Source organism: Streptomyces sp. 2131.1 (assembly GCF_900105515.1).
In the GTDB taxonomy this organism is placed as follows: domain Bacteria; phylum Actinomycetota; class Actinomycetes; order Streptomycetales; family Streptomycetaceae; genus Streptomyces; species Streptomyces drozdowiczii.
The window spans coordinates 5,366,374-5,424,044 of record NZ_FNSY01000001.1; the positions used below are offsets into that span (position 1 = coordinate 5,366,374).

Below are 57,671 nucleotides of genomic sequence, written 5' to 3' on the forward strand. Positions count from 1 at the left end.
CCGGGGTCGCCGGGGTGGACGACCGCCAGCACGGCCGCCCGTACGCACGCCGCGTCGTCGAAGTAGTGCGGGTTGTCGTGGCCGGTGGCGGGCGGCCGGAGCCCGGCGGCGAGGTTGCCGAGCCCGGCCCGCACCGAGATGCGGGCCCGCAGCGGCAGCACCGCCGCCTCCACCTCGGGCGCGCGGGCCGCGGCGGCGGCGACCTCGGCGGCCAGCGCGTTCCAGGCCCCGGCCACGGCGGCCCGTACCCGTCCGTCGACGTCGTCCGGGCCGAGCCGGGGCTGTCCGGGTGCGGAGCCCGCGGCGGCCCGCCCCTGCCCCGGTCCGGCCGCCGCCAGCACCGTCCCCGCCGCGAACGCCGCCCACTCCGCGTCGTCGGACGGGCCGAGCCGCAGCGGCTCGGGCGGCTGGTTGAGCGCGATGGGCACGGGGAGGGTGGTCGTCGCGTTCTGCTCGGCGAAGGTGTCCAGCTCGCGGGTCAGGCGCCGGGTCCACTCCGGCATCCGCGCCGCCCGGTGCCGGGCCGCGGGCCACCCCGCGGCGTCCCCGGAGGCCAGCCCGATGAGCAGCCCCTCGACGCGGGCACGCCGGCCGCTCACCGGGACACCGCCCCGGCGCCCGCGGACCCGGCCGCGGCGGGGGCCGGCGGTGTGTCCTCGACGAGGGCACGGCATGTCGGTGCGGCCGGGCCCGCCCGGTCCGGTTCGGGGTCCGGTTCGTTGGTTGGGCTGTGACCGGTCCGTTCGGCCGGGATCACCCGGTCCGGTTCGTGGGCCGCCGCTGGGCTGTGACCCGTTCGTTCGGCCCGGCCCGCCGTCCGGCCGGCCGTCGGCGTACGGCGCGGTGGTTCGTCCGTCGCGGCCGCCGCGGCGGCCCCCGCCACCAGCAGGTCCGCGATGTCCACCACGTGGTGGCCCCGCATCGACGGCAGGCAGCTGCCGCGGACCGGGCCGATCGCATCCGACCAGATGCGCGGGATCGCCGACGCGCCGTGCAGGGCGCCGGACAGTGCGCCCGCCACCGCCGCCGTCGTGTCGGCGTCGCGGCCCATGTTGACCGCCGTCAGCACCGCCGTACGGAAGTCGCCGCGCGCCGCCGCGAACGCGCCGAAGGCCAGGCCCACCGCCTCCGGGGCCAGGTCGGTCCACGGGTAGCCGCCGACCACCACGGCCGAGCGGACCGCGCGTTCGCCGGTGAGGCGGTCGGGGTACGGGCGCTGCGCCGTGGTCACCGCGCGGCGCAGGGAGCGGGCGGTCCAGGAGTCCATGGGGACGACGGAGAGCGCGGCGGCGATGACGGAGGTGACCGAGGCGCCGGTCATCGCGGCGGCCACCCCGGCGGCCACCGCCTGGCCGCCGTAGATGCCCTCGCCCTCGTGGCTGACCCGGCCGTCGACCGCGACCAGCCGGGCCGCCTCGGCGGGCCGCCCGGCCGCGAAGACGCCGAAGGGCGCGGCCCGCATGGCCAGGCCGTCGCTCCAGGCGTGCCGGTGCTGCGCGGAGATCGGCGCGGCCAGGCCCCGGCGCAGGTTCTCCAGCGTGCCGCGCTCGCTGAAGCCGGCGCCCCGGAACGGCCCCTCGTCCACGTCGGCGATCCACAGCCGCCAGGCCCGCTCGACGTCGGTGACCGTCAGCTCCGAGCCGTGCCGGGCCAGCAGCAGCCCGGAGAAGATCGCGTACTCCGTGTCGTCGGTGCCCGCCGGGTCGTCGCTGACGAAGCCCTCGATCCGCCCCCAGCGGCGGCGGATCTCGGACGGCCGCATGTTCTCCGCCGGGGCGCCGAGCGCGTCCCCGACCGCGAGCCCGAGCAGCGCGCCCCTGGCCCGGTCGCGCGCCCCGCCCGGGGCCGGCTCGTCCGGGGGGTGTGCCGTCCGTGTGCCGCCCGTCCGCGGCGCCGTCGGATTTCCTGCGACCGTCTCCATCGCGTCGACCCTTCGCTCGTACCGAGCCAGTACTCGTCCCTGTGGGATCCGTTCCACGCGGAGCCCGGACGAAGGCCGGTTATGCACACAAAAGGGCCACTCGGATGAAACCTTCCGGACAGCAAGGCAAGCCGTACCTATCCGGTCACATAGCGTGGTAAGTACGGCCTTCCTTGCTGGCAGGAGCGATTTTTCGTGCGTACTTTCGATGGTGTCGAGCACCGGCGGGCGGGCAGGAGGTCCGTCGCCGGAAGCAGGGGAGAGGGATAAGCCGTGGCCATCATCGAGACCGACGCCGTACTGCACGAGGCGCACCGGGACAACCACACCCACCGCGACGTCAACGGCGGCTGGCTGCGTCCGGCGGTCTTCGGTGCGATGGACGGGCTCGTCTCGAACCTCGCCCTGATGACCGGGGTCGCCGGCGGCGACGTCTCGCACCGCACCATCGTCATCACCGGCCTCGCCGGACTGGCCGCCGGCGCCTTCTCCATGGCGGCCGGCGAGTACACCTCCGTCGCCTCCCAGCGCGAGCTGGTCGAGGCCGAGCTGGACGTCGAGCGGCGCGAGCTGCGCAAGCACCCGGTGGACGAGGAGCGGGAGCTGGCCGCGCTCTACGAGTCCCGGGGCGTCGAGCCCGCGCTCGCCCGCGAGGTCGCCCGGCAGCTCTCGCGCGACCCGGAGCAGGCCCTCGAAATTCACGCCCGCGAGGAGCTGGGCATCGACCCGGGCGACCTGCCCTCGCCGCTGGTGGCCGCCTTCTCCTCGTTCGGTGCCTTCGCGCTCGGCGCGCTGCTGCCCGTGCTGCCGTTCCTGCTGGGGGCGAGCGCGCTGTGGCCGGCCGTGCTGCTGGCGCTCGCCGGGCTGTTCGGCTGCGGCGCGGTGGTGGCCCGGGTGACCGCCCGCAGCTGGTGGTTCAGCGGACTGCGCCAGCTGGCCCTCGGTGGTGCGGCCGCCGCGATCACGTACGGGCTCGGCGCGCTGTTCGGCGTGGCCGTGGGCGGCTGACCGGAACTTCTTCCCGCCGTAACGGGCCGGTCGCGCAACCGGCCCGTTACGCGTACGCCACGCGTGTGACGTACGTCTTGGTCCGCGCCACTGGGCGGGAACGCTCCCAGCACCGTAAAATGAGTCTCTATGCAGGGCTGCACATAAGTAGCCACAACCCGGCGGTTTCGTTTGTTCCGCCACCGGGCAAGAGCCGTAGACACCGCAGGCAACGACGCCTGCTCTCCGCGTCTCCCGGGCGCCGATCCTCCGACAGCGACCCATTCCACCGTCCTTCACGGTGTCCGCATGTTGGAACGGTTCATCCGCTTTTTGAGAAGCGCCCCATCATGTAATCTGCACGAAATTTCGCAGAGGGCCAACGTCGTCCCTCGGCACTGCATATGCCACGACGACGACGGGAGAGCCGATGCGCACCGACGCCTGGTCGCCCATGGACGGTCGCCCCGCCCCCCAGGGCATGTACGACCCCCGCAACGAGCACGACGCCTGTGGCGTGGGGTTCGTAGCCACTCTGACCGGTGTGCCCGGCCACGAGATGGTCGAGCAGGCGCTGACCGTGCTCCGCAACCTCGAACACCGCGGCGCCACCGGCTCGGAGCCCGACTCCGGTGACGGTGCCGGCATCCTGCTCCAGGTCCCGGACACCTTCCTGCGTGCCGAGGTCCCCTTCGCCCTCCCCGACGCCGGCGCCTACGCCGTCGGTATCGCCTTCCTGCCCGCCGACGACTCCACCGCGGCCGTCCGCGCCCTGGAGAAGATCGCCGGCGAGGAGGGCCTCACCGTCCTCGGCTGGCGCGAGGTCCCGGTCACCCCGGACATCCTCGGCAACGGCGCCCGCGCCACCATGCCCGAGTTCCGCCAGCTGTTCGTCTCGGACGGCGCGAGCACCGGCATCGCCCTGGACCGCAAGGCGTTCGTGCTGCGCAAGCGCGCCGAGCGCGAGGCCGGGGTCTACTTCCCGTCGCTCTCCGCCCGCACCATCGTCTACAAGGGCATGCTCACCACCGGTCAGCTGGAGCCCTTCTTCCCGGACCTCTCCGACCCCCGCTTCGCCACCGCGGTCGCCCTGGTCCACTCGCGCTTCTCGACGAACACCTTCCCCAGCTGGCCCCTCGCACACCCGTACCGCTTCGTCGCGCACAACGGCGAGATCAACACGGTCAAGGGCAACCGGAACTGGATGAAGGCCCGCGAGTCCCAGCTCGCCTCCGGCCTCTTCGGCGACGCGCCGATCGACCGGATCTTCCCCGTCTGCACCCCCGACGCCTCCGACTCCGCCTCCTTCGACGAGGTCCTGGAGCTGCTCCACCTCGGCGGCCGCTCGCTGCCGCACTCGGTGCTGATGATGGTCCCCGAGGCGTGGGAGAACCACGACTCCATGGACCCGGCCCGCCGCGCCTTCTACCAGTACCACTCCGCGATGATGGAGCCCTGGGACGGCCCGGCCTGCGTCACCTTCACCGACGGCGTCCAGGTCGGCGCGGTCCTCGACCGCAACGGCCTGCGCCCCGGCCGCTACTGGGTCACCGACGACGGACTCGTCGTCCTCTCCTCCGAGGTCGGCGTCCTGGACATCGACCCCGCCAAGGTCGTCCGCAAGGGCCGCCTGCAGCCCGGCCGCATGTTCCTCGTGGACACCGCCGAGCACCGCATCATCGAGGACGACGAGATCAAGGCGTCCCTCGCCGCCGAGCACCCCTACCAGCAGTGGCTGGAGACCGGCGAGATCGAGCTGGAGGACCTCCCCGAGCGGGAGCACATCGTCCACACGCACGCCTCCGTCACCCGCCGCCAGCAGACCTTCGGCTACACCGAGGAAGAGCTGCGCGTCATCCTCGCCCCGATGGCCCGCACCGGCGGCGAACCGCTCGGCTCCATGGGCACCGACTCGCCGATCGCCGCGCTCTCGGCCCGCCCCCGGCTGCTGTTCGACTACTTCACCCAGCTGTTCGCGCAGGTCACCAACCCGCCGCTGGACGCCATCCGCGAGGAGCTCGTCACCTCGCTGCGCTCCGTTCTCGGCCCCTCCGGCAACCTCCTGGAGCCGAACGCCGCGTCCTGCCGCAGCGTCGCCCTGCCCTTCCCGGTGATCGACAACGACGAGCTGGCCAAGCTCATACACATCAACGCCGACGGCGACATGCCGGGCATGAAGGCGGCCACGCTCTCCGGCCTCTACCGGGTGAGCGGCGGCGGCGACGCCCTGGCCGCCCGCATCGAGGAGATCTGCACCGAGGTCGACGCCGCCATCGAGGACGGCGCCCGCCTGATCGTCCTGTCCGACCGGCACTCCGACGCCGAGCACGCGCCGATCCCCTCGCTGCTGCTCACCTCCGCCGTCCACCACCACCTCATCCGCACCAAGCAGCGCACCCAGGTGGGCCTGCTGGTCGAGGCCGGTGACGTCCGCGAGGTCCACCACGTCGCCCTGCTGATCGGCTACGGCGCCGCCGCGGTCAACCCGTACCTGGCCATGGAGTCCGTCGAGGACCTGGTCCGCGCCGGCACCTTCATCGAGGGCATCGAGGCCGAGGACGCCATCCGCAACCTGATCCACGCGCTGGGCAAGGGCGTCCTGAAGGTCATGTCCAAGATGGGCATCTCCACGGTCGCCTCCTACCGCGGCGCCCAGGTCTTCGAGGCGGTCGGCCTCGACCAGGCCTTCGTCGACCGCTACTTCAACGGCACCGCCACCAAGATCGGCGGCGCAGGACTCGACGTCGTCGCCAAGGAGGTCGCCGCCCGGCACACCAAGGGCTATCCCGCCTCCGGTATCTCCGCCTCGCACCGCGCGCTGGAGATCGGCGGCGAGTACCAGTGGCGCCGCGAGGGCGAGCCGCACCTGTTCGACCCGGAGACGGTCTTCCGCCTCCAGCACGCCACCCGCAACCGCCGGTACGACATCTTCAAGAAGTACACGGACCGGGTGAACGAGCAGTCCGAGCGCCTGATGACGCTCCGCGGCCTGTTCGGCTTCACGTCGGACCGCCCGTCGATCGACGTCGACGAGGTCGAGCCCGTCTCGGAGATCGTCAAGCGCTTCTCCACCGGCGCCATGTCCTACGGCTCCATCTCGCGCGAGGCCCACGAGACCCTCGCCATCGCGATGAACCAGCTGGGCGGCAAGTCCAACACCGGTGAGGGCGGCGAGGACGCCGACCGGCTCTACGACCCGGCGCGCCGCTCGTCCATCAAGCAGGTCGCCTCCGGCCGCTTCGGTGTCACCAGCGAGTACCTGGTCAACGCGGACGACATCCAGATCAAGATGGCCCAGGGCGCCAAGCCCGGCGAGGGCGGCCAGCTGCCCGGCCACAAGGTCTACCCGTGGGTCGCCAAGACCCGGCACTCCACCCCGGGCGTCGGCCTCATCTCCCCGCCCCCGCACCACGACATCTACTCCATCGAGGACCTGGCTCAGCTGATCCACGACCTCAAGAACGCCAACCCGGTCGCCCGCATCCACGTGAAGCTGGTCTCCGAGGTCGGCGTCGGCACGGTCGCCGCCGGTGTCTCCAAGGCCCACGCGGACGTCGTCCTCATCTCCGGCCACGACGGCGGCACGGGCGCCTCCCCGCTCACGAGTCTCAAGCACGCGGGCGGCCCCTGGGAGCTCGGCCTCGCCGAGACCCAGCAGACCCTGCTGCTCAACGGCCTGCGCGACCGCATCGTCGTGCAGACCGACGGCCAGCTCAAGACCGGCCGCGACGTCGTCATCGCCGCGCTGCTCGGCGCCGAGGAGTTCGGTTTCGCGACCGCGCCGCTCGTCGTCTCCGGCTGCGTCATGATGCGCGTCTGCCATCTCGACACCTGCCCGGTCGGCATCGCCACCCAGAACCCGGTCCTGCGCGACCGCTTCTCCGGCAAGGCCGAGTACGTCGTCAACTTCTTCGAGTTCATCGCGCAGGAGGTCCGCGAGCTCCTCGCCGAGCTGGGCTTCCGTACGATCGAGGAGGCCGTCGGCCACGCCGAGCTGCTCGACACCGACCGGGCCGTCACCCACTGGAAGGCACAGGGCCTCGACCTCGCCCCGCTGTTCTACGTCCCCGAACTGCCCGAAGGCGCGGTCCGGTACCGGAACACCGACCAGGACCACGGCCTGGACCGGGCCCTCGACAACGAGCTGATCAAGCTCGCCGCCGACGCCCTCAAGGCCGACAGCCCCGAGGCCGCCCAGCCGGTCCGCGCGCAGATCGCGATCCGCAACATCAACCGGACCGTCGGCACCATGCTCGGCCACGAGGTCACGAAGAAGTTCGGCGGTGCGGGCCTGCCCCAGGACACCATCGACATCACCTTCACCGGCTCCGCGGGCCAGTCCTTCGGCGCCTTCCTGCCCAGCGGTGTCACGCTGCGCCTGGAGGGCGACGCCAACGACTACGTCGGCAAGGGCCTGTCCGGCGGGCGCGTCGTCGTCCGCCCCGACCGCGGCGCCGACCACCTCGCCGAGTACTCCACCATCGCGGGCAACACCATCGCCTACGGCGCCACCGGCGGCGAACTGTTCCTGCGCGGCCGCACCGGCGAACGCTTCTGCGTCCGCAACTCCGGCGCCACCGTCGTCTCCGAGGGCGTGGGCGACCACGGCTGCGAGTACATGACCGGCGGCCACGCCGTGGTGCTCGGCGAGACCGGGCGCAACTTCGCGGCCGGCATGTCCGGCGGTATCGCGTACGTCATCGACCTCGACCGCGACAACGTCAACGCCGGCAACCTCGGCGCGGTCGAGGAGCTGACCGACACCGACAAGCAGTGGCTGCACGACGTCGTGCGCCGCCACCAGGAGGAGACCGGCTCCACCGTCGCCGGGAAGCTCCTCGCCGAGTGGGACACCGCGGTGGCCCGCTTCAGCAAGATCATCCCGTCCACCTACAAGGCAGTGCTCGCCGCCAAGGACGCCGCTGAGCTCGCCGGTCTCTCCGAGCAGGAGACCACCGAGAAGATGATGGAGGCGGCGACCAATGGCTGACCCCAAGGGCTTCCTGACCACCGGCCGCGAGGTCGCCGAGACCCGCCCGGTGGGCGAGCGCGTCAAGGACTGGAACGAGGTCTACGTTCCGGGCTCGCTGCTCCCGATCATCAGCAAGCAGGCCGGCCGCTGCATGGACTGCGGCATCCCGTTCTGCCACAACGGCTGCCCCCTCGGAAACCTCATCCCCGAGTGGAACGACTACGCCTACCGCGAGGACTGGTCCGCCGCCTCCGAGCGGCTGCACGCCACGAACAACTTCCCGGAGTTCACCGGGCGGCTGTGCCCGGCCCCCTGCGAGTCGGCGTGCGTGCTCGGCATCAACCAGCCGGCAGTCACCATCAAGAACGTCGAGGTCTCGATCATCGACAAGGCGTGGGGCAACGGCGACGTCACCCCGCAGCCGCCCGAGCGCCTCTCCGGCAAGACCGTCGCCGTCATCGGCTCCGGTCCGGCCGGCCTCGCCGCCGCCCAGCAGCTGACCCGGGCCGGCCACACCGTCGCCGTCTACGAGCGCGCGGACCGCATCGGGGGCCTCCTCCGCTACGGCATCCCCGAGTTCAAGATGGAGAAGTCGCACATCAACCGCCGCATCGAGCAGATGCGCGCGGAAGGCACCAAGTTCCGCACCGAGATCGAGATCGGCCGGGACATCGACGCCGCGAAGCTGCGCCGCCGCTACGACGCCGTGGTCATCGCCGCCGGTGCCACCGTCTCCCGCGACCTGCCCGTCCCGGGCCGCGAGCTGAACGGCGTGCACTTCGCGATGGAGTACCTCCCGCTCGCCAACAAGGTGCAGGAGGGCGACCTGACGGTCTCCCCGGTCACCGCCGAGGGCAAGCACGTCGTCGTCATCGGCGGCGGCGACACCGGCGCCGACTGCGTCGGCACCGCGCACCGCCAGGGCGCCCTGTCGGTCACCCAGCTGGAGATCATGCCGAAGCCGGGCGAGGAGCGGAACGCCAACCAGCCCTGGCCGACCTTCCCCATGCTCTACAAGGTCACCTCCGCGCACGAGGAGGGCGGCGAGCGGGTCTACTCCGTCTCGACGACCCACTTCGAGGGCGACGAGGACGGCAACGTCCAGGCCCTCCACCTGATCGAGGTGGAGTTCAAGGACGGTAAGCTGGAGCAGAAGCCCGGCACCGAGCGGGTCATCCCCGCGCAGCTGGTCACGCTCGCGATGGGCTTCACCGGCACCGACCAGGCCAACGGTCTGGTCCAGCAGTTCGGTCTGGAGCTCGACGAGCGCGGCAACATCGCCCGCGACGCGGACTACGCCACCAACGTCGACGGCGTCTTCGTCGCCGGTGACGCGGGCCGCGGCCAGTCCCTCATCGTGTGGGCCATCGCCGAGGGCCGCTCCGCGGCACGCGGCGTGGACCGCTTCCTGACCGGAGCCAGCGCCCTGCCGGCCCCGATCCGCCCGACGGACCGTTCCCTGATGGTCTGATACGGCACACCAGACGTCCCGCACAACGGCGTGCGGAACTGAACGCGGCGCCTGCCCGTCCCCGACCGGACGATTCGGCAGGCGCCGTGGCGCATTCGGAGCCGGGTACGGGCAGGCCCGGGCGGCCCGGACCTCAGACGGTCAGGGCCAGCGCACAGGTCGCGGCCGCCGTCGCCGTCACCGCGAGCACCAGACCCGTCAGCGCGAACCGCCGTACGCCGATGCGCGTCCCCTGGAACCGGCACCGCTCGAACCACAGCAGCGTCGCCAGCGATCCCCACGGCGTGACCAGCGGGCCCGCGTTCACCCCGATGAGCAGGGCCAGCAGCTGATGGTGGTTGTCCGCCGGGACGACCGCCTCGCCCGCCACGTACGCCGGAAGGTTGTTCAGCACGTTGGCGAGCCCGGCGCCCACCCCGGCGGTGCGGAGCATGCCCGCGAGGCCGTCGTCCGAGCCGAGCGCCCGCACCAGCAGCTCGTGCAGCCCGTGCGCGTTGACCGTCTCCACCACCAGGAACATCCCCGGCACCAGCACCAGCAGCCGCCACGGGACCAGCGAGAGCCGCAGCTCCTCGCGGCGCCGCACCGCGTACGCCGCCACCACGACGACCATCGCCACCAGCGAGGCGGACCACAGCGGCACGTCCACCGCCAGGATCGCCAGCAGGAACCCGGCACACGCCACCGAGCACACACCCAGCAGCACCCGGTCCTCCGGCGACGGCACCGGCGGCGGGGTGTACGTGTCGGCGCCCCGCCGGCCCCGGCGCCAGTAGAACACCCACAGGCACAGAGCCGTCATCCCGATCGCCGCCAGTTGCGGCAGCCACATCACGGCCGCCAGCCCGGCCGGCGACAGCGCCACCCGGTCCGCCGCCAGCAGATTGGTCAGATTCGATACGGGCAGCAGCAGGCTCGCCGTGTTGGCCAGCCACACCGTCGTCATCGCCAGCGGCACCGCCGCGATGCCCACCCGCCCGGCCAGCGCCAGCATCACCGGAGTCAGCAGCACGGCCGTGGTGTCCAGGTTCAGGGTGATCGTGGTGAGCGACGCGAACGCCACGCACAGCCCGAACAGCAGCGGATAACGCCCCCGCCCCGCCCGCGCCACCCACGCCGCGACCACGTCGAAGACCTGCGCCCGGCCCGCCAGCTCCGCCAGCACGATCACCGTGGCCAGGAACGCCAGCAGGGGCCCGATGCGCCGCAGCTGGTCCTGCGCCGGACCGGCGGGCAGCAGCCCGGTCGCCGCGAAGACCACTCCGAGCAGGAGCAGCCCGCCGGCCAGCCAGTCCAGGGGATGCAGCCGCCGCACCAGGGCACGCGAGCGCTCCGTGAAGTGATCGTTCCGCATGCGCTCATCGTGTCAGACCGGGCCACCCCGGCCCCGCTCAGCCGGTCAGCGCCGACGTCTTGAGGACCACCAGAAGGATCAGCACCGCCGCCAGCACCACACAACCGGCTGTCTGCACCGCCGTACGCCGCCCGGCGGGGGCGTACGCGTACACGACGGTCACCGCCGCCCCGGTGAGCAGCCCGCCCAGGTGCGCCTCCCACGAGGTGAAGGCCGCCGAGATGAGCATCCACACCAGGAACCCGGCCAGGAAGCTGTTGACCGCCTGCACGTCCCGGCCCAGGCGCCTGCTGATGACGTAGAACGCGGCCGCGAGCCCGAACACCGCCCCCGACGCGCCCACCACCTGGTCGGACGGCGAGACCAGGTACACCAGCACCGAACCGCCCAGCGCGGCCAGCAGGTACAGGGCGAGGAAACGGACCCGGCCCAGCTGCTCCTCGACGACCCGGCCGAGATTCCACAGGGCGTACATGTTGAACACGATGTGCAGCACCCCGAAGGGCAGCGCGCCGAACGACGTGCCCTCCGGCGGCAGATGCAGGAAGGACCCGGTCAGCAGCCGGTACCACTCGCCGTCCACCACCCCGACCGCGTCCAGCCCGGGGATGCCCCCGTCGACGTAGAGGTACCGCCCGCCGTCCGCGTCGGTCAGCCCGGCGCCCGTCATCGCGAACCGGTCGACGACCCCCGGGCGTATCAGCTCCGCCACGTACGCGAGGACGTTGAGGGCTATGAGCGCGTACGTGACGACCGGCACCGCGCTCCGCGCCACCGTCCCGCCGAACACCGTCCGGGCCCGGCGCACCGACCGCTGACCCTCCTTCACGCACTCCACGCACTGGTGGCCGACCGCCGCCTCCCGCATGCAGGAGGGGCATATGAAGCGCTCGCAGCGGACGCAGCTCACATACGTCTCGTACGAGGGGTGGCGGTAGCACGTGCTGGCGGCGGCCTCCATGGCCGGCTCCTTCGTCTGTACGGGGATCGGGGGCCGGTGGGGGGACGGCGGCGATCAAGATAGCGAACGCGCGACGACCGCCCCGACCCGGGCTCCGCACACCCGAACGGGTGGGGGACGACGGACCGGCGGGAAACCGGACAGAGGATGTCGGGATTGCCGAGTTGCATGGGCCCATGACCACGAGCACCTGGACAGACTTCCGCACCGCCGAACCCGACTTCGCCGACACCGTGCGCCGCCGGTTCGCGCAATACAGGCACCACGTCCTCGCCACGCTCCGCAAGGACGGATCGCCCCGGCTCACCGGCCTGGAGATCGACTTCTGGGAGGACGAGCCGCACCTCGGCATGATGCCGGACTCCCGCAAGGCCCTCGACCTGCGCCGCGACCCCCGCTTCTCCGTGCACGCCAACCCCGGCCCCGGTTCCGACATGGCCGACGGCGACGTCCGCATCTCCGGCCGGGCGGTCGAGATCACCGACCCCGCCGTGCTCGCCCGTTTCATCGACGAGCGCACCCCGCCCGAACCCTTCCACCTGTTCCGCGTCGACCCCACCGAGGTGGTGCGCGTCGGCCTGGAGGGCGGCGACACCATCGTCATCACCACCTGGCGCCCCGGCCGCCCGCTGCGCACACTCCGCAGGGGCAACGAGGCGGGTACGGTCACCGAGGACCGCTGAGAGCGGCGGGCGGGCGGACCATGGGCGGGTGCCTGCCGAGAAGAAGCCCCGGGCGACCCCCGGCACCCGAGCGCCGTGACGAACCCACCCGCCCCGCCTCCGCCACACGGCGGCGAGTCGTGCTACCGTTGGTCCCGTTGCAGTTTTGGTACCCATGAACATTATGTGCGCCTGACGGGAATGCTTCGTCAGGCGCTTTATTGTTTTCCGGCTTTCTCCGGATGGGGCTCAATGCGGCGACTTGGAATTCGTAAAGTGCGAATTTCCGGCACTGCACCTCCTTAGGAGAATGACATGGCTACTGGAACCGTGAAGTGGTTCAACTCCGAAAAGGGCTTCGGCTTCATCGAGCAGGACGGCGGCGGCGCCGACGTCTTCGCCCACTACTCGAACATCAACGCCTCCGGCTTCCGTGAGCTCGTCGAGGGCCAGAAGGTCAGCTTCGACGTCACGCAGGGCCAGAAGGGCCCGCAGGCGGAGAACATCGTCCCCGCCTAAGCGTCGGACGCGTACCTCGCAGCCGGGGCCCGCACCGTGAGGTGCGGGCCCCGGCTCGTGCTGTCCCAGGAGGACAATCCCCATATGACCCGCTCCGAACGTCAGGACCGTCCCGCCCGCAACCGCCCGTCGAGGGGACGCGGCACGGACCGGCCCAAGGCAACAGCGCAGGGTTCCGGCAAGGGATCCGGAAAGGCGTCGCCCCGTCGCAGGGCCACGCCGCCGCAGGGCGAATTCGCGCTGCCCGAAACCATCACCCCCGCACTGCCCGCCGTCGACGCGTTCGCCGAGCTGGACATGCCCGCAGCCCTGCTGAAAACCCTTGCCGCGCAGGGCGTGACCGAGCCGTTCCCGATCCAGGGCGCCACCCTGCCCAACTCGCTGGCCGGCCGCGACATCCTCGGCCGGGGCCGCACCGGCTCCGGCAAGACCCTCGCCTTCGGCCTCGCGCTCCTGGCCCGCACCGCCGGCCGCCGCGCCGAGCCGAAGGCACCCCTGGCCCTCGTCCTCGTCCCGACCCGCGAGCTCGCCCAGCAGGTCACCGACGCGCTGACCCCGTACGCCACCGCGGTCAACCTGCGCCTGGCCACCGTCGTCGGCGGCATGTCGATCACCAAGCAGTCCGCCACCCTGCGGCGCGGCGCCGAGGTGCTCGTCGCGACCCCCGGCCGGCTCAAGGACCTCATCGAGCGCGGCGACTGCCGCCTGGACCAGGTCGCGATCACCGTCCTGGACGAGGCCGACCAGATGGCCGACATGGGCTTCATGCCGCAGGTCACCGCCCTGCTCAAGCAGGTCGAGCCGGACGGCCAGCGGATGCTGTTCTCCGCGACCCTGGACAAGAACATCGACCGCCTCGTCAAGATGTTCCTGACCGACCCCGTCGTGCACTCCGTCGACCCGTCCGCCGGTGCCGTCACCACCATGGAGCACCACGTCCTCCATGTGCTCGACGAGACCGACAAGAAGGCCGTCGCCACGAAGATCGCCGCCCGCGAGGGCCGCGTGATCATGTTCGTCGACACCAAGCGCGCCGCCGACCGCTTCGCCAAGCGGCTCCTCGCCAGCGGGGTGCGCGCCGCCGCGCTGCACGGCGGACGCTCGCAGCCGCAGCGCAACCGGACCCTGGACCAGTTCAAGAACGGCCAGGTCACCGCCCTCGTCGCGACCAACGTGGCCGCACGCGGCATCCACGTCGACGACCTCGACCTCGTCGTCAACGTGGACCCGCCGACCGACCACAAGGACTACCTCCACCGCGGCGGTCGCACCGCCCGGGCCGGGGAGTCCGGCAGCGTCGTCACGCTGGTGCTGCCCGACGAGAAGCGGGACATGACCCGCCTGATGCAGGACGCGGGCATCGCACCCCGCACCACCCGCATCAAGTCGAGCGACGAGGAACTCACCCGCATCACCGGCGCCCGCGAGCCCTCCGGAGTCGCGGTCGTCATAGAGGTCCCGCAGCCGGCCCAGCCCAAGGCCCGCCCTGCCGGCACCCGCTCGGGCAGCCGCGGCCGCGGGCGCGGCCGCGGTGCCGCGTCGAGCACGGCAGGCACCACCCGGGGCGCAGCCCCCCGCACCGGCGCCGCCCGCGGCACCGGCCGGGGCGCGTCCCCGTCGCGCGGCCGCCGCGCCGCATAACCCCCACCCGCCGGAGGGGCCACTCCAGCCCCTCCGGCCGGGCAGACCGTGCCTCTCCGGTGGTCCATTCAAGCCCCTCCGGCGATTGAGGAGCGGGGGTCCGGGGGCAGCGCCCCCGAGCAACGGACCTCAGGTCGTGCAGTCCAGCACCGCGCGACACAGCGCGCACCGCACCCGCACCCGCCCCCGCACCGCGACCCGGTTCCGCTGGAAGCACATGGGGCACGCGAACGCCACCCGCAACCCGCCGTCCCCGCCGGCCTCGAAGGCGTACGGCCCCCCTGGCATCCCCGAAGCGGACCGCCGGTCCCGCGCGTACCGCCGCCGCCCCGCCCACCCCGCCGCCGTCAGCGGCGGCTGCTCCGCGTCCCGCAGGGCCCGGGCCCGGCCCTCCGTGTACGCGGTGTACGCCTGCGGGCTGGTGAACCACGGCGAGGGGTCCTCGCCGAACAGCAGAGCCCGCTTGGCCAGCACGTACCCGAACTCCTCCGGTGTCAGATAGCCGAGCTTCTGGCTGGTGACCGCGTCCTCGCGGAACGCGTCCAGCAGCAGCCAGCCCGCCCCCAGGTACGCCGCCGTCGTGTCGGTGAGGATCTCGTTGTCCCGGGTACCGGGGAACTCCAGGCCCAGCCGGTGCAGCAGCACATGCGCGACCTCGTGCGACAGGGCCGCCCCGATGTCCCGGCGATGCGTACGGAATCGGTCGTTCAGCTCCACGAAGTACTCGGGCCCCGCCGCGAGTTCGACACTGCCCGCGTGCTCCATCGGCCGGAACGCCACGATCATCCGCGCGTCCGGCAGCCGGTAGTGGCGCACCATCGCCCGCGCCACCCGCTGCGCGCCCAGGTGCAGATCGTCCGCGTCCGCGAAGGCCGCGTCGACCGGGGCGAGACTGGTGGCGTACCGCTCCACACCGTCCACCGACAGCCTCCGGTACAGCGCGGTGATCGCCGAGCGGACCGTGTCCAGATGCGGGAAGCCGTGCTCGACGGGGCTGCGGCGGGGGCTCTCCGGCACGTCCGTACCCCCGCTCGCCACGACGCTCGACTCCTCACCACTGTAGACCGCGGCGAGCGCCCCGGGGCTGTCAGCCGGTACGGACCGCAAGCCCCGGGCCCAGCTCGACGAACGGCGCCCCCGCGCCCTCCGTCTCCAGCACCCACACCTCGTTGGCCCCGTCCCGCAGCACCGGACCCGGCACGTACAGCGTGTGCTGCGGGCCCGCCGACCAGTAGCGGCCCAGGCAGAAGCCGTTCACCCAGACGAACCCCCGCGTCCAGCCGGGCAGTTCGAGCCCCGCGTGATCCGCCCCGGCCGCCACGTCGAACGTGCCCCGGTACAGACCCGCCCCGCCCTCCCCGTCGACCGGGACGAACGGCACGCCCGCCACCGCCCCCGGCTCGTCGAACGCGTCCAGCCGCAGCGCCCGCGCCCGCACCCCGTGCAGGTACTGGCGCTCGTGCAGCACGCCCCCGGTGATCCCCTTCGGCTCGCCCAGCCGCGGCCCGTAGTTGACCCGGCCCAGCGACTCCACCCACAGCTCCACCTCGGCGGGCCCGGCCACCGGCTCCTCCAGCGCCGCCGACTCCTCGCTCAGGACACCCCGCCGCACCCCGTCCACGTACACCACCGCCCGGTCCCGCAGCCCCGAGACACCCAGCGCGTACGGGCGGCGCGGACCCGGCACGGCGACCCGGTAACGGACCAGGCCGCGGTCGACGCCCAGCTCCTCGAACGTCGGCGGCACTGCCGACTCCGCCGACTCCTCGTCGCCCAGCGCCTCCAGCACGGCCGGCAGCGGCGCCCACTCCGTCAGCTCCGCCCGCACCGGGGCCAGCCCGACGGGCTCCGGCGGCAGCGCGGGCAGCGGCCCGTCCGCATACCCGGCGAGCACCTCCCGGAACAGCCGGAACTTCTCCGTCGCCCGCCCGTACTCGTCGACCGGCGCGTCGTAGTCGTACGACGTCACCGTCGGCAGCAGCCCCTGGTCCTGGAGCGGGCCCGAACGGTTCGCCCCCGCCCAGCCCCCGAAGTTCGTGCCGCCGTGCGCCATGTAGACGTTCACCGACGCCCCGCACTCCAGGATCTCCGCCAGCGCACCCGCCGCCTGCGCCGGATCCCGCACCACCGGCGGCGCGCCCCAGTGCTCGAACCAGCCGCACCAGAACTCCATGCACATCAGCGGCCCCGACGCCTGATGCCGGCGCAGCACCCGGAACGCCTCACGGGCACCCGAACCGAAATTCGCCGTCGCGAGCAGCCCGGGCACCGAACCCCCCGTGAGCATGTGGTCCTCCGGCCCGTCCGAGGTGAACAGCGGCACCACCACCCCGGACTCGGTGAGCAGGTCCGCCAGCTGCCCCAGATACACGGCGTCCGTGCCGTAACTCCCGTACTCGTTCTCCGCCTGCACCATGATCACCGGACCGCCGCGGTCCACCTGCCGTGCCACGACCTGCGGCAGCAGCTGAGCGAACCACGCCCGCACCGCGTCGACGTACCCCGCGTCACGGGTCCGCACCCGCCGCCCGAACCGCCCGGTCACCCACGCGGGCAGCCCGCCGTTCTCCCACTCGGCGCAGATGTACGGACCCGGGCGCACGATCGCCCACAGCCCGGCCCGGTGCGCCGCGTCCAGGAACCGGCCCAGCGCCCCGACGTCCCGGAAACCACCCGGCCGCGGCTCGTGCAGATTCCACGGGACGTACGTCTCCACACAGTTCAGGCCCATCGCCCGCAGCATCGCCAGCCGGTGGTCCCACTGCCCCTCGTGCACCCGGAAGTAGTGCAGGGCACCCGACAGCAGCCGAACGGGCTTCCCGTCGATCCGGAAGTCGTCGTCCCCGACGGTGAAGTCAGCCATGGTGCTCGTTCTCCTGATGCGCGGAATGTCTCCATCCAGCCTCACCCCTGGCGTGCGGCCGGTCCATGGACAAAGATCTCTGCTGTTTGGACAACCGCCTGCTCACAGGCGTACGACACGAGGACCGGGGAGAGAAGGGGCCGATGTACCACACCTGGATGCGCTTCTTCACGCCCAGCCCGCTCCACCACCGCCTCGGCCTCGTCTGCCTCGGCGTCGGCCTCCAGCACGGCACCCTCCCCACCGTCGGCCCGCGCACCCTCGACCACCACGTCGCCGTCGTCGTCCACTCCGGCAGCGGCTGGTTCGCCGGCCCCGACGGCAGGCGGCTCCCCGTCACCGCGCCCAGCCTGATCTGGCTGACCCCCGGCACCCCCCACCACTACGGCGCCGACCCCGGCACCGGCTGGGACGAGAGCTTCGTCGACTTCACCGGGCCCGCCACCACCACGTACACCGAACTCGGCTACATCGAACCCGACCGCCCCCTCGTCCCCCTCTCCGACACCGCAGCGCCCCGCGCCGCAGTCGGCCGCATGGTCCGGGCAGCCCGGCGCGGCAACCCGCTCCTGGAGGTCGAGACCGGGGCCGCCGTCCACGAACTCCTCGTCGCCCTGCGCCGGGCCCGCGCCGACGTCGGCCCCGACGGCGACCCCGTCCTCCAGGCCCTCGCCCGGGACGCCTTCCAGCCGCTGTCCGTCGCCGAGCACGCCGCCCGCCACGGCATGACCTCCGCCGAACTGCGGACCGCGGTGCGCCGGGGCGCCGGATGCAGCCCCAAGGACTACCTCCTCACCATCCGCCTCGGCCGCGCCAAGGAACTCCTCGCCACCGGCGACCTCCCGGTCGCGGCCGTCGCCCGCCGCGTCGGCTACGACGACCCCGCCTACTTCTCCCGCCTCTTCGCCCGCCGCGTCGGCATGGCCCCCGTACGCTTCCGCGAACAGCAGGGGCGTACGGTTCCGGGCGGCTGGAGCGACCGCGTCCCGGGCCCCGAACACCCACCGACGATCTCCTCGTAGCCCCGTAAGCTCGCTGCCCATGACCACGAACGACATCGACGAATCCGTACGCGTCGAACTCGACCGGCTGCGCCAGAGCATCGACAACATCGACGCCGCCGTCGTCCACATGCTCGCCGAACGCTTCAAATGCACCCAGCAGGTCGGACACCTCAAGGCCGCCCACCACCTCCCGCCCGCCGACCCGGCCCGCGAGGCCCGCCAGATCGGCCGCCTGCGCGAACTCGCCGAGAGCGCCCACCTCGACCCCGCCTTCGCCGAGAAGCTGCTCAACTTCATCGTCGCCGAGGTCATCCGCCACCACGAACGCATCGCCGAGGAGTCCGCCAACGGCACCGAGGGGGCGGGGGTGCGCTAGCCCGGGAACCCGCCTGCGCGCCGCCCGCCGCATACGGCAGCATGTCCCCATGTCCGTACTGACGCGCGATGAAGCGCAGGCCCGAGCCCAGATCCTCGACGTACAGCGATACACGGTCGAACTCGACCTCACCGCGGGGGAGGAGACCTTCGACTCCCGTACCCGCATCGAGTTCACCGTACGCAAGGCCGGTGACAGCTTCCTGGAGCTCAAGCCCGCCACCCTGCGCTCGATCAGCCTGGACGGGCAGCCGCTGGACCCCGCTGACCTCACCGGGAACCGGTTCCCCCTGCACGGCCTCACCACAGGCCCGCACGAACTGCGCGTCGACGCCGCGATGCACTACTCCCGCACCGGCGAAGGCATGCACCGCTTCACGGACCCCAGCGACAACGAGACCTACGTCTACACCCAGCTCTTCATGGAGGACGTCCAGCGCGTCTTCGCCGCGTTCGACCAGCCCGACCTCAAGGCCGTCTTCGCCCTCACCGTCACCGCCCCCGAAGGCTGGACCGTCCTCGGCAACGGCATCGCCGAACACACCGGCGAAGGCCGCTGGACCATCGCCCCCACACCACCCGTCTCCACCTACCTCGTCGCCGTCGCCGCAGGCCCCTGGCACTCCGTGACCACCGAGCACGCCGGACTCCCCTTCGGCATTCACTGCCGGCGCTCCCTCGCCCCCCACCTCGACGCCGACGCCGACGAGATCCTCGACATCACCCGGGCCTGCTTCGACCGCTTCCAGGAGAAGTTCGACGAGCCCTACCCCTTCGACTCCTACGACCAGGCGTTCGTCCCCGAATTCAACGCCGGCGCCATGGAGAACCCCGGACTCGTCACCTTCCGCGACGAATTCGTCTACCGCTCCGCCGTCACCGACACCGAACGCCAGACCCGCGGCATGGTCATCGCCCACGAAATGGCCCACATGTGGTTCGGCGACCTCGTCACCCTCGCCTGGTGGGACGACATCTGGCTCAACGAGTCCTTCGCCGAGTACATGGGCTACCAGACCCTCGCCGAAGCCACCGCCTTCACCGACACCTGGACCGAGTTCGGCGTCACCCGCAAGGGCTGGGGCTACGACGCCGACCAGCGCCCCTCCACCCACCCCGTCGCCCCCGACCCCGCCGACGTCCCCGACACCGCGTCCGCCCTCCTCAACTTCGACGGCATCTCCTACTCCAAGGGCGCCTCAGCCCTCCGCCAGCTCGTCGCCTGGCTCGGCGAGAAGGACTTCCTCACCGGCATCAACAAGCACTTCGCCCGCCACAAGTTCGGCAACGCCACCCTCGCCGACTTCATCGACAACCTCGCCTCCGCCACCGACCGCGACGTCCACGCCTGGGCCGGACAGTGGCTGCGCACCACCGGCATCGACACCCTCACCGCACACACCGCCGAGACCGACACCACCTGGTCCCTCACCGTCGACCACCACGGCACCCGCCCCCACCGCATCAGCGTCGGCGTGTACGACCACAGCCTCGACACCCAGCACGGCCCCACCCCCCTCGTCCTGCGCGAACGCTTCACCACCGGCGTCCCCGAGGACGCCCCCGCCGCCCGCCCCGGCCGCCGCCCCGCCCTCGTCGTCATCAACGACGAAGACCTCACCTACGCCAAGATCCGCCTCGACCCCACCTCCTGGAACACCGTCCTGGACAGCCTCTCCGGCATCCCCGAGGCCCTCACCCGCGCCGTCGTCTGGAACGCCGCCCGCGACATGGTCCGCGACGGCGAACTCGCCCCCAGCACCTACCTCGAAGCCGCCCGCGCCCACCTCCCGTACGAGACCGACCTCGCCCTCCTCCAAGGCGTCCTCGCCTTCGCGGGCCGCCAGGTCGCCGGCCGCTACACCGCCCCCGAGGACCGCCCCGCCGCCCTCGCCACCCTCACCGCCCTCTGCCGCGACCTCATCCGCCGCACCGAGGACGGCACCAACCCCGGCCTGCGCCTCACCGCCGTACGCCACCTCATCGACGCCGCCACCCAGCCCGACACCATCCAGGGCTGGCTCGCCGACGACACCGTCCCCGGCGGACCCGAACTCGACCCCGAGCTCCGCTGGCGCATCCTCACCCGCCTCGCCGTCCTCGGCGCCACCGACGAGACCGCCATCGCCGCCGCCCTGGAGGACGACCCCAGCGCCACCGGCCAGGAAGGCGCCGCCCGCTGCCGCGCCGCCCTCCCCGACCCCGACGCCAAGGCCGCCGCCTGGGACGCGATGTTCCACGACGACAGCCTCTCCAACTACCTCTTCACCGCCACCGCCCAGGGCTTCTGGCAACCCGAACAGGCCGACCTCGTACGCGCGTACGTGCCCCGCTACTACCCCGAGGCCGCCCAGCTCGCGGCCCGCCGCGGCCCCGCCATCGCCGAAGCCGCCGGCAGCCAGGCGTTCCCCGCCCACGCCGTCGACGCCGACAGCCTCCGCCTCGGCGAGGAAGCCCTCGACGACCCCGGCCTCACCCCCGCCCTCCGGCGCAAACTCACCGACCAGATCGACGACATGCGCCGCGCCCTGCACGTACGCGACGCCAACTGACCACAACCGCGCCCCGCACGTACGCGACGCCAACTGACCACAACCGCACCCGTGCCCGGCCCGCCCCTCACCGCGAGGAGCGCGCCGGGCACACGCGTACCACCAACCGCACACCCCGCAGCCCATACCACCCCGGCCCCCGCCGACCCGGCCCCGCACGCGCCCCGCCACCCTTTCGAGTTCAGATCACCCGGCTCCCCGGCCGCGCCACCCGAAACCCGGACAAGCTGGCACGCACACCCATGCCCGCACCCCGCCCACGCGCGCCCGAAGGACCGGCCACCCCATGCCCGTACCACCCCTCGCCGGGTCCACCACCGGACCCACCGCACTGCGCCCCCTCCTCGACACCGTCCTCACCGCCCTCACCGAAGGCGCCCGACGCCGCGACGGCCCTCTCCCCGCAGGCGGACCCGACACCGTCGACCCCCGCATGCGCACCGCCCTCACCCCCCTCATCCCCGAACAGGGCACCGGCGCCCACCACGCCCTCGCCACCATCGTCGAAGCCCTCACCGAAGGCGCCGCCGACCCCGCCGACCCCCTCTGCGCCGCCCACCTCCACACCCCGCCCCTCGCCCTCGCCGCAGCCGCCGACCTCGCCGCCTCCGCCCTCAACCCCTCCATGGACTCCTGGGACCAGGCCCCCGCCGCCTCCACCCTCGAAGCCGACACCACCGCCGCACTCGCCGCCGAGATCTACCCCCACCGCCCCGCACCCGACGCCCTCATCACCACCGGCGGCACCGAGGCCAACCAACTCGGCCTCCTCCTCGCCCGCGAACGCCACGGCCCCGTCCAGACCATCACCGGCGCCAACACCCACCACAGCATCGCCCGCGCCGCCTGGCTCCTCGGCCTCCCCGAACCCCTCACCGTGCCCGCCCCCGACGGCACCATCGACATCCCCGCACTACACGAGACCCTCGCCCGCCACCACAACCAGGGCCCCCTCCTCGTCACCGCCACCGCCGGCACCACCGACAGCGGCCGCATCGACCCCCTCAACGACATCGCCGACCTCTGCGCCCGACACGGCGCCGAACTCCACATCGACGCCGCCTACGGCGGACCCCTCCTCTTCAGCCCCACCCACCGCCACCTCCTCGACGGACTCGACCGCGCCGACAGCGTCGCCCTCGACCTCCACAAACTCGGCTGGCAACCCGCATCCGCCGGCATCCTCGCCGTCCCCGACCGCCACCACCTCCACGCCCTCCACCACCACGCCCCCTACCTCAACGCCGACGACGACACCGAAGCCGGCCTCCCCGACCTCCTCGGCCGCTCCCTGCGCACCACCCGCCGCCCCGACGCACTCAAGATCGCCGTCACCCTCCAGGCCCTCGGCCGCACCGGACTCGCCGACCTCGTCGACCGCACCTGCGCCGCCGCCCACACCCTCGCCGACCTCATCACCCGCACCCCCGGCCTCGAACTCCACGAGCGCCCCACCATCAGCACCGTCCTCTTCCGCCCCACCGACGCCGACGACCACACCGTCGCCACCGTCCGCCGCACCCTCCTCACCCGCGGCCACGCCGTACTCGGCCGCACCCACACCCACGGCCGCCTCTGGCTCAAAGCCACCCTCCTCAACCCCCACACCACCCCCGACGACCTCCAACGCCTCCTCGCCCTCGTCACCCACCTCACCGCCGAACTCAAGGAAGGCAGCACCCTCCGATGACCGCCGCCCCACCCACCCCCGACACCCACCCCACCCACGACCTCGTCGGCATCGGCATCGGCCCCTTCAACCTCTCCCTCGCCGCCCTCGCCCACGGCCTCCCCACCCCCCTCACCACCGCCTTCTACGAACAGCGCCCCGCCTTCCACTGGCACCCCGGGCTCCTCATCGACGGCGCCACCCTCCAAGTCCCCTTCCTCGCCGACCTCGTCACCCTCGCCGACCCCACCAGCCCCTGGAGCTTCCTCAACTACCAACGCACCCAGGACCGCCTCTACCCCTTCTACTTCGCCGAGCGCTTCCACATCCACCGCGCCGAATACGACGCCTACTGCCGCTGGGTCAGCACACAGCTCCCCGGCCTCCACTTCGGCCACCAGGTCGACGCCATCCGCTGGGACCCCCACACCGCCCGCTTCGAAGTCGACCACACCCAACTCGACGCCCACGGCGAAGCCGAATCACTCGGCCGCACCCACACCCGCCACATCGCCCTCGGCATCGGCACCGAACCCCACATCCCCGAACCCCTCAAACCCCTCACCGACACCGGCACCGCCCCCGTCATCCACTCCGCCGACTACCTCCACCACCGCGAACGCCTCCTCCGAGCCCGCCACATCACCGTCATCGGATCGGGGCAGTCCGGCGCCGAGATCTTCCTCGACCTCCTCCGCGCCCGCCCCACCGGCAACGAAGGACTCCACTGGCTCGCCCGCACCCCCGCCTTCGCCCCCATGGAGTACTCCAAACTCGGCCTCGAACACTTCACCCCCGACTACACCCGCTACTTCCACGCCCTCCCCGAACCCGTACGCGACACCCTCGTCCCCCAGCAATGGCAACTCCACAAAGGCATCGACCACGACACCATCACCGCCATCCACGACGAGCTCTACCGCCGCACCCTCCACGGCGGCTGGCCCGACGCCACCCTCACCCCCGGCGTAGCCGTACGCACCGCCGGACGCGTCGCCAACACCCGCGTCGAACTCCACCTCGAACACATCCAGCAATCCACCCGCACCCGCCTCACCACCGACGCCGTCGTCCTCGCCACCGGCTACCGAGAACGCCCCCTCGACACCCTCCTCGAACACGTCGGGCCCCACCTCCGCCGCGACACCGCCGGCCGCCCCCGCGTCGACACCCACCACCGCCTCGACCTCGGCCCCGCCATCACCGGCCACATCTACGTACAGAACGCCGAACGCCACACCCACGGCGTCGGCGCCCCCGACCTCGGCCTCGCCGCCTGGCGCAGCGCCACCATCCTCAACAACCTCACCGGCACCACCCCCTACCCCCTCCCGCAACGCACCGCCTTCACCACCTTCGGCCTCACCCCACCCGCCATCCCCACCCAGCAGCCCACCCTCGTCCCCCTCACCCACCACAACTGACCCACCCGGTCCCCGAAACAAGCCGCCCGCCAACCGCCGACATTGTTGAGGACACGTCACTACCGGATCCGGCTTTCGCGCAACGCTGGGCCCACGCCCCCGCACTTGCCATCGTGGTGCCCCGTCAGCCACCAGGCGGCACACCCGGAACGACACCACCCCGCACCCACGGGCACCGTCGAACCGCATGCCGCACCACGGAACACATCGGGGGAAAAAACCATGTCACTCACCCGCCGCACGCAGATCGCCCTCGCCGGCGTCGTCGCAGCAGGAGTCGCAGCCGCCATCGCCGTACCGTCGCTCACCGACGACACCACCGACCAGAAGAACGTCGCCGCCGCCAGAGACACCGACTACGGCCCCGAACCCGAAACCGACAGCAACCTCGTCACCCAGACCGACCAGATATCAACCCTGGCCACAGCCACCATCTCGCCCGACACCATGATCAACCGGGCCCGCACCTGGCTCACCGCCAACGGCGGCCACCAGGTGCCGTACAGCATGCAGCGCGTCTGGAAGGACGGCTACCGCCAGGACTGCTCCGGCTTCGTCTCCATGGCCCTCGCCCTCGGCAAGCCCGGCCTCAACACCGTCGGCCTCGCCAGCTCCTCCAGCGGCGTCACCAAGCACCTCAGCGGCACCAGCCAGCTCCGCAAGGGCGACCTCCTCATCGACGCCAGCACCAGCGACGGCGACTTCCGCCACGTCGTCATCTTCGAGAAGTGGGCCAACACCTCACACAGCTCCTACTGGGCCTACGAACAGCGCGGCTCCCACGGCACCACCCACCGCACCCTCAGCTACGGAATCGGCAAGGACAACTACGACCCCTACCGACCCCTCAAGCTCAGCGGAAGCAGCAGCGGCGGAGGCAGCAGCACGCCCTCCACCCCCAGCGCCGCCTGGCCCGTACTCAAGAACGGCTCCAAGGGCACCGACGTCCGCTCCGCCCAGCAACTCCTCATCGCACGCGGCTACTCCATCGCCGCCGACAGCAGCTTCGGCCCCGCGACCCGCTCCGCCGTGACCCGCTTCCAGAAGGCCCACGCCCTCGCCGCCGACGGCGTCATAAGCCCCAACACCTGGCGCACCCTCCTCGGCACCCGCTGACACACACCACAGCGGCCCCCTTTCCCACCGCACCCGCGGAAGGAAAGGGGACCGCCGTCACACCGCACAGGCGCCACTAGAACACCGGCACACCGTCCCGCGTCAGCTTCCAGTCCACCGAAGCGAACTCCGCACCGTCCACCGAACCCTTCGCCTGCACCCAGGCGATGATCGTGTTCCGGATCTCCTCCGAATTCGCCCACAGCTGCTTCGCCGCCGGAACGTGCGGGAAATTCCCGCCACCGCTCGCCCGGTAGTTGTTCACCGCCAGCACGAACTGCGCCTTCGGGTCGATCGGCTTCCCCTCGAAGGACAGATTCACGATCCGCGAACCCACCGGCTTCGCGATGTCGATGTCATACGTCAGCCCCGACACCGCGTCGTAGTTGTAGTCCGGCGTGCTCTCCGCATTCGTCAGCTTCTCCGGATCCACCGGAGCACCCGCCGCCGTCTGCACGTAGTACTTCGCCGAGAACTCCAGGTAATCCAGGATCTGCGCACCCGTCACCAGACGCGCCTCCAGCGTGTTCTCGAACGGATACAGACCCGCCGCGTCCTTGATCGTCACGCTCCCGGCCGGAATCCGCGCCGTACGCGAGAAACACGACGCCTGCGACAGCACCGGCAGCTCCGCGTACTCACCACCCGCCAGCGCCGCCTTCACCGTCTCCGCCTGGACGACGTTGATCAGATCGATGATCGGCTCGTCCTTCCACGCCGCCTCGGCCGTCGTCATCTCCGCCGCCGACGTACCGATCACCTGGTTGACATACGCCACGACCTTCTTGTGCTCGTCCGCCAGCAGCCGGGTGATCTTCCGGTCCTCCGCCGCCGTGTTCGAGTTCAGCACCCGCGAACCCGCCTTCTCGACCACCCAGCGGCCCTTCTCCCACACCACCTCGAAGTCGAACAGCGTCAGCCGCTGCCCCCACTTCAACGGCTCCGAGAGCACGACCTTCTTCCCGGTCTCCTTGTTCTCCACGAAGTACTCGGGAATCTCCAGGTGCGCGTGACCCACCAGGATCGCGTCGATCCCCGGCACCTGCTCCGCCACCAGACCCGCCGCGTTCTCCACGTACGGAATCTGGTCCCCGTACGACGACGTCCCGCTGTTGCCCGAATGCGCCGACACGATCACCACGTCCGCACCCATCGAACGCAACCGCGGCACATACTTCGCCGCCTGCTCCTCAAGACCCGGGAACACCATCTTCCCGCCCACGTTCGCCTTGTCCCAGATCGCGATCCCCGGATTCGTCAGCCCCAGAATCGCCACCCTCACATCACGCCCGTGCGGCGTCCGCAGCTTCTTGATCACGTACGGCGCGAACGCCGGCCGCAGCGTCTTCGCGTCCAGCGCGTTCGCCCCCAGCAGCGGGAAGTCGCACTGCTCCTCGAACTTCCGCAGCACCGGAATCCCGTAGTTGAACTCGTGGTTCCCCAGCGCCGCCGCGTCGTACCCGATCGCGTTCATCGCCTGAGCCATCGGGTGCACCGGACCACGCTTCGCCGTGATCGGGTCGATCTTCGCGTAGTAGTACGACAGCTGCGTACCCTGAATCGTGTCACCCGCGTCGATCATCAACGTGTTGTGACGGCCCTTCTCACGCCGCACCTGCTCCACCAGCGTCGAGATCTTCGCCAGACCGACGTCGTTGTGGTCCTTGTCGTCGAACTCGGCGTCCGTGAAGTAGTCCCAGTTGAAGACGTTCCCGTGCAGGTCCGTCGTCCCCATCACAGTGAACGAGTACCGCTTCTGCGGACGCCCGTGACCATGACCGTGCCCACGCCCGTGCGCCTGAGCGGGCGACGCGGCGCCGCCCACCACCACCGCACCCGCGCCGGCCGCGGCCGATGTCCCCAGGAACGTCCTTCGGTTCAGCGGCATCTCGTCTCTCCCACATTTCGGTTCACTTGGTGCGAAGTTCTGTCGTACGCCGATCAACAACGCGCGTAGATAATCACCCAGGAACCGCCCCCGGCAACACCCCCGGCAGGTTTCCGTTCCATGACCACACATCGACGGGACGCCGTCGGACGGTGAACACCCCGACTGTCACCCCCGGATGCCACAGTGGACCCATGACCGAACCCACCCAGCCCTACGGCACCCCGGACCAACCCCGACTCGCAGTCCGAGGCGAAGCCCGCCTCGAAGTCGACCCCGAGATCGCCCGCCTCTCCATCACCGTCACCGCCCGCGGCAAGGACCGCCGCGCCGCCCTCGAAGACCTCACCCGCCGCAACAACACCGTCCTCGAACTCGCCCGCGCCTACGGCGACGCCATCGAGAAACTCGAAACCGGCGCCCTCTCCATCCACCCCGAACTCGTCCACCGCGGCCGCGACGAAAAGATCCGCGCCTACCACGGCCGCGTCCACATCACCGCCGCCCTCAACGACTTCACCGCACTCGGCGAATTCGTCACCCGCGTCGGCGACCTCGACATGACCCACGTCAACGGACCCTGGTGGGCCCTGCGCCCCACCTCACCCGCCCACGGCGAAGCCCGCCGCCAAGCCGTCCGCGAAGCCGTCCAACGCGCCCGCGAATACGCCGGAGCCCTCGGCGCGGACCTCGCCGCCCTCGTCGAACTCGCCGACATAGGCGCGGAGAACACCGCCCCCGTCGCCTACGCCCGCACCGGCGGCTACGGCGGCGCGATGCCCGCCCCCGCCGGAGGCGGCGCCCCGCCGCCCCCCGTCGACCTCGAACCCCAGCGCCAGACCGTCTACGCGCAGGTGAACGCCCGCTTCACCATGACCCCGCCGAAACTCTGAATTCCCACCTACGGGGACACCGGGGCGTGCTCATCCGAGCACGCCGCCGCACAATTCAACACTTGTCAATAACCCTTCACGCAAAGGTGGTTGAGCAGTCATTCACAGCCAATTACCTACCCATAGGTAAGGTCTAGGGTCGAACCATGCGCCGAGCCAAAATCGTATGCACCCTGGGACCCGCCACCGACTCGTACGAGCAGATCAAGGACCTCGTCGAGGCGGGAATGGACATCGCCCGCCTCAACCTCAGCCACGGCAGCTACGCCGAACACGAAGAGCGCTACCACCGCGTGCGCAAGGCGTCCGACGAGGCGCACCGCAGCGTCGGCGTCCTCGCCGACCTTCAAGGCCCGAAGATCCGCCTCGGACGCTTCCGCGAAGGACCCGTACTCCTTGAACGCGGCGACGACTTCACGATCACCGTCGAGCCGATGGAGGGCGACCGCAACGGCTGCGGCACGACGTACAGCGGCCTCGCCGCCGACGTCACCCCCGGCGAGCGCATCCTGATCGACGACGGCCGCGTCACCCTGGAGGTCGTCGAGGTCGACGGCCCCCGCGTCCGCACCACCGTCGTCGAGGGCGGCATGGTCTCCGACCACAAGGGCCTCAACCTCCCCGGCGTCGCCGTATCCGTCCCCGCGCTCTCCGAGAAGGACATCGACGACCTCCGCTGGGCCATCCGCACCGGCGCCGACGTCATCGCCCTCTCCTTCGTCCGCAGCGGCCGCGACATCGAGGACGTCCACCGCGTCATGGACGAGGAGGGCCGCCGCCTCCCCGTCATCGCCAAGGTCGAGAAGCCCCAGGCCGTCGAGAACATCGAGGACATCGTCGCCGCCTTCGACGGCATCATGGTCGCCCGCGGCGACCTCGGCGTCGAAATGCCGCTGGAGCAGGTCCCGATCGTCCAGAAGCGCGCGATCAAGCTCGCCAAGCGCAACGCGAAGCCGGTCATCGTCGCGACCCAGATGCTCGACTCGATGATCGACAACTCCCGGCCCACCCGCGCCGAGGCCTCCGACGTCGCCAACGCGATCATCGACGGCACGGACGCGGTGATGCTCTCCGGCGAGACGAGCGTCGGCAAGTACGCGATCGAGACCGTCCGCACGATGTCCCGCATCGTCGAGGCCGCCGAGGAGGACATCCTCGCGAAGGGCCTCCCGCCCCTGACCGAACGCAACAAGCCCCGCACCCAGGGCGGCGCGGTCGCCCGCGCGGCGGCGGAGATGGGCGACTTCCTCGGCGCGAAGTTCCTGGTCGCCTTCACCCAGAGCGGCGACACGGTCAAGCGGTTGTCGCGTTACCGCTCCCCGATCCCGCTTCTCGCCTTCACCCCGGACCCGGCCACGCGCTCCCAGCTCAACCTGACCTGGGGCGTCGAGACGTTCCTGGGCCCGCACGTGGACTCGACGGACGCGATGGTCGCCCAGGTCGACGAGGAACTCCTGAAGATCGGCCGCTGTCAGAAGGGCGACGTGGTGGTCATCACCGCCGGCTCCCCGCCTGGTGTCGCGGGCTCCACGAATCTGGTGCGCGTGCACCACATCGGCGAGGACGACAGCCCGAAGTAGGGCGGCTCAGTATTTCGGCCCGACGTGAGCGTCCATGAGTGCGACGGACGCCCGTCGGGCGACGGAGATGTTGTACTCCTTGCCCGCGCGTGTGCAGTGCGTCCACCGGACGCCGAGCTTGTCCAGGGTGTCGGTGTAGAGCTGCCGGATGTCGTCCGAGACGTTGGTGAACCAGTACCGGGGGTACTCGTACCGCTTCTTGACGCCCCCGACCACCCTGGTCGTCCAGTTCATGGTCCGACAGCCGTCGGAGTGGATGAGACCGCGGACGAAGTCCCAGGGGTGGGCGTCGACGATCTCCTGCTGCCAGGGTTCGAGGGCGATGCGGCGGGTGTGCTTCATGCCGGGGCCGTGTTGGGGAAAGAGGCAGGCCCAGTGCTTGGTGTAGGACTTGACCTCGACGCATCCGTCTCTGTGGCGCCGCGAGGTGCGCGGCATGGGCATCACTCGGCGTAAGGCCGACTCGGCTTCGTCGATCAGTCCCGGGTGTGCCTCGCCGCAGAAGATGGACAGATGGTGCTGCTTCCGCTTGGAGATGATGTGGCCATCGCCCAGATAGAGGCCGAGCAAATAGGCATACGCGAGGCGATCGAATTCTCGGTCCGTGCACACTGGGCAGTCGGTAGGCCGCTCGAACTGGATTCCGCGCTGCTTGCGATCCTCGTGCAGCCACCAGCCGATTGTCCCTCGCGGGACATTGAGAAGTTCAGCAACCGCTCGGTTTGTGGTTCCGCTCCGCAAGAGGGCGAGTGCTTCGTCGCGTAACGACGGATTGTGCTGGTCCATGCGGCGAAGTCTTGTTCGACTCTGGTGGGCATGTGCCTGCTTCGAGGGTGCGTTCACCGGCGGGAGTGAAGATCGCCAAGCTGGCTTGCACCTTGGAATCAAAGGTAAGGTGCCCTGGGTGGGATTCGAACCCACGCTGTCGGTTGTTTGAGAACCGTGTCTCTTCCGCTGGACTACCAGGGCTGACATTAGGATCAAAGGCTAGCCCAGACCCGCTGTGACTCAAACATACAGGAGCTAGGTAGGCTCAGGTAGCAGCACCTGCCCTGAATCAAGGAGCCCCGTGACCACCCCCGAGTCGCCCCAGCCCGTCGCCGACGACGACAAGTCGCACGTCCCGCCGCTGACGACCCGCGTCGTCATCGCCGAGGACGAGGCGCTCATCCGCCTCGACCTCAAAGAGATGCTCGAAGAAGAGGGCTACTCCGTCGTTGGCGAGGCCGGGGACGGGCAGCAGGCCGTCGAGCTGGCTCGGGAGCACAAGCCTGACCTGGTGATCCTCGACGTGAAGATGCCCGTCCTCGACGGGATCTCCGCCGCCGAGAAGATCGCGGAGGAGTCCATCGCGCCGGTCCTCATGCTCACCGCGTTCTCGCAGCGCGACCTCGTGGAGCGGGCCCGGGACGCCGGGGCGATGGCTTACCTCGTGAAGCCGTTCAGCAAGAGCGACGTCGTACCGGCGATCGAGATGGCCGTGTCGCGGTTCTCCGAGCTGAAGGCTTTGGAGAACGAGGTCGCCGACCTCGCGCAGCGGCTGGAGACGCGGAAGCTGGTGGACCGGGCGAAGAGCATTCTGCAGACGGACTACGGGCTGTCCGAGCCGGAGGCGTTCCGGTGGATCCAGAAGACGTCGATGGACCGCCGGCTGTCGATGCAGCAGCTCGCCGAGGCCCTGATCGCGGACGCCGAGGAGAAGAAGAAGGCCGCCGAGTAGGCCCCGTAAAGCAGAGGAAAGGCCCGCGCCGTGATGGCGCGGGCCTTTCTCGTGCGCGTACGGGTCAGTCCTCGCCCAGGTACGCCTTGCGGACGGACTCGTCGTGGAGGAGGTCCGATCCGGTGCCGGAGAGGACGATCTTGCCGATCTCCATGACGTGGCCCTGGTCGGCCAGGGACAGCGCGGCCTGGGCGTTCTGCTCGACCAGGAGGATCGTCGTGCCGGAGGCGCGGAGTTCGACGATGGTCTCCATGATCTTCTGCATCATGATCGGGGAGAGCCCCATGGAGGGTTCGTCGAGCATGAGCAGCTTGGGCTGGGACATCATCGCCCTGCCCATGGCGAGCATCTGCTGTTCGCCGCCGGAGAGGGTTCCGGCGGCCTGCTTTCGGCGTTCCCCGAGGATGGGGAAGAGGTCGTAGGCGCGCTGGACGTCCTTCTCGATGCCGGCCTTGTCGTTGCGGAGGTAGGCGCCGAGGAGGAGGTTCTCCGTGATCGTCAGCCGGGGGAAGATGTGGCGGCCCTCGGGGGAGTGGGCGAGGCCCAGGGAGACGATCTTGTGTGCGGGGATGTTGGTGAGGGGTTTGCCCTCGAAGAGGATGCGGCCGGCGAGGGGTTTGAGAAGCCCGGAGAGGGTGCGCAGGGTGGTGGTCTTGCCGGCGCCGTTGGTGCCGATGAGGGTGACCACCTGGCCGGCTTCGACGGTGAACGAGATGCCCTTGACGGCTTCGATCTTGCCGTAGGCGACGCGGAGGTCCTCGACCTCCAGCAGGGCGGTCATCGGTTGTCCTCCTCTTCCGTGCTGGTGGTGGTGGCGGCGCTTGCTTCGGCCTTCTCGACCTCGGCGACCTCGTCGGCGCCGGGGGCGCCTTCGAAGGGGGTGCCGAGGTAGGCGGCGATGACGCGTTCGTCGCTCTGGACTTCGGACGCGGTGCCTTCGACGAGTTTCTCGCCCTGGACGAGGCAGGCGACGCGGTCGCAGAGGTTGAAGATGAAGCGCATGTCGTGCTCGATGACGAGGACGGCGATGCCTTGGTCCCGGATGGCGAAGATGAGTTCTTCGGTGACGCGGGTTTCCTGGGGGTTCATGCCGGCGGTGGGCTCGTCGAGGAGGAGGAGTCCGGGGTCGCTGGCGAGTGCGCGGGCGATTTCCAGCTTGCGCTGGTCTCCGTAGGGGAGGTTGCGCGCGAGGTGGTCGGCCTTGTCCTGGAGGCCGATGAACTCCAGGAGTTCCATGGCGCGTTCGCGGCTGGCGTTTTCGGCCTTGCTGTAGCCGGGGAGGCGGAGCAGGGCGGACCAGAGGCCTTCCTTGGTCCTGGTGTGGCGTCCGACGAGGACGTTTTCCAGGACGGTCATGTTGGCGAAGAGCCGGATGTTCTGGAAGGTGCGGGCGATGCCGGCCTTGGTGACGAGGTGGGGCTTGGGAGGCAGGACGGTGCCTTTGTAGCTGACCTTGCCCTCGGTGGGGACGTAGAGGCCGGTGAGGCAGTTGAAGAAGGTGGTCTTGCCTGCGCCGTTGGGGCCGATGAGGCCGACGATCTCGCCTGCGTTGACCTGGAGGTCGACGTTGCGGACGGCGGTGAGGCCGCCGAAGCGCATGGTGACGCCGCTGGCGTCCAGGACGGTCGTCCTGGCGGCGGTTTCGGTGGTGGTGGTCATGGTGTTACGCCCCCGCCTTGGCGATGCCGGCGTCCGTTTCGTCGGACTTCCGGGGTGTGGGCACGTCGAGCTGGTCGTTCTCGTGGAATTCGAGCTGCTTCCTGCGGTCGGCGACGAGGCCCTCGGGGCGGAAGCGCATGAGGAGGACGAGTGCGATGCCGAAGAGGAAGAGCTGGTAGTCCTGCATGAACTGCAGCTTGGCCGGGATGAGGTAGAGCAGTGCGGCGCCGACGAAGGGTCCGCTGAGGGTTCCCATGCCGCCGAGGATGACGGCGGCGAGGAGGAATGCGGAGTTCGGGGGCACGGAGCCGGCGAACTGGTACTGCTCGGGCGTCACGGTGTAGTTGACGTGTGCCTGTACGGTGCCGGCGAGGCCGGCGAGTGTGGCGCCGAGGGCGAAGGCGAGCAGTTTGAGCCGGAAGGCGTTGATGCCCATGGCGGTGGCGGCGGTTTCGTCCTCGCGGATGGCGACCCAGGCGCGGCCGATGCGGGATTCTCCGGAGCGGCGGAAGACGAGGACGACGACGGCGGTGAAGACGAGCATCAGCAGGTAGTAGTTGGCGGGCCTGCTGAGGGTGAAGGGTCCGACGTCGTGGCTGAGGGCGAAGTCGATCCCGAAGAGGTTGAGGTCGGGGATGCTGGGGATGCCCTGTGAGCCGTTGGTGAGGTCGGGGCCGCTGTTGCCGTTGAGGGCGTTGACGGTGACGCGGAAGATCTCTCCGAAGCCGAGGGTGACGATGGCGAGGTAGTCGCCGCGCAGCCGCAGGGTCGGGGCGCCGATGAGGACGCCGAAGATCATCGAGACGACCGCTCCGGTGAGGACGGCGGCCCAGAAGGGGAATTTGACGCCGATCGCGGAGAGGGGTGCGCCGGAGACGAGTGCGGCGGTGTAGGCGCCGACGCCGAGGAAGGCGACGTAGCCGAGGTCGAGGAGGCCGGCGAGGCCGACGACGACGTTGAGGCCCAGGGCGACGGTGGCGAAGATGAGGATGTTGACGCCGATGAGGGCGTATTCCGCGGTGTCCTGGGTGAAGGGGAAGCAGAGTGCGGCGACGAGGGCTGCCGCGAGGGTGACGTTGCGGTGCTTGGCGGTCAGCGCGGTGAGCCGGGCGATGAGTCCGGCGCGGGTGAGTGCGGTGAAGGCGAAGGCCGCGGTGATGAGGAAGCCGATGAACTGTTCGGAGTCCTCGGTGGGGATGTCGATGCCGTAGGTGAAGACGTACAGCCCGAGGCCGAAGGCGACGGCGATGATGATGATCTCGGCCCAGCCCGGGAGGGCCTTGGCGCGGGGCGCCGAGGGGGCGGCGAGGCTGTTGCGGAAGCGCTGCCAGGCGTTCGGCGTGGGGCCGTCGGTGGTGAGCGGGACGTCGTAGGGGAGGGCGAGGGAGGCGATGACGGCGACGAGTGCGCCGATGCCGCTGACCCAGGCTCCGGGTTCGAGGTTGACGACGCCGCCGAGCTCGTAGGAGATGGCGCCCATGGCGTAGCCGGTGGTGCCGAGGGTGGCGAGGGCGAGGAGGCGGACGGGGCTGTTGGTGCCGGCGGGGGTGAGCCAGCGCAGTCCGGGGATGCCGTAGCCGGTGAGGGCGAAGAGCAGGGTGAGGATCGCGCCGGTGAGGGTGAGGACCTGGAGGCCGCCGGGGTAGCCGGTGACGGTGAGGTCGCCGGGGAATTCGGAGGTCCAGGTCCAGGGGAGGAGGGTGCCGGCGAGGGCGGCCGCGGCGCCGGTGAGGGTGGCGATGCGGGCTGCGGGTGCGGGGAGCGGGAGGAGTGCGGTGGTCATCCGTATCACGCCCTGTCCGCGACGCGTTCGCCGAGCAGGCCCTGCGGGCGCAGTAGGAGGACGATGATGAGGAGGGCGAAGGCCCATACGTCCTTCCAGGCGCCGCCGCCGAAGAGTTCCATGCCGGGGACGTCGCTCATGTAGCCGGTGGCGAGGGATTCGGCGACGCCGAGGACGACTCCGCCGAGCATGGCGCCGTAGATGTTGCCGATGCCGCCGAGGACGGCGGCGGTGAAGGCTTTGAGGCCCATGAGGAAGCCCATGCGGAAGCCGATCTGGCCGTTCTTGAGCCCGTAGGCGACGGCGGCGACGGCGGCGAACGCGGCACCGATGGCGAAGGCCATGACGATGATGCGGTCGGTGTTGATGCCCATGAGCTTGGCGGTGTCGGGGTCCTGTGAGGTGGCCTGCATGCCGCGGCCGGCGCGGGTCTTGGAGACGAAGAGCCCGAGGGCGATCATGCAGACGGGGGCGGAGATGAGGACGAAGAGGTCACCGCGCTGGACGTGGGCGCCGAGGATGTTGAAGGCGTCGCCCTTGAACTGGGGGAAGGGGTGGTCCTTGGTGGCGTCGGGGTACCACTTCCAGATGGCCTGCTGGAGTGCGAGGGAGAGTCCGATCGCGGTGATCAGCGGGGCGAGCCGGGGGGCGTTGCGCAGCGGCCGGTAGGCGAAGCGTTCGGCGGCGACGCTGACGGCGACGGAGCATATGACGCCGCCGATGATCATGAGGGGGACGATTGCGAGGAGGTTGGCGCCGGCCGGCATCCAGAGGGACACGGTGAGAGCTCCGAAGCCTCCGATCATGAAGATCTCGCCGTGGGCGAAGTTGATGAGCTGGATGATTCCGTAGACCATCGTGTAGCCGATCGCGATGAGTCCGTACATCGCGCCGAGGATGAGTCCATTGGCCAGCTGTTGCGGCAGTTCGTGCACCGCAGGGCCTCCGTGGAGTGGTTCGGATATGGCACCGCGCGGGAGTGCTCGTAGCGCTCCCGCGCGGTCTGGGGTGTTCGGGTGGGGCCGGGGAGCGTGTTACGGCTTGTAGGCCTCGCTGAGCTTGGAGACCCACTTGCCGCCGTCGACCTGGTAGGCGGTCATCATGGTGTTGGTGGTGTCGCCGTACTGGTCGAAGGAGACGGGGCCGGTGACGCCGTCGAACTTGACCTTGCTCATGGCGTCGAGGACCTTGGCGCGGGCGTCGTCGGGGAGCTTGCCGTCGTTGTCGGCGACGGCGAGCTTGACGGCCTCGATGATGGCCCAGGTGGCGTCGTAGGTGCCGCCCCCGTAGGCCTCGTAGGCGTCCTTGTAGCCGGCGGTCTTGTAGTCCGCGATGAACTTCTTGGCGGAGTCGAGTTCCTCGACGGGCTTGCCGACGGAGGTGGCGATGTCGCCCTGGGCCTTCTTGTTGAGCTTGATGAAGTCGGCGCTGTACATGCCGTCGCCGCCCATGAGGGGGATCTTGACGCTGTCCTTGAGCTGCTGGCTCAGGGGGGCGCCGGCGGGGTACTCGCCGCCGTAGTAGACGGCCTTGGCGCCGGACTTCTTGACCTTGGTGACGACGGCGTTGAAGTCGCGGTCGTCGGGGTTGACGTGGTCGGAGCCCACGATCTTGCCGCCGAGGCCGGTGAAGGTGGCCTTGAAGGAGGCCGCGAGACCGGCGCCGTAGGGCTTCTGGTCGTCGATGAGGTAGACCTGCTTGATCTTCGCGTTGTTGTAGAGGTACTTCGCGGCGAAGGCGCCCTGGATCTGGTCCGTGGTGGCGGTGCGGAAGTAGGTCTTGAAGGGGCGCTTCTTGTCGCCGGTCTTCCAGTTGTCGCCCTGGGTCAGCTCGGTGCCGGTGTTGGCGGGGGAGACCTGGGTGAGGCCGGCGTCGTTGAGCGGCTTCTGCATCGACTGGGCGACGCCGGAGTTCAGCGGGCCGACGACGCCGAGGACCTTCTTGTTGTCGATGAACTTCGTGGCGTTCTGCTGGCCGACGGAGGGCTGGGCCTGGTCGTCGAGCGGCTGGACCTCGAAGGTGATGCCGGGGACCGTCTTGTTCTTGTTCGCTGTTTTGGCGGCGAGGTCGGCGGAGTTCTTGATGCCGAGGCCTAGGGCGGAGAGGTCACCGGTGAGCGGTGCGTCGACGCCGATGACGACGGTCGTGTTGGAGCTGCCGCTGTTGCCGTCGCTCTTGTTGTCGTCGTCGCGCGACCCGCAGGCGGTGAGTGTCAGTGCACCGGTGGTGAGCACTGTGGTGAGGATGAGCAAAGAACGGTGTCGCACGAAAGGTCCTTTCCCTGGCGCGGCCTCCTCGCTTGAGGTGCCGTGTCGTTCGCCGGGCCGTACTGGGTTGGTACAGGGCCGTGCAGCAGACGCGCCCGGCGGCGCGGTGACTGGCCGTGACTCTAAGGGCAGTGGTGGGGGTCGGGAGTGGTGGCGGCCAAGGATGTGACTGTCTTGTTATGCCCTTGAGCAAGGCTTGAGGTGGCTGGGCGGACATGTGCGGCTTTTTACCGGACTGTGAAGTGACCGCAATGTGAGAACGCGCAGCTCTGCTAAGGGGCTTGGGGTGATCTTGGTGCTGTCGCCCGGCGGGGGGCCCGTGGGGGTGCCGGGGGGCATGCCGGGGGGCCCGGTGGCTGCGCGGCCGGGCTCGTCGTGTCGCGGCGGGGTGTTCCGCCCCCGGTGGCGACTACGCAGGGTTACGTGGGCGGGGGTGCGGCGACGCGGTGTGGTGGTGGGTCGGGTGAGGTGTGGCAGCTGAGTGGGCCATGGAACGGGGCGCGGGGTCAAGGGGGTTGATGGCGTGTGGCGTTCAATTTCCTTGATCGGCAAGGTGGTTGTGCCCGGATATGGTGCTGCCCGGCCGTTCTGGGTCACGGCCGGGCAGGGGTGGCGGGGGTGGTGCTGGGTCAGGCGGCTTCGGGTGCGGGGGCGTCGCGCAGGAGGCAGGTGAGGCGGGCGGTGCAGACCCGCTTGTCGTGTTCGTCGGTGAGGACGATCTCGTACGTGGCGGTGGAGCGGCCGCGGTGTACGGGGGTGGCGACGCCGGTGATGAGGCCGCTTCGTACCCCTCGGTGATGGGTGCAGTTCAGGTCGACGCCGACGGCGACCTTGGAGGGGCCGCCGTGCAGCATGGAGCCGACGGAGCCGAGGGTCTCGGCGAGGACGGCGGAGGCGCCGCCGTGCAGGAGGCCGTAGGGCTGGGTGTTGCCCTCGACGGGCATGGTGCCGACGACGCGCTCGGCGGAGGCTTCGAGGATGCGGACGCCCATGCGTTCCCCGAGGTGGCCGGCGGAGAAGAGGGCGGGCAGGTCGACGCCGAGTGCGGCGTACTCGTCGATGATCTCCTGGGGGAACTGGGGTGCGGTGTGCTCGCCCATGGGTCCGCCTTTCGTCTCTGTGCGGTGCTCGTACGAGTCGTTCTTATCAGACGGCTGAGCGGGCGCTTAGCCCGCGGGCTCGAAGCGCACCACGACGGACTTGGAGGCGGGGGTGTTGCTGGTGTCGGCGGTGGAGTCGAGGGGGACCAGCACGTTGGTCTCCGGGTAGTACGCGGCGGCACAGCCCCGGGCGGTGGGGTAGTGGACGACGCGGAAGCCGGGGGCGCGGCGTTCGACACCGTCCTTCCACTCGCTGACGAGGTCGGTGTAGGAGCCGTCGGCGAGGCCGAGCGCGGTGGCGTCGTCGGGGTGTACGAGGACGACGCGGCGGCCGCCCTTGATGCCCCGGTAGCGGTCGTCGAGGCCGTAGATGGTGGTGTTGTACTGGTCGTGGGAGCGCAGGGTCTGGAGGAGCAGCCGGCCCTCGGGCAGCTCGGGGAACTCGACCGGCGCGGCGGTGAAGTTGGCCTTGCCGGTGGTGGTGGGGAAGCGGCGGGAGTCGCGGGGGCCGTGCGGGAGGGTGAAGCCGCCGGGGTGGGCGATGCGGGCGTTGAAGTTCTCGAAGCCGGGGACGACGCGGGAGATGTGGTCGCGGATGGTCGCGTAGTCCTTCTCGAACTCCTCCCAGGGCGTGGTGGATCCGGGCCCGAGGACGCTGCGGGCGAGGCGGGCGACGATGGCGGGTTCGGAGAGCAGGTGGGGGCTCGCGGGGGTGAGGTTGCCGCGCGAGGCGTGGACCTTGCTCATGGAGTCCTCGACGGTGACGAACTGCTTGCCGCCCGCCTGGACGTCCTTGTCGGTTCGGCCGAGGGTGGGCAGGATCAGGGCGCGGGCGCCGGTGACGGCGTGGGAGCGGTTGAGCTTGGTGGAGACGTGGACGGTCAGGCGCGCGTTGCGCATGGCGGCCTCGGTGACGTCGGTGTCGGGGGTGGCGGCGACGAAGTTGCCGCCCATGGCGAGGAAGACCTTGGCGTCGCCGTCGCGCAGGGCGCGGATCGCGCGGACCACGTCGTAGCCGTGGTGGCGCGGTGAGGTGATCCCGAACTCCTTGTCGAGGGCGTCGAGGAAGGCGGGCGCGGGGCGTTCGAAGATGCCCATGGTGCGGTCGCCCTGGACGTTGGAGTGGCCGCGCACGGGGCAGACGCCGGCGCCGGGGCGGCCGATGTTGCCGCGCAGCAGGAGGAAGTTGACGACCTCGCGGATGGTGGGTACCGAGTGCTTGTGCTGGGTGAGGCCCATGGCCCAGCAGACGACGGTGCGCTGTGAGGCGAGGACCATCGCCAGGGCCTCTTCGACGGCGGCGCGGTCGAGTCCGGTCGCGGTGAGCGTCTCGTCCCAGTCTGCCTCGGCCGCGGCGGCGGCGAACTCCTCGTAGCCGTGGGTGTGTTCGGCGACGAACGTCTCGTCGACGGCGCCCTCGGTCTCCAGGATCAGCTTGTTCAGGAGGCGGAAGAGGGCCTGGTCGCCGCCGATGCGGATCTGGAGGAACAGGTCGTTGAGGGCGGTGCCCTTGAGCATGCCGTGCGGGGTCTGCGGGTTCTTGAAGCGTTCGAGACCGGCCTCGGGCAGCGGGTTCACCGAGATGATCTTCGCGCCGGCGGACTTGGCCTGCTCCAGGGCGGAGAGCATCCGGGGGTGGTTGGTGCCCGGGTTCTGCCCGGCGATGATGATCAGGTCGGCGTGGTGGAGGTCCTCCAGGGACACCGAGCCCTTGCCGACGCCGATCGTTTCGGTGAGCGCGGAGCCCGAGGACTCGTGGCACATGTTGGAGCAGTCGGGCAGGTTGTTGGTGCCGAATTCGCGGGCGAAGAGCTGGAGGAGGAACGCGGCCTCGTTGCTGGTGCGCCCCGAGGTGTAGAAGACGGCCTCGTCGGGGGAGGCGAGCGCGCCGAGTTCCTCGGCGATGATCTCGAAGGCCCTCTCCCAGGTCACCGCCTCGTACCGGTCGGCGCCCTCGGGCAGGTACACGGGCTGGGTGATACGGCCCTGCTGGCCGAGCCAGTAGCCGCTGCGCCCGGCGAGGTCGGAGACGGGGTGCGCGGCGAAGAAGTCCGGGGTCACCCGGCGCAGCGTGGCCTCCTCGGCGACGGCTTTCGCGCCGTTCTCGCAGAACTCGGCGGTGTGCCGCTTGTCGCCCTCGGGCCAGGCGCAGCCGGGGCAGTCGAAGCCGTCCTTCTGGTTGACCTTGAGGAGGGTCTGCGCGGTGCGGCGCAGCCCCATCTGCTGCCTCGCGACGCGCAGGCTGTGGGCGACGGCGGGCAGCCCGGCGGCGGAGTGCTGGGCCGGTCCGACCCGGGGGGCGTCCTGGACGGGGTCTCCTGCGGGCGGCTTGCTGGCCATGGTGCTCCCCTTCGAGCCGGCTGCGGGGCCCCGGGAGGTCTCTCGCGGGTCCGCCGTGTGTGTTTCCTTCTCCCTCCGATCCTGGCACGCGGTCCGGGCCGGGTGCCCGGCCAGGGCCTGTACGGCCGGTCCACGGGGATCCGCCGGACGGGCCCCGGGCGTCGCGGGCGGCGGCCGGTCCGGATTGTCAGTGGTACGTGGCAGGATCGGGGTGTGGCTGAGACGGCATCGAAGAAGACGGCAGACAACCGACCGCGCCTGCTCCTCATGGACGGGCACTCCCTGGCGTACCGGGCGTTCTTCGCCCTGCCCGCGGAGAATTTCACGACGGCGGTGGGCCAGCCGACGAACGCCGTGTACGGCTTCATGTCGATGCTGGCGAACACTCTGCGTGACGAGGCGCCGACGCACTTCGCGGTGGCGTTCGACGTGTCCCGCAAGACGTGGCGTGCGCAGGAGTTCCCGGAGTACAAGGCGAACCGGTCGAAGACCCCCGACGAGTTCAAGGGCCAGGTCGAGCTGATCGGCGAGCTGCTGGACGCGATGCACGCGGACCGGTTCGCGGTCGACGGCTTCGAGGCGGACGATGTCATCGCGACGCTGGCCACGCAGGCCGAGGAGGCCGGCTTCGAGGTCCTGATCGTCACCGGCGACCGCGATTCGTTCCAGCTGATCACGGACAACGTGACCGTGCTCTACCCCACCAAGGGTGTTTCCGAGCTGACCCGGTTCACGCCGGAGAAGGTCGTCGAGAAGTACGGCCTCACCCCCCGGCAGTATCCGGACTTCGCGGCGCTGCGCGGTGACCCGTCGGACAACCTTCCGAGCATCCCCAAGGTCGGTGAGAAGACCGCCGCGAAGTGGATCAACCAGTTCGGTTCGTTCGACGAGCTGATCGCGCGGGCCGACGAGGTCAAGGGCGTCGCCGGGCAGAACCTCCGCGACCACCTGGACGCGGTGAAGCTGAACCGCGTGCTGACCGAGATGGTCCGGGACGTGGAGCTGCCGAAGGCCCCGGCCGAGCTTGAGCGCGCCCCCTACGACCGTACGGCGGTCACGGGCATCCTCGACATACTGGAGATCCGCAACCCGAGCCTGCGTGAGCGGCTGCTCGCGGTGGACCCGGGCGCCGCGGAGGCCGAGCCGCCCGCGCCCGCAGCCGGGATCGAGCTGGACGGTGCCGTGCTCGGTACCGGTGAGGTCGGCCCGTGGCTGGAGGAGCACGGCGCGCAGCCGCTCGGCGTCATGACGGTCGACACCTGGTCGCTCGGGGTGGGCACGGTCACCGAGGTCGCGCTGGCCGCCGCCGACGGTTCCGCCGCCTGGCTGGACCCGGCGCAGCTGGACGAGGCCGACGAGCGGGCGTTCTCCGCGTGGGTGGCGGACCCGGCCCGGCCCAAGGTCATGCACAACGCGAAGAGCGCGATGCGGGTCTTCCCGGAGCACGGCTGGCACCTCGAAGGCGTCACGATGGACACGGCGCTCGCCGCGTACCTGGTGAAGCCGGGCCGGAGGTCCTTCGCGCTGGACGCCCTGGCCGTGGAGTACCTGGGCCGGGAGCTGGCGCCGGCCGCTGCGGCGGACGGGCAGCTGGCCTTCGGCGCGGACGACCGGGCGGAGGCCGACGCGCTGATGGCGCAGGCCCGCGCGATCCTGGACCTCGGTGACGCGTTCACGGAGCGGCTGAAGGAGGTCGGCGCGGCCGGGCTGCTGCACGACATGGAGCTGCCGACGTCGATCCTGCTGGCCCGCCTGGAGCGGCACGGCATCGCGGCGGACCGGGCCCATCTGGAGGGTATGGAGCAGCAGTTCGCCGGGGCCGTCCAGCAGGCGGTGAAGGAGGCGCACGCGTCGGTGGGCCGGGAGTTCAACCTCGGTTCGCCCAAGCAGCTCCAGGAGGTCCTGTTCGGCGAGCTGGGCCTGCCGAAGACGAAGAAGACCAAGACCGGCTACACGACGGACGCGGACGCGCTGGCCTGGCTGGCCGCCCAGACGGAGCACGAGCTGCCCGTCCTCATGCTCCGCCACCGCGAGCAGGCGAAGTTGCGGGTCACGGTCGAGGGCCTGGTGAAGTCGATCGCGGCGGACGGCCGCATCCACACCACGTTCAACCAGACGGTCGCGGCGACCGGCCGGCTCTCGTCGACCGACCCGAATCTGCAGAACATCCCCGTCCGCACGGACGAGGGCCGGGCGATCCGCCGCGGCTTCGTCGTCGGCGAGGGCTTCGAGACGCTGATGACGGCCGACTACAGCCAGATCGAACTGCGCGTGATGGCCCACCTCTCCGAGGACGCGGGCCTGATCGAGGCGTTCACCTCCGGCGAGGACCTGCACACCACGGTCGCCTCGCAGGTCTTCGGCGTCGACAAGTCCGCGGTCGACCCGGAGATGCGCCGCAAGATCAAGGCCATGAGCTACGGCCTGGCATACGGGCTCTCCGCGTTCGGCCTCTCGCAGCAGCTGAACATCGAGGCGGGCGAGGCGCGCGGCCTGATGGACACCTACTTCGAGCGGTTCGGCGGGGTCCGGGACTACCTGCGCCGCGTGGTCGAGGAGGCCAGGGCCACCGGGTACACGGAGACGATCTTCGGCCGCCGCCGCTACCTCCCGGACCTGAACAGCGACAACCGCCAGCGCCGCGAGACCGCGGAGCGGATGGCGCTCAACGCCCCGATCCAGGGCACCGCCGCCGACATCGTCAAGGTCGCCATGCTCCACGTGGACCGGGCGCTGCGCGAGGCGGAGCTGAAGTCGCGGATGCTGCTCCAGGTGCACGACGAAATCGTGCTGGAGATCGCCGCGGGCGAGCGCGAGCGGGTCGAGAGCGTCCTGCGCCACGAGATGTCCACGGCGGTGCGGTTGCGCGCCCCCCTGGACGTGTCGGTCGGCGTCGGCGGCGACTGGGAGTCAGCGGCCCACTGACCGCTTCCGGCCGGGGCCCGGTTCTTCGGACAGGCCCCGGCCGGCCGGGACCCGGCCCGCGGTGGTCAGCCGCACCGCCGCCGCGTACAGCAGGAGCCCGGCCGCGAGTCCGGCGCCCGCGCCGAAGCAGGCCGTCGGGATGATGTCCAGCGGCGTGTCGATGTGCCCGAAGTACGCGTACCAGCGGGCGCACCGGTGGGCGACGCCCAGCAGCACGCACAGCCCGATCGCGGCGAGCGCCCACCGCCGGGTGCGCCGCTCCAGGACCGGCACGGATTCGGGGACCGGCCGCTCCCCGGTCCGCCGCAGACCCGACACCGTGAACCGGGCGAGCAGCAGCAGGGCCGGGGCCGAGGTGCCGTACTGGACGAGCGTGAAGACGGGGAGCCCGCCCACGCTGCCGTCGAGCCCCGGCACCAGCCGTACGCCCCAGCGGTCGTGGTGCGTGAAGGCGTCCCACACGACATGGGAGGCGGACCCGATGACCGCCGACACCGCGAACCACGCCACGTCTCGGGCGCGAAGTGCCCACCGCTCGGCGGCTGCTGCGGGCCGCCCGCCCCGCAGCCAGGTGTGCACGCGCCCCCGCCACCGCCGGGGCAGCAGCCCCACCAGCGGGTCGCGGAGCAGCAGCCAGAGCGCGAGCGCCAGGGCCGTGATCAGGACGTCCACGGTGAACACGCCCCACACCGCGTGGGTGACCTCGCCGAACTCCATGGCACCCGGGACCACCGAGTCCGCGTAGTACGTCAGGTCGGGGGCGAACGACCCGGCGACCAGGGCGGAGGCGAGCAGCGGACCGCGGCCCGCGCCGTCGCGCCGTATCCCCGGGAGCACGGCGGCGGCATGGCTGAGCGTGAAGGGCATGCGGGCAGTATGCGTGACCCGGCGGGGCAGACGCGGGGTGGCCCAGGGGGCAGGAAGGTCCGTCACGGGAATGTCCGCGCGTGGACAACTTGTGTTCAGGAAGGTGAGAAAGCGGTAAGAACCGGCCCAACCGCTGTGTGCGGGCCGGAAGAGTTGCCGTAGGGTCGCCTGAGTCCAGGCGCAGGGGAGCGCCGACAGCGACGAGGGGGAGGGCCCACACGTCATGGCAGCGCAATTCGGTCGCCGACTGTACAGAGGAGCGGCCACCACCGCCGTGGCGGCCGCCGCCGTGGCGGCACTCTCCGCCTCGCAGGCCCCGGGGTCCCCGCTGGTCGCGGCGGACGGCGAGCACGCGTCCACCGGTGCGGCGACCCCCGCCGAACAGGGCGGCGGCGGTGGCGGTGTCTCCGGCGACTCGCCGTACTACACGGACCTGCCCCCGCTGAACACGCCGGACAAGCCCGGCAGTTCGGCCGAGCTCCCGGTGACCGGCCCCGCCGAGTCCGGGATTCCCGCCTCCGTCCTGGCGGCGTACAAGAAGGCCGAGCGGACCGTCGCGGGCACGGACGCGGCCTGCCGGCTGCCGTGGCAGCTGCTCGCCGCGATCGGCAAGGTCGAGTCCGGGCAGGCCCGCGGCGGCCGGGTCGACGCGCAGGGCACCACGCTCTCCCCGATCCTCGGCCCCGCCCTCGACGGCAACGGCTTCGCCCTGATCAAGGACACCGACAACGGCGTCTACGACGGCGACCGGACGCACGACCGGGCGGTCGGCCCGATGCAGTTCATCCCGTCGACCTGGGCGGTCTGGGGCCAGGACGGCAACGGCGACGGCCGCAAGGACCCCAACAACGTGTACGACGCCGCGCTGGCCGCCGGACACTACCTCTGCGCCGGCTCCCGCGACCTGTCGACCGCCACCGACCTGGACCGGGCGGTCCTCAGCTACAACCACTCCGACGTGTATCTGCGTACGGTCCGCTCCTGGTTCACGTACTACAACCGCGGCACGCACGAGGTCCCCGACGGCACCGGCGTCCTGCCGACCGGCCCCACCAGCCGCAACCCGGGCTCCGCCCGTCCCAGCGGCGGCCCGTCGGCGACGCCGTCCCCGACGCCCTCGCCGTCGAAGACCCCGAAGCCGGGCGGGACCCCGAAGCCGGGCGGTTCCACGAAGCCCACGAACCCCTCGAAGCCGAGCCCCGAGCCGTCCAAGCCGGGCGACCCCGGCAAGCCCCCGACGACGACCCCGACACCCGAGCCCAGCCCGTCGGAGTCCGTGACCGAGCTGAAGAACACCGGCACCGGCACGCTGACCGCCACGGCCGGCGGCACGTTCGACGGGGACATCAAGGTGCGGGCGGGCGACGCCGACGGCGACCCGGTCGCCAAGGCGTCGGTGACCTTCACCGTCACCGGGGACACCGACACGAGGTTCGGCGGCGGCGCCAAGTCCGTCACGGTGAAGACCGCCGCCGACGGCACGGCCTCCGCCCCGCTCCTCCACGCGGGCGAGAAGACCGGCGAGTTCACCGTGCGGGCGACAGTCGACGGCACCTCGGTCGCCACGAGCTTCAAGGCGACCGTCACCGCCCGCCAGGCCGACGCCCTCACCCGGACCGGCACCACCGAGCTGACCGCCGTCGCCGGCCAGACGTTCGACGACATCACGGTCGCCGCCACCTACAAGGGCGAGGCCGCCGCCAAGGTCGCCGTCACCGCCACCATGATCACCGACGGCGACGAGCCGGCCGAGAACGACAAGGGCCCGTACTGCACGGACGACGACGGCAACCCCGTCCGCAGCATCGTGCTCACCACCGAGCCCGACGGCAGCCTCAAGCTCCCGAAGTTCTACGCCGACGGCCCCGCCGGTACGTACAAGCTCCGCCTCACCGCCGAGGGCGGCGCCACCCTCGTCATCGAGCTGACCGTCGAGGAGCGCCCGGACCCCGCCGCCTCCTGACACCACGCCGACAGCCCCTCCGCCGGTCCCCGGCGCGGGGGCTGTCGCGTGCTCAGCCCCGCTTCAGCCGCGCCTTGGTGAACCGGGTCGCCTCCACCGTCGTCGGGTCCTCGGGCCACGGGTGCTTCGGATAGCGGCCGCGCAGCTCCGACCGCACCGCCTTGTAGCCCTCGCGCCAGAACGACGCCAGGTCCGCCGTCACCGCGGCCGGCCGGCCGGCGGGGGACAGCAGATGCACGAGGACCGGCACGCCCGCCACCTCCGGGGTCGCCAGGAGCCCGAACAGCTCCTGGAGCTTCACCGCGAGGACCGGCTGCTCCCCGCCGTACTCCACCCGGATACGGGAACCGCTCGGCACCTGGATCCGCTCCGGCGCCAGCTCGTCCAGCCGCACCGCCTCACCCGTCGCCCACGGCAGCAGCCGGCGCAGCGCCTGCCCCGCGTCGATCGCGGCCAGGTCCGCCCGCCGCCGCGCCCGCGACAGCTCCGGCTCCAACCAGCTGCCGGGATCGGCGAGCAGCGCCCCGTCCGACACGTCCGGCCAGGGCTCACCCAGTACCCGGTGCAGGAAGGCCAGCCGCTCCCGCAGCTGCCCCGCGTCCCGGCTCCAGCGCAGCAGCCCCGACCCCTCCCGCCGCAACCCCTCCATCAGGGCCTCACGGACCAGCCCGGGATCCGGCTGCTTCAGCGGGCGCGCCGCCAGTTCGACCGCGCCCAGCCGCTCCACCCGGCGGGCCACCACGTCCCGGCCGTCCCAGCGGACCTCCTCGCCCGCGAACCGCAGCGGCCCGGCCGCCAGGCGCGCGGTGTCCTCGTCGATGACGGCGGCGAGCCGCACCCGCGCGGACGCCGCGTGGGCCGGGCGGTCCGCGACCGCGACCGCCAGCCAGGAAGCACCGCGCAGCCCGGAGCCCTCGCCCGGCTCCGCTCCCGTGCCGGACACCATGAGGAACGCCCCGCCGCCCCGCGCCCGCGCCACCCGCTCCGGGAAGGCCAGCGCCGCGACCAGGCCCACCGCCGCGTCCTCCGCCAGGGGCCGGCCGCCGCCGTCGCCCTTCAGCGCGGACGACAGGCGCCGCACCTCCTGGCGCCAGCGGGCCGCGTAGGCGTCCTGGCCCCGGCGCGCGGTGCGCAGAGCGGCCGCCAGATCGTCCCCGTACGCGCGGGGCGGTTCCTCGCTCAGCAGCGCCACCACCTCGGCTGCCCGGCGCCCGCCGATCTCGGCCGCCCCGTCCAGCAGCGCCCTGGCCAGCCGCGGGTGCAGCCCGAGGCGGGACATCCGCACGCCCCGCTCGGTGACCCGGCCGTCCGGACCGACCGCGCCGACCGCGGCGAGTACCTCGCGGGCGGCGGCCATCGCCCCCTCCGGCGGCGCGTCCAGCAGTGCGAGCCCCGAGGCGCCCGGATCGCCCCAGCAGGCCGCCTGGAGGGCGAACGCCGACAGGTCGGCCACCCGGATCTCCGGCGACGGGAAGCGGGCGAGCCGGCCGTCCTCCGCCTGGTCCCAGCAGCGGTAGACCGTCCCCGGCGCCTCGCGCCCCGCCCGGCCGGCGCGCTGGCGGCCCGCCGCCTGCGAGGCCCGTACGGTCGTCAGGGCGCTCAGCCCCCGCGCGTGATCGGTGCGCGGCTCACGGGCGAGCCCGGAGTCGACGACCGTACGGACCCCGGGGACCGTCAGCGACGACTCGGCCACCGAGGTCGCCAGGACTACCCGCCGCCCTTCGGACGAACCGGCCAGCACCGCGTCCTGCACCGCCGCCGGAGCCCGCCCGTGCACCTGGAGCACCTCGGCTCCGACCCCCGCCAACTGCCCCGCCACACGGCCGATCTCGCCGACCCCGGGCAGGAAGCACAGCACGTCGCCGTCCCGCTCCGCGAGCGCCCGCCGCACCATGGCGGCGACATGGCCCAGCAGCGCCGGATCGACCCTCATCCCGTGCGGCGGCCGCACCGGTACGGGCGGCGGGGCCCACACCACCTCCACCGGGTGCGACACCCCCTCGGCCTCGACCACCGGGGCGTCGCCCAGCAGCCGCGCCCAGCCCTCCGCATCCGTCGTCGCGGACGCCGCCACCAGCCGCAGATCGGGGCGGATCGCCTCGCGTACGTCCAGCAGGAACGCGGCCACCGTGTCCGCGTCGAGGTGACGCTCGTGGCACTCGTCGATGATCACCGCGTCCACCCCGGCCAGCTCCTGGTCGCGCTGGAGCCGCTGGAGCAGCACGCCGGTGGTGACGACCTCGACCACGGTGTCCGGGCCCACGACCCGCTCGCCGCGCACGGTGAACCCGACGCGCCCGCCGGCCTTCTCGCCCAGCAGCCAGGCCATGCGCCGGGCGGCCGCGCGGGCGGCGATCCGGCGGGGCTCGGCGACGACGACCCGACGCACCGGGCCCTCGCCGGTCAGCCCGGCCAGCACGAGCGGAACGAGGGTGGTCTTGCCGGTGCCGGGGGGTGCGCACAGCACCGCGACCCCCCGGTCGTCGAGCGCCCGCCGCAGGGCGGGCACGGCGGTGCGGACGGGCAGCCGGTCGAGGGCGTCGGTGCGGATCACGCCCCCAGTCTCGTACGGCCCGGCCGCGCGCAGGGCACCGGCCGCCGGCTCAGTCCCGTACGCAGACGAAGATCGCGGTGCCCGGGATCAGGTTGCCGCGCAGCGGGGACCAGCCGCCCCACTCCTGGTCGTTCCAGGCGGGCCACTCAGGCTCCACCAGGTCCACCAGCCGGAAGCCGCCCGCGATCACGTCCCGCACCCGGTCGCCCAGCGTGCGGTGGTGCTCCACGTACACCGCGTCGCCGCGCTCGTCCTGCTCGACGTAGGGCGTGCGGTCGAAGTAGGAGGCGGCGACCGACAGGCCCTCGGGCCCCGGCTCGTCGGGGAACGCCCAGCGCAGGGGGTGCGTCACGGAGAAGACCCAGCGGCCGCCCGGGCGCAGCACCCGGCGGACCTCGCGGAAGACCTGGACCGGGTCGGCGACGAAGGGCACCGCGCCGTAGGCGGAGCAGGCCAGGTCGAAGGAGGCGTCGCGGAACGGCAGCCGCCCGGCGTCGGCCTCGACGAGCGGGACGTCGGCGCCGATGCGCAGGGCGTGCTGGAGCTGGCGGTGGGAGAGGTCCAGGGCGACGGGGCGGGCGCCCCGGGCGGCCAGCCAGCGCGAGCACTGCGCCGCGCCGGCGCCGATCTCCAGGACGTCGAGCCCCTTCAGCGCGGCGGCGGGGCCCAGCAGCCCGGCCTCGGCCTCGTCCAGCCCCTCCGGACCCCAGACGAAGCGGTCGTCGCCGAGGAAGGCGCCGTGGTCGCTCTGGTACTCGTCGGCATTGCGGTCCCACCAGCCACGGTTGGCCCGGCTGCTCTCGGTGGTTCCGGCGCTGCGGCGTGTCGCCTCGGGTTCGGCGCCGTACATCTCTTGGCTCATCGTGTCCGTCGTTGTAGTTTGCCTTCACCCCGTAGTACGAGGTACGTACCAAGGGGGCCTGTGAACTGCGGGACCCGTGTGTCCGGACGTTCCCGGAGCCGATCCGGCCCCGGTGGACCCGAGTTGTGCCGGACATGGGGTGTTTCGCCGGTGGTGTCCGCCTTCGCGCATTGACCGTGCCCTGCTGCCCCCGTATGCTACAAGTTGCGCTGCGAGCCTGCGCTCCTCAGACCTAGCAGGCCGCGCTCGCATCTGTTGCATGTCCCCTCGGTTCACGAGGCGCCTCCCGGTCACGGAAAGGGCGCTTCCCGGGCTGTCCGGCTTCTGCAGAGGCGATACGGGTTCTCGGCGTAGCAGTACCTACGACTCACTGTCCGTACCGGAGCCCTTTCCCACATGACGAGCAGCACCGAGACCACCGCCACCACTCCGCAGGTTGCGGTCAACGACATCGGCGACGCGGACGCGTTCCTCGCGGCGATCGACGAGACGATCAAGTACTTCAACGACGGCGACATCGTTGACGGTGTCATCGTCAAGGTTGACCGGGACGAGGTTCTCCTCGACATCGGTTACAAGACCGAAGGTGTCATCCCGAGCCGCGAGCTCTCGATCAAGCACGACGTCGACCCGAACGAGGTCGTCAAGGTCGGTGACGAGATCGAGGCCCTGGTTCTCCAGAAGGAGGACAAGGAAGGCCGCCTGATCCTCTCGAAGAAGCGCGCTCAGTACGAGCGTGCCTGGGGCACCATCGAGAAGATCAAGGAAGAGGACGGCATCGTCACCGGTACCGTCATCGAGGTCGTCAAGGGTGGTCTCATCCTCGACATCGGCCTCCGTGGCTTCCTGCCGGCGTCGCTCGTCGAGATGCGTCGCGTCCGCGACCTCCAGCCGTACGTGGGCAAGGAGCTCGAGGCCAAGATCATCGAGCTGGACAAGAACCGCAACAACGTGGTCCTGTCCCGCCGTGCCTGGCTCGAGCAGACCCAGTCCGAGGTCCGCCAGACGTTCCTCACGACCCTCCAGAAGGGTCAGGTCCGCTCCGGCGTCGTCTCCTCGATCGTCAACTTCGGTGCCTTCGTGGACCTGGGTGGCGTCGACGGTCTCGTGCACGTCTCCGAGCTGTCCTGGAAGCACATCGACCACCCCTCCGAGGTCGTCGAGGTCGGCCAGGAGGTCACCGTCGAGGTCCTCGACGTCGACATGGACCGCGAGCGCGTGTCCCTGTCGCTCAAGGCGACGCAGGAAGACCCGTGGCAGCAGTTCGCCCGTACGCACCAGATCGGGCAGGTCGTCCCCGGTAAGGTCACCAAGCTCGTTCCGTTCGGTGCGTTCGTCCGCGTCGACGAGGGCATCGAGGGCCTGGTCCACATCTCCGAGCTGGCCGAGCGCCACGTGGAGATCCCGGAGCAGGTCGTCCAGGTCAACGACGAGATCTTCGTCAAGGTCATCGACATCGACCTCGAGCGCCGTCGCATCAGCCTCTCGCTGAAGCAGGCCAACGAGGCCTTCGGCGGCGACCCGGCCTCGGTCGAGTTCGACCCGACCCTGTACGGCATGGCCGCGTCCTACGACGACCAGGGCAACTACATCTACCCCGAGGGCTTCGACCCCGAGACCAACGACTGGCTCGAGGGCTTCGAGGCTCAGCGCGAGGTCTGGGAGACCCAGTACGCCGAGGCGCAGCAGCGCTTCGAGCAGCACCAGGCCCAGGTCATCAAGTCCCGCGAGGCCGACGAGGCTGCTGCCGCCGAGGGCGCTGCCGCCCCCGCCGGCAACACCCCGGCCGCCTCGGGCGGCAGCGGCGGCGGCTCCTACTCCTCGGAGTCCTCGGACAACTCCGGCGCCCTGGCGTCGGACGAGGCCCTGGCCGCGCTCCGCGAGAAGCTGGCGGGCGGCCAGAGCTGACGCTCTGTCCCTCCGGCCGGTCATCGGCTGCGGTAGGTGAGTGACCGTGAGGCCCGCCCCCTTCGGGGGGCGGGCCTCACGCGTTTCCGCGTGAAACCGCGTGTACGGGGAATGACAGTGATCCCCGGGGCGTTCTTCTCCAGGAACACAAGGAGGAGCGGTAACCGTGCCTGATCCGCAGAGTTTGTACGAATGGGAGCCGAAGGGCCTGGCTGTCGTCGACATGGCGCTCGCCCAGGAGTCGGCCGGCCTGGTCATGCTCTACCACTTCGAGGGCTACATCGACGCGGGTGAGACGGGTGAGCAGATCGTCGACGGCCTGCTCGAATCGCTGCCGCACCAGGTCGTGGCCCGCTTCGACCACGACCGCCTGATCGACTACCGCGCCCGCCGCCCGCTGCTCACGTTCAAGCGGGACCGCTGGTCGGCGTACGAGACCCCGACGCTCGACGTCCGCGTGGTCCAGGACGCCACGGGCGCGCCGTTCCTGCTGCTGTCCGGCCCCGAGCCGGACGTGGAGTGGGAGAGGTTCGCGGCCGCCGTCGAGCAGATCGTCGAACGGCTCGGCGTCCGCCTCGCGGTCAACTTCCACGGCATCCCGATGGGCGTCCCGCACACCCGCCCCGTCGGCATCACCCCGCACGGCAACCGCACGGACCTGATGCCCGGCCACCGCAGCCCGTTCGACGAGGCGCAGGTGCCCGGCTCCGCCGAGGCGCTCGTCGAGTACCGGCTGATGGAGGCGGGCCACGACGTGCTGGGCGTCGCCGCCCATGTGCCGCACTACGTCGCCCGCTCCGCCTACCCGGACGCCGCGCTCACCGCCCTGGAGGCGATCACCGCCGCGACCGGCCTGGTCCTGCCGGCCGTCGCGCACACCCTGCGCACCGAGGCGCACCGCACCCAGACGGAGATCGACCGTCAGATCGGCCAGGGCGACGAGGAACTGGTCTCGCTGGTCGAGGGCCTTGAGCACCAGTACGACGCGGTCGCGGGCGCGGAGACCCGGGGCAACCTGGTCGCCGAACCGGCGGACCTGCCCTCCGCCGACGAGATCGGCCTGGAATTCGAGAAGTTCCTCGCCGAGCGCGAGGGCGACGCCTGACCGCCCCGCCCTCCCTGTGCCCGCTGCCCGTGCCCCCACCGCTGGGGGGTACGGGCAGCGGGCATTAGGCTGCCGGGCATGCTGAAAGTGGGCCTGACCGGCGGTATCGGCGCCGGCAAGAGCGAAGTGTCCCGGCTGCTCGTCGGCCACGGTGCCGTCCTCGTCGACGCGGACCGCATCGCCCGCGAGGTCGTCGAGCCCGGCACCCCCGGTCTCGCCGCCGTCGTCGAGGAGTTCGGACCCGGCATCCTGACCCCGCAGGGCACCCTGGACCGGCCCGCGCTCGGCGCGATCGTCTTCGCCGACCCGGACCGTCTCGCCGCGCTCAACGCGATCGTCCACCCCCTCGTCCGCGACCGCTCCGCCGAACTGGAGAAGGCAGCCGGGCCGGACTCGGTGGTCGTCCACGACGTGCCCCTCCTCACCGAGAACGGCCTCGCCCCGCTCTACGACCTGGTCGTGGTGGTCGACGCAGCCCCGGAGACCCAGCTCGACCGGCTCGTCCGGCTGCGCGGCATGACCGAGGCGGACGCCCGTGCCCGCATGGCGGCCCAGGCCACCCGGGAGCAGCGGCGCGCCGTCGCCGACCTGGTCATCGACAACGACGGACCGGTCGAGGAGCTGGCGGACCGGGTCCGCGCGGTCTGGGCGGAGCTGATGCGCCGGGCGGCGGAGGGCTGAGCCCGTAGCCGAACGGTCACCGGCCGGGCCCGTGCCGTACCGCACCGCCCGGCGGGCCCGTCGCCGTACCGCGCCACCCGGCGGGCCCGTAGTCGTACCGGAATACCCGTGGCCGTCCTCGCGTTCACCCCGGGACGGACCAGGGAAGGATGCGATCGTGCCCGAGAGGACCCCGGAAACCGACGTCATCGACTTCCGCGCGGCCGAGCAGCTGCTCGCCGCGCGTGACCCCCGGGGTGCCGTGCGGCTGCTGGACTCGGTGATCGCCGCCCACCCCGAGAACACCGCCGCCCGGCTGCTGCGCGCCCGCGCCTTCTTCGCGGCGGCGCAGCTGCGCCCCGCCGAGCTGGAATTCGAGCTGGTGCTGGAGCGGGAACCGGACAACGCCTTCGCGCACTTCGCGCTCGCCCGGACCTTCGAGCGCTCCGGCCATCCGGAGCGGGCCAAGCGCCACTTCCGGCTCGCGGCGGCGCTGGACCCGAAGCCGGAATATCTGCGGGCCGCCCGCTTCGAGGACTGACCGGTGCGCGGTCTTCTACGGCGTGCCCGGCGGCGGGCCCTTGCCGCCGCCGGGTTCGTGGTCGGGGTCGTACGGCGGGATGGAGCGGCCCGGCTGGTAGTGCGCGCCCTGGCGCAGCCGGTGCACGACCACGCACAGGTCCACCAGCACCAGCGCGAGCAGCACCCCGCAGACCGCGGCCCAGCCGGTACGGCCGTTGACGGCGAAGGCCGTCACGCCGAAGACGGCCCAGGCCAGGCCCCACAGACTCAGCCAGAGCCGCATCCGCAGCGGGCTGCGGGCGGTCGTGGGTTCATTACCGGTACGCATGGCATCGCCTCACCTACCAGCATGGACCCGCGACCGGGCAGGTGTGGAACGGTCAGTCGGTCAGCAGCTTCGCCCGCAGCGTCGCCACGGTCGCCGCGTCGAGCTTCAGCCCCTCGCGTACGTACGTGTCGAAGTCGCCGTAGATGTGGTCCACCTCGGCGAACGCGGCGCGCAGCCAGCTCAGCTCCACGGCCTTCGGGTTGCCGGTGTACCGGTTGCTGGCCAGGAAGTCCGCCTCGACCGTCTCCCGGGGCACGCCGAGCAGGGTGAGCAGGACGGCCGTGCCCCAGCCGGTGCGGTCCTTGCCGGCACTGCAGTGGAAGACCGTGGCGCCGGAGGTGTTCGTGGCGACGGCCGTGACGAGGTCGCGGAAGGCGTAGTCGGCGCCCACGAAGTTGACCATGAACGGGTAGCCGATGGACTGGCCGAGGTCCGATGAGCCGGAGAAGAGGCCGGCGGCGATGGCCTGGGCCAGGGTCATCAGCGCAGAGTCGTGGAAGCGGATGCCGTGGGCGAACGAGACGACGTCCGCGACCTGGTACGTCACCCCGGCGGGCAGCCGGTCCGGGTCGTCGTGGCGCTCCTGGGCGTTGCGCAGGTCCACGTCGAGGGTGAGCCCCTGGGAGACCAGCCGCTGCTGGTCGGCGTCGGTGAGGCCGCTCAGCTTGTTCGACCGGTAGACCAGCCCGGGGCGCACCCAGTGGCCGTCCGTGGTGCGGTACCCGCCGATGTCCCGGAAGTTGCGGGCGGACTCCAGGCCGAGCGAGCGGTCGGCGACGACGAGAGGGCTGCCGCTGTCCGGGACGAGCCGGAAGTACCAGCGCCCGGCCTCCGGGAGCGTCCCAGGGGCGACGGTCAGCGAGCCGGTTCCCGGTGCGGTGCCGAGCGCGGTGCCGGTGGTGGCGTCGGGCGAGGTCACGGCGGTGACGGTGACCGAACCGGCGGGCGAGGCCCAGGAGAGGGTGTGGCCGCCGTCGGCCGTGCGCGCGGCGGTGGCCGCGGTGAACGGCGCGGCGGACTGCGCGACGGACGCCGTGGCCGCGGGCGGTGCGGCGAAGGCGGCCGGCGCCATGACCGAACCGGTGAGGAGGGCGGTGGCGAGGACGGCGCCGGCGATGCGGTGCGTACGCATGGTGCTCCTTGTCTGGACCCTGCGGGGCAGGGGAGGCCTCAGGAGGTCGGGGTGGCGGTGCACGGGGTGGAGCCGCAGACATTGATGACACGGCCGGTGGTCAGGAAGGTGGCCTTCTGCTGACGCGCGGCGGGCGAGTTGCGGGGATCTTCGTGCGGGTCGTGCCCGTAGGCCGGCCCGGCGGGCGGGGTGTTGGTGACCGGGGGAGCCGGCGTACCGCTGTCCCAGACGGTCATCGCCGACCCCCGGTAGGGCAGTTGGCCAGGTCCGATGCGGCGGATGCCCCAGTACGGGACGGTGTCCGGGCTGCGGCCGGCGGCGAGCGCGGGGGTGAGCAGCCGGGCGCCGATGGTGCGCGCTTCCACGTCGGCCGCCGCGTTCGCGACCTGGTGGTCGCCGTACGCGACGTGCATCAGGACCTGGTGGTGGTCGGTGAGGTGGTCGGCGTACGCGTCGGTCTCGCCCCGGTCCCAGACCATCTGGAAGAGCTGGAGGACCAGTTGCTGGTGCAGCTTGTCCGGGTAGGCGGCGTCCAGGACCTGCTGGAACGGGGCGAAGTCGGCGCTGCGGTTCAGGAGCAGCCCGTAGTTCATGCCGGTCACGCCGAGTACCCCGCGCCGGATGTCGGGCGAGGCGGCGACCAGGGCGCCGCCGAGGATGCCGCCCTGGCTGTTCCCGTCGTACGCGAGGCCGTGCCGGGTGTCGAGGAGCGGACGCCCGCCGGCGGTGCGGAACGCCGGGTCGGTGGTCAGGCCCTCGGCGTGGATCATGGCGCGGCCGAGGAACAGGGCGTTGAGCATGCCCTGTTCGCTGCGTTCGGGGACGGCGGGGAACCGGCTCGGGTCGGCGAGCGCGGCGACCACGACGGGGATGTCGTCCTTGGCCATGCCGATCCAGTCCGTCGCGCAGAACGTGAAGTCGTGCTCGGCGGCCATGTCCCTGACGTTGCCGGCGCCGACCTCGTTGCGGGAGCCGAGCAGGCCGTGCCCGTAGAGCGAGGGACGGGAGGGCTTACGGAAGGCCGCGCGCGGGATCTCGCAGCGGAACGCGGCGGTCTGCGTACTGCCCGGGAGGGCACGCGGGGTGCCGTTCCGGTCGCGGTTCAGCACGGCGCCGAGCGGCCCGCCGGGTGCGTCCAGATAGCCGGGCAGGGTGATCTCACCGGTGACCTCGCGGGCGATCCGGGGGTCCTGGCCGGCGGTGAGGTCGGTGACGCCGGTGACCGTGAAGGCGGGTGAGCGGTCGCCGAGACGGCGGAACGCGTCGTCGCGGATGGTGAACAGGTCGCCGGTGAGGTTGCGCGTGGAGGCGACGGTGAAGTCCCAGGCGAGGTGGAGCCCCTGGGCGGAGACCCCGGCCCGGCGCAGCGCGGTCAGGGCGGGCCGCAGCCGGTCCTGGCGTACGCGCAGCGGATCGTGCGCGGGCAGCCGTCTCCCGGCGACGGCGGCGAACGGGGCGGCGGCCGGAATCGTGCGGCCCGCCCCGTCCTTGAGCCGGCGCAGCGCCACGGCGTAGTGGTGGCCGTCGCGGAAGTTGCGGGCCGGGTGGATCAGCAGGGCCCGGCGCGCGGGGTCGGTGGCGTTGCTGTCCGGCTCCGCCCAGTACGGCCACCGCTCACCGGTCGTGGTGTCCAGCAGGACGACCGGCGCGTCCCGGTCCAGGGACCGGCCGATGTCGGTGAGCGGGGCCGCGCCGGTCCTCGCCGGGTCGAGTCCGGGGACCTGGGCGATCAGCGTGGAGCCGGGGGAGAAGCCGTCGGACCGGTTCCAGGCGGTGGGGTCGACGGCCTGCCCGGTGGCGGGCCGGGGCAGGGCGGAGGAGTCGAGGGCCACCCGGCGGCCCGTGTCGGTGCGCGGGTCCGGCCGGGTGTACCAGTCGTTCGGGAACGGCAGCAGGCACTCGGCGGGTGCCAGCGGGTCGCAGCCCCGCGCCGGGGAGGGGTCCGCCGGGGCCGCGTGGGCGGGCGGGGCGAGGAGCGCGGCGGCACCGAGAGCCGCGGCGAGCAGTCCGTGGAGCAGCCGCTGCCGCACGGGTCAGCTCCCCTGGAGGTGTGCGCCGATGATGCGGGCATAGGCGGCCTCGCCCTGCCGGTTCGGGTGCAACGGGGCGGCCGGCGCGGTCGGC

General features: G+C 71.5%; 43 protein-coding genes and 1 tRNA gene (2 of these 44 only partly in view). 21 read left to right on the plus strand and 23 right to left on the minus strand.

Annotated elements, in window-relative coordinates; all coding sequences use genetic code 11:
• Both BLW14_RS24130 and BLW14_RS24135 read right to left on the minus strand, forming a co-directional pair.
• A protein-coding gene (locus BLW14_RS24130) for an ADP-ribosylglycohydrolase family protein (protein ID WP_093709278.1) crosses the window boundary here: on the minus strand, nt 1–599 show its start. It extends 688 nt beyond the left edge of the window; 599 of the gene's 1,287 nt are visible here — the first part of the coding sequence; the start codon lies at nt 597–599; its stop codon lies off the left edge, out of view.
• Nucleotides 596–1,921: an ADP-ribosylglycohydrolase family protein gene (locus tag BLW14_RS24135; protein ID WP_256332869.1), complete on the minus strand. Its 1,326-nt coding sequence runs from the start codon at nt 1,919–1,921 to the stop codon at nt 596–598. Before BLW14_RS24135 ends, BLW14_RS24130 begins: the two co-directional genes overlap by 4 nt.
• Before the next feature lie 273 nt (nt 1,922–2,194).
• On the opposite strand from BLW14_RS24135, the gene BLW14_RS24140 reads away from it, so the two are divergent.
• The 3 genes from BLW14_RS24140 (at nt 2,195) to BLW14_RS24150 (ending at nt 9,351) form a co-directional block, all read left to right on the plus strand.
• Nucleotides 2,195–2,929, plus strand: coding sequence for a VIT1/CCC1 transporter family protein (locus BLW14_RS24140; protein ID WP_018518742.1), 735 nt, complete (start codon nt 2,195–2,197; stop codon nt 2,927–2,929).
• A gap of 409 nt (nt 2,930–3,338) precedes the next feature.
• Nucleotides 3,339–7,898 carry a glutamate synthase large subunit gene (gltB, locus tag BLW14_RS24145; RefSeq protein ID WP_093709279.1) on the plus strand — a complete coding sequence of 1,520 codons (4,560 nt, stop codon included), beginning with the start codon at nt 3,339–3,341 and terminating at the stop codon, nt 7,896–7,898.
• Nucleotides 7,891–9,351 (plus strand): glutamate synthase subunit beta, encoded by a 1,461-nt coding sequence (locus tag BLW14_RS24150; RefSeq protein ID WP_093709280.1) that lies wholly within the window; start codon nt 7,891–7,893, stop codon nt 9,349–9,351. The genes gltB and BLW14_RS24150 overlap by 8 nt, the downstream gene beginning before the upstream one ends.
• 133 nt (nt 9,352–9,484) lie before the next feature.
• Here BLW14_RS24150 and BLW14_RS24155 read toward each other — a convergent pair whose 3' ends face one another.
• Together BLW14_RS24155 and BLW14_RS24160 are read right to left on the minus strand one after the other, a co-directional pair.
• A complete protein-coding gene (locus tag BLW14_RS24155; RefSeq protein WP_093709281.1) occupies nt 9,485–10,705 on the minus strand; it encodes an SLC13 family permease in 1,221 nt (406 codons plus the stop codon).
• Nucleotides 10,706–10,742: 37 nt separating this feature from the next.
• Nucleotides 10,743–11,666, minus strand: a complete 924-nt coding sequence (locus tag BLW14_RS24160) for a rhomboid family intramembrane serine protease (RefSeq protein ID WP_093709282.1) — start codon at nt 11,664–11,666, stop codon at nt 10,743–10,745.
• Nucleotides 11,667–11,842: 176 nt separating this feature from the next.
• On the opposite strand from BLW14_RS24160, the gene BLW14_RS24165 reads away from it, so the two are divergent.
• From BLW14_RS24165 to BLW14_RS24175, 3 genes are all read left to right on the plus strand, one after another.
• On the plus strand, nt 11,843–12,349 hold the full coding sequence (locus tag BLW14_RS24165) for a pyridoxamine 5'-phosphate oxidase family protein (protein ID WP_093709283.1): 507 nt from the start codon (nt 11,843–11,845) through the stop codon (nt 12,347–12,349).
• Between the two features lie 294 nt (nt 12,350–12,643).
• Nucleotides 12,644–12,847, plus strand: a complete 204-nt coding sequence (locus BLW14_RS24170) for a cold-shock protein (RefSeq protein ID WP_018518748.1) — start codon at nt 12,644–12,646, stop codon at nt 12,845–12,847.
• 84 nt (nt 12,848–12,931) lie between these two features.
• Nucleotides 12,932–14,488 (plus strand): DEAD/DEAH box helicase, encoded by a 1,557-nt coding sequence (locus BLW14_RS24175; protein ID WP_093709284.1) that lies wholly within the window; start codon nt 12,932–12,934, stop codon nt 14,486–14,488.
• 129 nt (nt 14,489–14,617) lie between these two features.
• Here BLW14_RS24175 and BLW14_RS24180 read toward each other — a convergent pair whose 3' ends face one another.
• Nucleotides 14,618–15,505 (minus strand): hypothetical protein, encoded by an 888-nt coding sequence (locus BLW14_RS24180; RefSeq protein ID WP_093710836.1) that lies wholly within the window; start codon nt 15,503–15,505, stop codon nt 14,618–14,620.
• 70 nt (nt 15,506–15,575) lie between these two features.
• Nucleotides 15,576–17,351, minus strand: a complete 1,776-nt coding sequence (locus BLW14_RS24185) for a glycoside hydrolase family 35 protein (protein WP_093709285.1) — start codon at nt 17,349–17,351, stop codon at nt 15,576–15,578.
• 143 nt (nt 17,352–17,494) lie between these two features.
• Between BLW14_RS24185 and BLW14_RS24190 the strand changes: the two genes are divergently transcribed.
• The 6 genes from BLW14_RS24190 (at nt 17,495) to BLW14_RS24215 (ending at nt 25,491) form a co-directional block, all read left to right on the plus strand.
• Nucleotides 17,495–18,373, plus strand: a complete 879-nt coding sequence (locus BLW14_RS24190; RefSeq protein WP_093709286.1) for a helix-turn-helix domain-containing protein — start codon at nt 17,495–17,497, stop codon at nt 18,371–18,373.
• Between the two features lie 19 nt (nt 18,374–18,392).
• Nucleotides 18,393–18,731, plus strand: a complete 339-nt coding sequence (locus tag BLW14_RS24195) for a chorismate mutase (protein WP_093709287.1) — start codon at nt 18,393–18,395, stop codon at nt 18,729–18,731.
• A gap of 49 nt (nt 18,732–18,780) precedes the next feature.
• On the plus strand, nt 18,781–21,282 hold the full coding sequence (gene pepN / locus BLW14_RS24200; RefSeq protein ID WP_093709288.1) for an aminopeptidase N: 2,502 nt from the start codon (nt 18,781–18,783) through the stop codon (nt 21,280–21,282).
• 286 nt (nt 21,283–21,568) lie between these two features.
• Entirely contained in the window at nt 21,569–22,972 is a 1,404-nt protein-coding gene (locus BLW14_RS24205; protein ID WP_093709289.1) for a pyridoxal phosphate-dependent decarboxylase family protein, read from the plus strand.
• Entirely contained in the window at nt 22,969–24,375 is a 1,407-nt protein-coding gene (locus tag BLW14_RS24210) for a lysine N(6)-hydroxylase/L-ornithine N(5)-oxygenase family protein (protein ID WP_093709290.1), read from the plus strand. The genes BLW14_RS24205 and BLW14_RS24210 overlap by 4 nt, the downstream gene beginning before the upstream one ends.
• Before the next feature lie 222 nt (nt 24,376–24,597).
• The gene (locus tag BLW14_RS24215; RefSeq protein ID WP_256332870.1) at nt 24,598–25,491 is read left to right on the plus strand and encodes a C40 family peptidase; all 894 of its coding nucleotides are present in this window, start codon (nt 24,598–24,600) and stop codon (nt 25,489–25,491) included.
• Between the two features lie 76 nt (nt 25,492–25,567).
• Here BLW14_RS24215 and BLW14_RS24220 read toward each other — a convergent pair whose 3' ends face one another.
• The gene (locus tag BLW14_RS24220) at nt 25,568–27,379 is read right to left on the minus strand and encodes a bifunctional metallophosphatase/5'-nucleotidase (RefSeq protein WP_093709291.1); all 1,812 of its coding nucleotides are present in this window, start codon (nt 27,377–27,379) and stop codon (nt 25,568–25,570) included.
• Nucleotides 27,380–27,573: 194 nt separating this feature from the next.
• On the opposite strand from BLW14_RS24220, the gene BLW14_RS24225 reads away from it, so the two are divergent.
• A complete protein-coding gene (locus BLW14_RS24225; RefSeq protein WP_093709292.1) occupies nt 27,574–28,272 on the plus strand; it encodes an SIMPL domain-containing protein in 699 nt (232 codons plus the stop codon).
• 146 nt (nt 28,273–28,418) lie between these two features.
• The gene (gene pyk / locus BLW14_RS24230; protein ID WP_093709293.1) at nt 28,419–29,852 is read left to right on the plus strand and encodes a pyruvate kinase; all 1,434 of its coding nucleotides are present in this window, start codon (nt 28,419–28,421) and stop codon (nt 29,850–29,852) included.
• Between the two features lie 6 nt (nt 29,853–29,858).
• On the opposite strand, the gene BLW14_RS24235 is transcribed toward pyk, so the two are convergent.
• The gene (locus BLW14_RS24235) at nt 29,859–30,638 is read right to left on the minus strand and encodes a hypothetical protein (protein ID WP_093709294.1); all 780 of its coding nucleotides are present in this window, start codon (nt 30,636–30,638) and stop codon (nt 29,859–29,861) included.
• A 110-nt stretch (nt 30,639–30,748) separates the two neighbouring features.
• Nucleotides 30,749–30,821, minus strand: a tRNA-Leu gene (locus tag BLW14_RS24240).
• A 100-nt stretch (nt 30,822–30,921) separates the two neighbouring features.
• Here BLW14_RS24240 and BLW14_RS24245 point away from each other — a divergent pair.
• Nucleotides 30,922–31,572 carry an ANTAR domain-containing response regulator gene (locus tag BLW14_RS24245; RefSeq protein WP_018518762.1) on the plus strand — a complete coding sequence of 217 codons (651 nt, stop codon included), beginning with the start codon at nt 30,922–30,924 and terminating at the stop codon, nt 31,570–31,572.
• Between the two features lie 64 nt (nt 31,573–31,636).
• Here BLW14_RS24245 and BLW14_RS24250 read toward each other — a convergent pair whose 3' ends face one another.
• The 7 genes from BLW14_RS24250 to BLW14_RS24280 form a co-directional block, all read right to left on the minus strand.
• Complete coding sequence (locus BLW14_RS24250; protein ID WP_093709295.1) at nt 31,637–32,353, minus strand: ABC transporter ATP-binding protein; 717 nt, start codon at nt 32,351–32,353, stop codon at nt 31,637–31,639.
• Entirely contained in the window at nt 32,350–33,231 is an 882-nt protein-coding gene (locus BLW14_RS24255; protein WP_093709296.1) for an ABC transporter ATP-binding protein, read from the minus strand. Before BLW14_RS24255 ends, BLW14_RS24250 begins: the two co-directional genes overlap by 4 nt.
• Before the next feature lie 4 nt (nt 33,232–33,235).
• Nucleotides 33,236–35,014 carry a branched-chain amino acid ABC transporter permease gene (locus BLW14_RS24260; RefSeq protein WP_093709297.1) on the minus strand — a complete coding sequence of 593 codons (1,779 nt, stop codon included), beginning with the start codon at nt 35,012–35,014 and terminating at the stop codon, nt 33,236–33,238.
• Nucleotides 35,015–35,019: 5 nt separating this feature from the next.
• Entirely contained in the window at nt 35,020–35,949 is a 930-nt protein-coding gene (locus tag BLW14_RS24265) for a branched-chain amino acid ABC transporter permease (RefSeq protein WP_093709298.1), read from the minus strand.
• A gap of 99 nt (nt 35,950–36,048) precedes the next feature.
• A complete protein-coding gene (locus BLW14_RS24270) occupies nt 36,049–37,266 on the minus strand; it encodes a branched-chain amino acid ABC transporter substrate-binding protein (RefSeq protein ID WP_093709299.1) in 1,218 nt (405 codons plus the stop codon).
• Between the two features lie 644 nt (nt 37,267–37,910).
• A complete protein-coding gene (locus BLW14_RS24275; RefSeq protein ID WP_093709300.1) occupies nt 37,911–38,381 on the minus strand; it encodes a PaaI family thioesterase in 471 nt (156 codons plus the stop codon).
• Nucleotides 38,382–38,447: 66 nt separating this feature from the next.
• Nucleotides 38,448–40,721: an FdhF/YdeP family oxidoreductase gene (locus tag BLW14_RS24280; RefSeq protein WP_093709301.1), complete on the minus strand. Its 2,274-nt coding sequence runs from the start codon at nt 40,719–40,721 to the stop codon at nt 38,448–38,450.
• A 213-nt stretch (nt 40,722–40,934) separates the two neighbouring features.
• Here BLW14_RS24280 and polA point away from each other — a divergent pair, with 213 nt between their 5' ends.
• The gene (polA, locus tag BLW14_RS24285) at nt 40,935–43,646 is read left to right on the plus strand and encodes a DNA polymerase I (RefSeq protein ID WP_093709302.1); all 2,712 of its coding nucleotides are present in this window, start codon (nt 40,935–40,937) and stop codon (nt 43,644–43,646) included.
• Here the strand turns inward: polA and BLW14_RS24290 are convergent.
• On the minus strand, nt 43,632–44,513 hold the full coding sequence (locus tag BLW14_RS24290) for a DUF4184 family protein (RefSeq protein ID WP_093709303.1): 882 nt from the start codon (nt 44,511–44,513) through the stop codon (nt 43,632–43,634). The genes polA and BLW14_RS24290 overlap by 15 nt on opposite strands.
• A 223-nt stretch (nt 44,514–44,736) precedes the next feature.
• Between BLW14_RS24290 and BLW14_RS24295 the strand changes: the two genes are divergently transcribed.
• Entirely contained in the window at nt 44,737–46,476 is a 1,740-nt protein-coding gene (locus BLW14_RS24295; protein ID WP_177154084.1) for a lytic transglycosylase domain-containing protein, read from the plus strand.
• Between the two features lie 52 nt (nt 46,477–46,528).
• Here the strand turns inward: BLW14_RS24295 and hrpB are convergent, their stop codons facing one another.
• Nucleotides 46,529–49,030, minus strand: a complete 2,502-nt coding sequence (hrpB, locus tag BLW14_RS24300) for an ATP-dependent helicase HrpB (protein WP_093709305.1) — start codon at nt 49,028–49,030, stop codon at nt 46,529–46,531.
• A 49-nt stretch (nt 49,031–49,079) separates the two neighbouring features.
• The gene (locus tag BLW14_RS24305) at nt 49,080–49,892 is read right to left on the minus strand and encodes a class I SAM-dependent methyltransferase (protein ID WP_093709306.1); all 813 of its coding nucleotides are present in this window, start codon (nt 49,890–49,892) and stop codon (nt 49,080–49,082) included.
• A gap of 396 nt (nt 49,893–50,288) precedes the next feature.
• Here BLW14_RS24305 and rpsA point away from each other — a divergent pair, with 396 nt between their 5' ends.
• The 4 genes from rpsA (at nt 50,289) to BLW14_RS24325 (ending at nt 54,106) form a co-directional block, all read left to right on the plus strand.
• Nucleotides 50,289–51,800 (plus strand): 30S ribosomal protein S1, encoded by a 1,512-nt coding sequence (gene rpsA / locus BLW14_RS24310; protein ID WP_093709307.1) that lies wholly within the window; start codon nt 50,289–50,291, stop codon nt 51,798–51,800.
• Between the two features lie 166 nt (nt 51,801–51,966).
• Nucleotides 51,967–52,905, plus strand: coding sequence for a PAC2 family protein (locus BLW14_RS24315; protein WP_177154085.1), 939 nt, complete (start codon nt 51,967–51,969; stop codon nt 52,903–52,905).
• 78 nt (nt 52,906–52,983) lie between these two features.
• Nucleotides 52,984–53,586, plus strand: coding sequence for a dephospho-CoA kinase (gene coaE / locus BLW14_RS24320; RefSeq protein WP_093709309.1), 603 nt, complete (start codon nt 52,984–52,986; stop codon nt 53,584–53,586).
• Nucleotides 53,587–53,743: 157 nt separating this feature from the next.
• On the plus strand, nt 53,744–54,106 hold the full coding sequence (locus tag BLW14_RS24325) for a tetratricopeptide repeat protein (RefSeq protein WP_093709310.1): 363 nt from the start codon (nt 53,744–53,746) through the stop codon (nt 54,104–54,106).
• A gap of 15 nt (nt 54,107–54,121) precedes the next feature.
• On the opposite strand, the gene BLW14_RS24330 is transcribed toward BLW14_RS24325, so the two are convergent.
• The 4 genes in view from BLW14_RS24330 to BLW14_RS24345 are tightly spaced (at most 52 nt apart) and all read right to left on the minus strand, a layout consistent with a single transcriptional unit that may run on beyond the window.
• Entirely contained in the window at nt 54,122–54,415 is a 294-nt protein-coding gene (locus tag BLW14_RS24330) for a DUF6343 family protein (protein WP_093709311.1), read from the minus strand.
• A gap of 52 nt (nt 54,416–54,467) precedes the next feature.
• Entirely contained in the window at nt 54,468–55,547 is a 1,080-nt protein-coding gene (locus BLW14_RS24335; protein ID WP_093709312.1) for a tyrosine-protein phosphatase, read from the minus strand.
• Between the two features lie 38 nt (nt 55,548–55,585).
• On the minus strand, nt 55,586–57,577 hold the full coding sequence (locus tag BLW14_RS24340) for a hypothetical protein (protein ID WP_093709313.1): 1,992 nt from the start codon (nt 57,575–57,577) through the stop codon (nt 55,586–55,588).
• A gap of 3 nt (nt 57,578–57,580) precedes the next feature.
• Nucleotides 57,581–57,671 carry the 3' end of an SGNH/GDSL hydrolase family protein gene (locus BLW14_RS24345; RefSeq protein WP_093709314.1) on the minus strand. Its footprint extends 812 nt past the window's final position, so the window shows 91 of its 903 coding nt (coding positions 813–903); its start codon lies off the right edge, out of view; its stop codon occupies nt 57,581–57,583.

Excerpts from the sequence above, each read along its gene's own strand:
- BLW14_RS24135 (WP_256332869.1), bottom strand. The coding sequence starts at position 1,921 with ATGGAGACGGTCGCAGGAAATCCGACGGCGCCGCGGACGGGCGGCACA.
- gltB (WP_093709279.1), top strand. The coding sequence starts at position 3,339 with ATGCGCACCGACGCCTGGTCGCCCATGGACGGTCGCCCCGCCCCCCAG.
- BLW14_RS24150 (WP_093709280.1), top strand. The coding sequence starts at position 7,891 with ATGGCTGACCCCAAGGGCTTCCTGACCACCGGCCGCGAGGTCGCCGAG.
- BLW14_RS24155 (WP_093709281.1), bottom strand. The coding sequence starts at position 10,705 with ATGCGGAACGATCACTTCACGGAGCGCTCGCGTGCCCTGGTGCGGCGG.
- BLW14_RS24160 (WP_093709282.1), bottom strand. The coding sequence starts at position 11,666 with ATGGAGGCCGCCGCCAGCACGTGCTACCGCCACCCCTCGTACGAGACG.
- BLW14_RS24165 (WP_093709283.1), top strand. The coding sequence starts at position 11,843 with ATGACCACGAGCACCTGGACAGACTTCCGCACCGCCGAACCCGACTTC.
- BLW14_RS24170 (WP_018518748.1), top strand. The coding sequence starts at position 12,644 with ATGGCTACTGGAACCGTGAAGTGGTTCAACTCCGAAAAGGGCTTCGGC.
- BLW14_RS24175 (WP_093709284.1), top strand. The coding sequence starts at position 12,932 with ATGACCCGCTCCGAACGTCAGGACCGTCCCGCCCGCAACCGCCCGTCG.
- BLW14_RS24185 (WP_093709285.1), bottom strand. The coding sequence starts at position 17,351 with ATGGCTGACTTCACCGTCGGGGACGACGACTTCCGGATCGACGGGAAG.
- BLW14_RS24190 (WP_093709286.1), top strand. The coding sequence starts at position 17,495 with ATGTACCACACCTGGATGCGCTTCTTCACGCCCAGCCCGCTCCACCAC.
- BLW14_RS24195 (WP_093709287.1), top strand. The coding sequence starts at position 18,393 with ATGACCACGAACGACATCGACGAATCCGTACGCGTCGAACTCGACCGG.
- pepN (WP_093709288.1), top strand. The coding sequence starts at position 18,781 with ATGTCCGTACTGACGCGCGATGAAGCGCAGGCCCGAGCCCAGATCCTC.
- BLW14_RS24205 (WP_093709289.1), top strand. The coding sequence starts at position 21,569 with ATGCCCGTACCACCCCTCGCCGGGTCCACCACCGGACCCACCGCACTG.
- BLW14_RS24210 (WP_093709290.1), top strand. The coding sequence starts at position 22,969 with ATGACCGCCGCCCCACCCACCCCCGACACCCACCCCACCCACGACCTC.
- BLW14_RS24215 (WP_256332870.1), top strand. The coding sequence starts at position 24,598 with ATGTCACTCACCCGCCGCACGCAGATCGCCCTCGCCGGCGTCGTCGCA.
- BLW14_RS24220 (WP_093709291.1), bottom strand. The coding sequence starts at position 27,379 with ATGCCGCTGAACCGAAGGACGTTCCTGGGGACATCGGCCGCGGCCGGC.
- BLW14_RS24225 (WP_093709292.1), top strand. The coding sequence starts at position 27,574 with ATGACCGAACCCACCCAGCCCTACGGCACCCCGGACCAACCCCGACTC.
- pyk (WP_093709293.1), top strand. The coding sequence starts at position 28,419 with ATGCGCCGAGCCAAAATCGTATGCACCCTGGGACCCGCCACCGACTCG.
- BLW14_RS24235 (WP_093709294.1), bottom strand. The coding sequence starts at position 30,638 with ATGGACCAGCACAATCCGTCGTTACGCGACGAAGCACTCGCCCTCTTG.
- BLW14_RS24250 (WP_093709295.1), bottom strand. The coding sequence starts at position 32,353 with ATGACCGCCCTGCTGGAGGTCGAGGACCTCCGCGTCGCCTACGGCAAG.
- BLW14_RS24255 (WP_093709296.1), bottom strand. The coding sequence starts at position 33,231 with ATGACCACCACCACCGAAACCGCCGCCAGGACGACCGTCCTGGACGCC.
- BLW14_RS24260 (WP_093709297.1), bottom strand. The coding sequence starts at position 35,014 with ATGACCACCGCACTCCTCCCGCTCCCCGCACCCGCAGCCCGCATCGCC.
- BLW14_RS24275 (WP_093709300.1), bottom strand. The coding sequence starts at position 38,381 with ATGGGCGAGCACACCGCACCCCAGTTCCCCCAGGAGATCATCGACGAG.
- BLW14_RS24280 (WP_093709301.1), bottom strand. The coding sequence starts at position 40,721 with ATGGCCAGCAAGCCGCCCGCAGGAGACCCCGTCCAGGACGCCCCCCGG.
- BLW14_RS24290 (WP_093709303.1), bottom strand. The coding sequence starts at position 44,513 with ATGCCCTTCACGCTCAGCCATGCCGCCGCCGTGCTCCCGGGGATACGG.
- BLW14_RS24295 (WP_177154084.1), top strand. The coding sequence starts at position 44,737 with ATGGCAGCGCAATTCGGTCGCCGACTGTACAGAGGAGCGGCCACCACC.
- BLW14_RS24305 (WP_093709306.1), bottom strand. The coding sequence starts at position 49,892 with ATGAGCCAAGAGATGTACGGCGCCGAACCCGAGGCGACACGCCGCAGC.
- rpsA (WP_093709307.1), top strand. The coding sequence starts at position 50,289 with ATGACGAGCAGCACCGAGACCACCGCCACCACTCCGCAGGTTGCGGTC.
- coaE (WP_093709309.1), top strand. The coding sequence starts at position 52,984 with ATGCTGAAAGTGGGCCTGACCGGCGGTATCGGCGCCGGCAAGAGCGAA.
- BLW14_RS24330 (WP_093709311.1), bottom strand. The coding sequence starts at position 54,415 with ATGCGTACCGGTAATGAACCCACGACCGCCCGCAGCCCGCTGCGGATG.
- BLW14_RS24335 (WP_093709312.1), bottom strand. The coding sequence starts at position 55,547 with ATGCGTACGCACCGCATCGCCGGCGCCGTCCTCGCCACCGCCCTCCTC.